The organism is Patescibacteria group bacterium, assembly GCA_041674405.1.
Taxonomy (GTDB): Bacteria; Patescibacteriota; UBA1384; order XYA2-FULL-43-10; family XYA2-FULL-43-10; genus JBAYVT01.
This window is the reverse complement of record JBAYVT010000002.1, coordinates 115,343-155,940: the sequence shown is the minus strand read 5'-3', so window position 1 is coordinate 155,940 and position 40,598 is coordinate 115,343. Positions and strand designations below refer to the sequence as shown.

General features: G+C 43.1%; 28 protein-coding genes and 4 tRNA genes (1 of these 32 cut by a window edge). 26 read left to right on the top strand and 6 right to left on the bottom strand.

Annotated features, from left to right (window positions below; all coding sequences use genetic code 11):
* Positions 1-91: 91 nt before the first annotated feature.
* From WC080_02175 to mnmA, 7 genes are all read left to right on the top strand, one after another.
* Positions 92-7,297 carry an NHL repeat-containing protein gene (locus WC080_02175; protein ID MFA7244069.1) on the top strand — a complete coding sequence of 2,402 codons (7,206 nt, stop codon included), beginning with the start codon at positions 92-94 and terminating at the stop codon, positions 7,295-7,297.
* 45 nt (positions 7,298-7,342) lie between these two features.
* Complete coding sequence (locus WC080_02170) at positions 7,343-19,489, top strand: hypothetical protein (GenBank protein MFA7244068.1); 12,147 nt, start codon at positions 7,343-7,345, stop codon at positions 19,487-19,489.
* A gap of 89 nt (positions 19,490-19,578) precedes the next feature.
* On the top strand, positions 19,579-19,803 hold the full coding sequence (locus WC080_02165; protein ID MFA7244067.1) for a type II toxin-antitoxin system prevent-host-death family antitoxin: 225 nt from the start codon (positions 19,579-19,581) through the stop codon (positions 19,801-19,803).
* Positions 19,800-21,062, top strand: coding sequence for a cysteine desulfurase family protein (locus WC080_02160; GenBank protein MFA7244066.1), 1,263 nt, complete (start codon positions 19,800-19,802; stop codon positions 21,060-21,062). The genes WC080_02165 and WC080_02160 overlap by 4 nt, the downstream gene beginning before the upstream one ends.
* A 124-nt stretch (positions 21,063-21,186) precedes the next feature.
* Positions 21,187-21,585, top strand: coding sequence for an iron-sulfur cluster assembly scaffold protein (locus WC080_02155; GenBank protein MFA7244065.1), 399 nt, complete (start codon positions 21,187-21,189; stop codon positions 21,583-21,585).
* 61 nt (positions 21,586-21,646) lie between these two features.
* Complete coding sequence (locus tag WC080_02150; GenBank protein ID MFA7244064.1) at positions 21,647-22,465, top strand: bifunctional 5,10-methylenetetrahydrofolate dehydrogenase/5,10-methenyltetrahydrofolate cyclohydrolase; 819 nt, start codon at positions 21,647-21,649, stop codon at positions 22,463-22,465.
* Complete coding sequence (mnmA, locus tag WC080_02145; GenBank protein MFA7244063.1) at positions 22,465-23,574, top strand: tRNA 2-thiouridine(34) synthase MnmA; 1,110 nt, start codon at positions 22,465-22,467, stop codon at positions 23,572-23,574. The genes WC080_02150 and mnmA overlap by 1 nt, the downstream gene beginning before the upstream one ends.
* 83 nt (positions 23,575-23,657) lie before the next feature.
* Here mnmA and WC080_02140 read toward each other — a convergent pair whose 3' ends face one another.
* Both WC080_02140 and WC080_02135 read right to left on the bottom strand, forming a co-directional pair.
* Positions 23,658-23,855 (bottom strand): hypothetical protein, encoded by a 198-nt coding sequence (locus tag WC080_02140; protein MFA7244062.1) that lies wholly within the window; start codon positions 23,853-23,855, stop codon positions 23,658-23,660.
* 154 nt (positions 23,856-24,009) lie between these two features.
* Positions 24,010-24,267, bottom strand: a complete 258-nt coding sequence (locus WC080_02135) for a hypothetical protein (GenBank protein ID MFA7244061.1) — start codon at positions 24,265-24,267, stop codon at positions 24,010-24,012.
* Between the two features lie 649 nt (positions 24,268-24,916).
* Here WC080_02135 and recG point away from each other — a divergent pair.
* The 7 genes from recG (at position 24,917) to WC080_02100 (ending at position 29,948) form a co-directional block, all read left to right on the top strand.
* Positions 24,917-27,013 carry an ATP-dependent DNA helicase RecG gene (gene recG, locus WC080_02130; protein ID MFA7244060.1) on the top strand — a complete coding sequence of 699 codons (2,097 nt, stop codon included), beginning with the start codon at positions 24,917-24,919 and terminating at the stop codon, positions 27,011-27,013.
* Positions 27,014-27,052: 39 nt separating this feature from the next.
* Positions 27,053-27,709: a helix-hairpin-helix domain-containing protein gene (locus WC080_02125; GenBank protein MFA7244059.1), complete on the top strand. Its 657-nt coding sequence runs from the start codon at positions 27,053-27,055 to the stop codon at positions 27,707-27,709.
* 33 nt (positions 27,710-27,742) lie between these two features.
* Positions 27,743-27,828, top strand: a tRNA-Leu gene (locus WC080_02120).
* 11 nt (positions 27,829-27,839) lie between these two features.
* Complete coding sequence (locus tag WC080_02115) at positions 27,840-28,751, top strand: class I SAM-dependent methyltransferase (protein MFA7244058.1); 912 nt, start codon at positions 27,840-27,842, stop codon at positions 28,749-28,751.
* Between the two features lie 5 nt (positions 28,752-28,756).
* Positions 28,757-29,350 carry an HD domain-containing protein gene (locus tag WC080_02110; protein ID MFA7244057.1) on the top strand — a complete coding sequence of 198 codons (594 nt, stop codon included), beginning with the start codon at positions 28,757-28,759 and terminating at the stop codon, positions 29,348-29,350.
* A 118-nt stretch (positions 29,351-29,468) separates the two neighbouring features.
* Entirely contained in the window at positions 29,469-29,696 is a 228-nt protein-coding gene (locus WC080_02105; GenBank protein MFA7244056.1) for a hypothetical protein, read from the top strand.
* A 69-nt stretch (positions 29,697-29,765) separates the two neighbouring features.
* Positions 29,766-29,948, top strand: coding sequence for a hypothetical protein (locus WC080_02100; GenBank protein ID MFA7244055.1), 183 nt, complete (start codon positions 29,766-29,768; stop codon positions 29,946-29,948).
* Here WC080_02100 and WC080_02095 read toward each other — a convergent pair whose 3' ends face one another.
* From WC080_02095 to WC080_02085, 3 genes are all read right to left on the bottom strand, one after another.
* Entirely contained in the window at positions 29,949-30,728 is a 780-nt protein-coding gene (locus tag WC080_02095) for a hypothetical protein (GenBank protein ID MFA7244054.1), read from the bottom strand.
* Positions 30,729-30,821: 93 nt separating this feature from the next.
* On the bottom strand, positions 30,822-31,583 hold the full coding sequence (locus WC080_02090; GenBank protein ID MFA7244053.1) for an ABC transporter permease: 762 nt from the start codon (positions 31,581-31,583) through the stop codon (positions 30,822-30,824).
* The gene (locus WC080_02085) at positions 31,558-32,280 is read right to left on the bottom strand and encodes an ABC transporter ATP-binding protein (protein MFA7244052.1); all 723 of its coding nucleotides are present in this window, start codon (positions 32,278-32,280) and stop codon (positions 31,558-31,560) included. The genes WC080_02090 and WC080_02085 overlap by 26 nt, the downstream gene beginning before the upstream one ends.
* A 325-nt stretch (positions 32,281-32,605) precedes the next feature.
* Here WC080_02085 and miaA point away from each other — a divergent pair, with 325 nt between their 5' ends.
* The 7 genes from miaA (at position 32,606) to WC080_02050 (ending at position 38,412) form a co-directional block, all read left to right on the top strand.
* Entirely contained in the window at positions 32,606-33,541 is a 936-nt protein-coding gene (miaA, locus tag WC080_02080; GenBank protein MFA7244051.1) for a tRNA (adenosine(37)-N6)-dimethylallyltransferase MiaA, read from the top strand.
* Between the two features lie 75 nt (positions 33,542-33,616).
* A complete protein-coding gene (locus tag WC080_02075) occupies positions 33,617-34,312 on the top strand; it encodes a hypothetical protein (GenBank protein ID MFA7244050.1) in 696 nt (231 codons plus the stop codon).
* Between the two features lie 280 nt (positions 34,313-34,592).
* The gene (locus WC080_02070) at positions 34,593-34,760 is read left to right on the top strand and encodes a hypothetical protein (protein MFA7244049.1); all 168 of its coding nucleotides are present in this window, start codon (positions 34,593-34,595) and stop codon (positions 34,758-34,760) included.
* Between the two features lie 65 nt (positions 34,761-34,825).
* Complete coding sequence (locus tag WC080_02065) at positions 34,826-36,454, top strand: YifB family Mg chelatase-like AAA ATPase (GenBank protein ID MFA7244048.1); 1,629 nt, start codon at positions 34,826-34,828, stop codon at positions 36,452-36,454.
* A 79-nt stretch (positions 36,455-36,533) separates the two neighbouring features.
* A complete protein-coding gene (locus WC080_02060) occupies positions 36,534-36,692 on the top strand; it encodes a hypothetical protein (GenBank protein ID MFA7244047.1) in 159 nt (52 codons plus the stop codon).
* Between the two features lie 6 nt (positions 36,693-36,698).
* Positions 36,699-38,234: an AarF/ABC1/UbiB kinase family protein gene (locus WC080_02055; protein MFA7244046.1), complete on the top strand. Its 1,536-nt coding sequence runs from the start codon at positions 36,699-36,701 to the stop codon at positions 38,232-38,234.
* 19 nt (positions 38,235-38,253) lie between these two features.
* Entirely contained in the window at positions 38,254-38,412 is a 159-nt protein-coding gene (locus WC080_02050; GenBank protein ID MFA7244045.1) for a hypothetical protein, read from the top strand.
* 58 nt (positions 38,413-38,470) lie between these two features.
* Here the strand turns inward: WC080_02050 and WC080_02045 are convergent, their stop codons facing one another.
* On the bottom strand, positions 38,471-38,818 hold the full coding sequence (locus WC080_02045; GenBank protein ID MFA7244044.1) for a hypothetical protein: 348 nt from the start codon (positions 38,816-38,818) through the stop codon (positions 38,471-38,473).
* A 145-nt stretch (positions 38,819-38,963) separates the two neighbouring features.
* Between WC080_02045 and WC080_02040 the strand changes: the two genes are divergently transcribed.
* The 5 genes from WC080_02040 to WC080_02020 all read left to right on the top strand — a co-directional run.
* Positions 38,964-39,038, top strand: a tRNA-Gly gene (locus WC080_02040).
* A gap of 25 nt (positions 39,039-39,063) precedes the next feature.
* A tRNA-Cys gene (locus WC080_02035) sits at positions 39,064-39,137 on the top strand.
* Between the two features lies 1 nt (position 39,138).
* Positions 39,139-39,213, top strand: a tRNA-Phe gene (locus tag WC080_02030).
* Between the two features lie 86 nt (positions 39,214-39,299).
* A complete protein-coding gene (secG, locus tag WC080_02025) occupies positions 39,300-39,518 on the top strand; it encodes a preprotein translocase subunit SecG (GenBank protein MFA7244043.1) in 219 nt (72 codons plus the stop codon).
* A 124-nt stretch (positions 39,519-39,642) separates the two neighbouring features.
* A protein-coding gene (locus WC080_02020) for an ABC transporter substrate-binding protein (GenBank protein ID MFA7244042.1) crosses the window boundary here: on the top strand, positions 39,643-40,598 show its 5' portion. Its footprint extends 442 nt past the window's final position; only the first 956 of its 1,398 coding nucleotides appear in the window; its start codon is at positions 39,643-39,645; its stop codon lies off the right edge, out of view.

Sequence of the window (40,598 nt, the reverse complement as noted above, 5' to 3'; positions counted from 1 at the left end):
TGATTTCCTAACCCAATACTCAATTGCCAATAAGACGTATACGAACCTAACTATCGAATACACCGGTACTTCAGGCCAAACCGTTTCAGCTGTGTCTTATTACAATTTGAAGATTTCGACAACTAGTTCAGCGGTAGCCACAATGGCTTCTGATACTACAATTTCTGGCGTCTTGACTATTAGTTCTGGAGCTGCACTTGATGCTTCGAATTATACGATTAATTTATCCGGCACTACCGGTACGCCATTTGTTAAAACAGGCACCTTCACCCCGAGTACATCAACATTCATCTATTCGGGAAATTACGCGTCAGGCAATATAACTATTGCTGCTACTACGTACAATAATCTTCAGATCAATAATGCTGCTGAAACTTACTCTATAAGCGGCTCAATCACTCTCAATGGTGATTTTACGGCAACTGCAGGTACATTAATCGGTGGAGGTACTTTCTATATCAATGGTGGTGACATATCAGGGGATGGCACCATTACTTTTACTGGTACTTTTCGCGTAGATGGCACTGGAAATTTTGGTGGCAGTACCGACTGGACCTTTGTGAATTTGGTTTTTGGTGATGGTTCCGGAACAACTACCACAACCAAAATTGGATCGAATAATATTAGTATAAGTGGCGTCATGACTGTCGCGGCAAGCCAAACGTTAGATGCTGGCAACACCATTTGGAGTTTTACTACTTCAACCTCACCGTTCGTGGTTAACGGTAGTGTTATTCCTTCGGCTTCCACCTTTAGATACACACAGGCCTCAACAACTAATGTCACAGGGACCAATTACTTTAATCTGCTATTGGATCATTCAGGCACATATTTTATCGCAGCGGGTGACATGACAGTTTCGGGGGTACTAACGGTTACAGCAGGAACAACCTTTCATGGTTCAACCAGGACCATCACCTTATCCGGATCGGGTACGCCGTTTGCTGTTGCTGGGTCGTTCACCGCCTCAACCTCGACCGTAAAATACACTGGCGCTGATAGTGTAAATATCTCCAGCCAATCTTACAAAAATTTAACTTTAGATCATGCTGCTACTAATTTTATTTTTACCGGTAATGCAGCGGCAAGCGGTATTTTTACGAATACTACTTCTCCCTCCACGATTACCTTTAGTTCTGGCTCTACATATACATTCAATACCATAAATATTGCTGGGACTAGTGGTGGTCTTATTACTCTTGCGCCGACCTCCGATGCTAACTGGATCATTACTCCGACGGTAATTACAGCTGTAACTTACGTTGATGTTTCCGGGTCAACCAATGCTGGAACAGCTTTCTGCGCTACATATTCAAATGATGGAGGGGGTAATGTCGGATGGAATATTGGTGCGGGTGACACATGTGTTGCCGGAATAGTAAATGTTTCCGGCGATGCTAAAGAGTATGATGAGGTGACGAATGTCCCTGATGGTGAAATTGTAAAAATGGCCGTGAACAATGCTCTGGTCGGCCAAACCGGAATCACATCGGGTGGATCCTGGTTAATCACTGGGGTCACCCAACCCAATCCTGGTGATGCCGTAACTATTTTTATTGATAGTGTAGCTGACGCCCATGAAGCGAATTTGGTCACCAAGTACGATGGCACAGGGGATATGACTGGGTGCGATCTTTTCGAAAAACATTTAACAATCGGTTCTGACGACCATCAGATTTTGTCGAATGCGGATATTGCGGCTTATGACAATTCTGTTTCTGGCAACGAAAACATCTTTTTCGACGTCGACGATTCGACCGTTAATCTTACCTTGCCAGCCCAAGGAACGCAATTTGACTCCGATCAAAAACTTATCGTTCTTCCATCAAATACCTGGAGGCCGAATTCAGTTTTTGCAAAAACTTCAACCATGCCGAACCTAGTGATTCTAGCCTCTGCGATTGTTAATCTAGATAATACAACACTAGTGTTAACCGGTTCTGGAGATCCACTCCTAAAAACTGGTACGTTCACATATGGCACCTCCACAGTTAAGTTTCAAGGAACCAGCGCTACCAATATTGCGGCTGCAACTTATTACAATCTTTATACCGATCATACTGGCACTACCTTTACTGCCGCGGGAAACATCAACGTAAATGGAGTTTTCACGATCAATGCTGGTACGTTTGATGCTTCTGACAAGACAATTATTTTAGCTGGCTCAACTGCACCTTTTATTGTCAATGGCACCTTTTCTCAGGGAACATCGACTTTTAAATATACGGGAACTAGCGCAACGAATATTGCGGCTACTACCTACCATAATCTTTATCTTGATCGTTTTGGCAATACCTTTACTGCGGCAGGTGATTTTACCTGTACTGGAATTTTTACAATAAACTCCGGTATCTTCGATGCCTCCAACAAGACCATTACGCTTGCAGGGAGCGGTACGCCATTTGTTAAAACTGGCACTTTTACTCCTTCAACTTCCACCATCAAATATAGTGGTAATTTGGCTACAAATGTCACAGCATCGACTTACAATAATCTTTATTTTGACCATACAGGAACGACCTTTACAGCGGCAGGCGACATTTCCGCATCAAATATATTTACTATAAATGCAGGCACATTTGATGCTTCAAACAGAACGATCACACTGTCGGGAAGTGGCACTCCGCTAATTGTTAGCGGGATTCTTACTCCATCTACTTCTACTTTCAAATATACCGGAACCAGTGCCACGAATATTACTGGGACAAATTTCTATAATCTTTATCTGGATCACACAGGAACGACCTTTGCTGCCGCCGGTGACATTTCCGCATCAAATGTTTTGACAATCAATTCTGGCACTTTTGACGCATCGAATAAGACCATCACATTGTCTGGCCCGAATACGCCGATGGTAATTACCGGTACTTTTACATCTTCTACCTCTACTTTCAAATACACCGGCGATTTATCCGTTAATGTTGTTGCGGCATCCTACTATAATCTATACATAGACCATGTGGGCAGCATTTTCTCGGCGGCAGGAGATATGGCTGTCTCAAATATCTTCACCATAAACACAGGAACGTTCAATGCTCTCTCGAGAACGATTACCCTTTCGGGGGGTGTTTCTGGCCCGCTTGTAGTCTCTGGAATATTAAATCCTTCTACCTCTACTTTCAAATACACGGGGAATTATCCCGACCACAACATTGATGTAGCTCCGACGACTTACTTTAACTTGTATTTGGATAATGCCTCAGAAACCTTTGTTGCCGCTGGAGATATCACAATATCCAATATTTTGACAATCAATTCCGGCACCTTTGACGCATCTAATAGAACAATCAATTTAACAGGTTCGGCAACGCCATTTGTTAAAACCGGAACTTTTACCCCTTCGACCTCAACGATTAAATATACTGGATCATCGGCAACCAATGTCACCCCGACGAACTATTTTAATCTTTATCTTGATCATACAGCCACAATTTTCTCGGCCTTGGGCGATATTAATGTTGGCAATGTGCTAACGATTAATACAGGCAATTTTTCAGCGCTGGATAAAACTATCACGCTTTCAGGATCCAACCTTCCATTTATTATAAACGATACTTTTGATCCCGGCACCTCAACTTTCAAATATTCCGGCAGTAATGCAACCAACATAGCAGCCACAACATACTTTAACCTTTATCTCGATCATTCAGGAACGACATACACTGCTGTGGGCGATATTACTGCAATTGGAACTCTAACCATAAATTCCGGCACCTTTGACGCATCAAATAAAACCATCACGCTGATGGGTTCGGGAACTCCATTTATTATCAATGGAACTTTTCTTGCCTCCACATCGACGTTTATTTATCACGTTTTCGATAAAACTAATATTACTGCAGCTGACTATTACAACTTGCAATTGGTCGATCCCGCTGTTACGCCATATGTCTGGGTTGTAAATAGCGATTCAAAAATTACCAAAATTGACACCACAAATGGATCAACCGTCGGTTCGTATCCGGTGTCAGAAAGCCCATGCTATGGTCTCGCAGTGGATGGTCATAATAATTTATGGGTGGCGAATTACTGGGCAAATAGCGTTTCAAAGATTAACGGAGCTACAGGCACTGCTATTGGTACATACCCGACTGGCAATGCTCCTTGGGGGGTGGCAGTCGATGGCAGTGGGAATATTTGGGTTACTAATACTGGTGGCAGCAGTGTTACCAAGCTAAGTGGCGCGACCGGTGCAACCATCGGCACATATGGTGTGGGTATTAATCCTGAAGGTATTGCAATTGATCGAGACGGGAACGTCTGGGTTGCAAATACTGGAAGTAATAATGTTATGAAGCTGAATGGCACGACCGGTGCAACCATCTTTACCCATGCGGTTGGCAGCAGGCCAATGGGCATTGCAGTCGATAGCAGCGGTAATGCTTGGGTAGGAAACTGGGACAATTACAGCGTTACTAAAATTAACGGTTCGACGAACGCCACTATAGGTACATATTCCGTTCATGGAAACCCCTATGGAATAGCCATTGACCAATCTGGGAATGTTTGGGTCACTAATCATTATGACAACAGCGTGAGCAAGCTAAATGGCTCAACCGGTGCTGTCCTGGGTACATATATTGTTGGCACCTTTGCTAACGGAGATGGTTGGCCAAATGGTATCTCAATCGACCAAAATGGCAATGCTTGGGTGGTCAATACAAATAATATTAAGGAGTTAAGTGGAACAACAGGGGCAATTCTCGGTACCTACCCGGTTAGCAACCCCTATATTTCAATGGGAGATTCCACAGGATTTGCTCGACAAGTTTTTGCCGATCCAAAAGTTTTAACTTTATCAAATGGTACGTTTAATATCGCTAACGATTTTCAGATTGGTGATGGCGCTAATCAAACCACTGTTGACGGATTGGCAAATAATCCAACAATTAACATAGGCGGAAATTTTACATTAAAGAGTAATGCGAACTTTAACGCTCCCTCAAACATTAATCTTTCGGGCGGCTGGAACAATAATGGTGGCACGTTCACTCCCGGCAACGGGACAGTAACTTTGAATGGCGATTCTCTGATTCAGGGAAATACCACTTTCAACAATCTCACGGCCGTTACGGGTGGAAAGACCATATCTTTTTCAGCCGGCTCAACCCAAACAATTACCGGCACATGGAGTATTTCTGGGTCTAGTGGCCACAATATTAATCTACGAGGGTCTGGCAGTTCAGGAAATTGGATAATAAATCCGGCGAAAGCCGTAGTTTCTCACGCTTCAATTTCTCAATCAACTAATTCAGGAATCCAATTCTGTGCAAACTATTCTATTGATGTGGGGGGTAATATTGGCTGGCAGATTGGTTCATCTACGATCTGCGAAGCGACCCCTGCTGCCCCCACAGGGGCTTCGGTTGTAGGGGTGGACACAACTTTCTTCACTCTGAATTGGATCGATAACTCTTCAAGCGAAACTGGCTTTAATATCTTTATTTCAACTGCCACAAGTGATAATTGCGAGTTTGCCTCATATCCGGATTACCCGGATTATGCTTTGGGTGCAAATACGACCTCGCAATTTATCTCAGGAAAAAGTGTTAATACTCAATATTGCGCCAGAATTACGGCAACCAATTCTGGTAATGACTCGCCTGGATCATATACTGCTCCTTTCTACACGCTGGCTAATCAACCAAATGCACCGATGGTCAATGCATTATCTAGTAATTCTTTAAAGATCATCATCAACTCAAATAACAATCCGCCTTCGACCCAATACGCTATCTATAATCAAACTTCCGGAAAGTATGTGCAAGCTGATGGATCCCTGGGCAATAGCGCCGTTTGGCAAACGCGAAACGTGTGGGGGGGAAGTTCGGGCATTATTAATTACAATCTTTTGGTCGGCACGCAATATGATTATCTGGTTAAGGCAAAAAATGGAGATAGCATAGAAACTTCTTTCTCATCGCCCGGAGAGAATTTAACACTTCCAGATAGTCCAAAAGGTGGAGATAGCCCTGTTTCAAATATTGCTTCAATCGCCATTGATCCGGTAACCGCCACAATCGGGCCAAATGAAACCCTTCAGTTCAAAGCCCGAGCATTCACTTTAGATAACAAAGAAATATCCAACGTCAATATTGTTTGGTCAGTGGTAAATGGAGGCGGAGCAATCGATAAAAATGGATTTTTCACTGCGGGACCAGATACTGGAACATATAATAATACAATTGAAGCCTCTGTGGGTGAGAGCCAATCTTTCGCCACCGTTATTATAAAAAACGATACAATCATTAATAATTTAGTCGATGGAATTGTTAAGAGTGCGACGTTAATTTCTGGTGTCATTAATACCACTGCAGGACAAATTGAAAAAATATACCAAGCGGTCGGGATATCTAAACAAGCAGCGACCCCAATAACCTCAGCTGCAGCGCTGGGTGCTGCTGGAATGGCAGCTGCAATGACTCCGATGGCCACAGCATCATCGCTGTTTTCTCTGAATGAAATATATCATGTTTTGTCTTACTCGATTCTTTCGGCTGGAACTTTAAAACGAAAGAAGAAAAAATGGGGAAGAGTAATTGAAAATGGAACAGGAATGCCCTTATATCTGGCTCAGGTAAGCCTGGTTAAGGTGGACGATGCTGATACTGAGAAAGTCATAGAATCGTCATTTACTGATAAAGACGGGGTATATGGTTTTGCTGCTGGACCTGGCAAATATCGTGTCATTGCGAGCAAAGAAAAACACACGGTTGCATCTATTGAAGACCAATTTTATAACTTTGACCCCAAAAAGATATTTAATGTTTTGAGCTACGAAGAAGGTTTGATTGTTCCCACAATTATTATGAACGTCAACGGAAAGAAGCTCGGTAATATCGCAAAATTAGTCGCATCGTTTAGGAAATTAGAAAGATATTTTGTATATTTTTCATTCGTATTACTTGCACTCGGGTCAATATTAGCGGCCAATAACGTCATACACGAGCACACTCTTTTAAATTACGTTATTGTTGTTGGATACTTTTTGCTTTGGATTATCAACGCATCTTTCATCATTAGAAATTCGCCATGGAGTATTGTGGCTGAATCGAATACCGGAGAGCCGGTCCCTCTAACCTTGATTCGGGTGATGAATTCAGACAGCCACAAACTAGTCAGAACTACTGTTTCGGACCAAAAGGGAAAATTCTCTGCTATGTTAAGGAAAGGCAAATATAACATTTTTGCAGCGAAGGAGGGATATGAGCTTGATCATCCGGTGGAATTTGCCAATCAAGATAATATGGCTGCACTTCGTAAAAAGTTGGAACTAAAGAAAAAATCAATTACCTAATAAATATAAAACGGAATGACAACTGTGGAGCTTGACAGGGAAATAATGAAAGTACAAAAAAGCACGAGAACCACATTCTCCCGATTTTCTCCATGGCACAATGCTCTTCGCATGAAATTCGGTTGGTATTACAAGTGGCATCTTTCGGGATCTTCGTCACCCTTTCATTGGATGTTCTTGACCTTATATATTGTGGCGATTTCGGTTCTTGGGTTTGTTATGGTCAACCCATCAATCAATTTTGAAAAGCCTCCTAAAGCTCTAGCTGCTAATACAACCACATGGACTGTTGCGGGAGCAGGAGATGCCAATTATAACGGCGAATACTCTTACGGCGGAACGGATGCCTATGGAAGTGACTATTGGAAAAACGCTAATAATATGTACTTGTACTGGGACGGGGGCGGAGCATATATGCTTAGCGACGTTCTTAATGATGCGATGATGGATGTACACTATTATCTTATGGAGGGCGCGCTTCCCGGAAGCAATAGCTGGACGGCCAATCTGGGAACCGCTCCGGCGCCAAGCGGCGTAACGCCGGGAGGAGATCCGGGCCATACATATACAGGCACAAATGCTGGTAATACGAATGCAAATGGTACGTTTGCATATAACGATCAATACTTTGGAGATATCGGTTCGTCGCCGTACCCTGTCTATAAAAATGAAAATAACTCTTATCTTTGGTTTAGTGGAAATATGGGAGGATCTTGGGCTGTTTCATCAACTTTGGGTAGTTTTTACCCTGGGTATACTTGGTTTAATGCTGATCCAGTTAGTGACCCGACTCCTTACGACTGGGATGCTTCAGGAGAAGTCGAGCCGGGGGTTATTATTTCTGAAGGCGGAGGTGGGCCTGCCACAATTTTAATCTCAGGGACTGCTAAGCAATATGACGAATCGACAAATGCCGCTGATTCAGAGACTGTAAAAGTTGCGGTAAATGGTACTATTCAAGCCCAAACCGGAACCACATCCGGAGGTTCGTGGAGCATAAGCGGTGTTACAGCACCTGCTTCTGGGGACACAATTACCGTATTTATCGATGGAGTGGCTGACGGTAACGAAGCGAATGCTGTTACCAAATACGATGGTTCGGGCAATATTACAGGAATTAGCCTTTACGAAAAGCATTTGTATCTAGGTTCTGACGATAATCAAACATTATCGAACAACGATATCTCTAAATACGATAATTCCGTCTCCTCCGATGAAGATATCTTTTTCGAAATTGACGGATCAAACAATCTAACCCTGCCGGCAGTCGGAACCCAAACTGATGCAGACCAAAAGATTATAATTAAGGCAAATAATACATGGCGGCCTGCATCCGGTGGTGGAACCACATCAACTGTGCCGAAATCATATGCCGAAGCATCGTCTACGATGACATTGGATAATAATTCTTTAGTAATTACTGGCTCAGGACAAAGTTCGTCGAGGCCTCTTAGAATGGAGACGGGCAGTACCTTCAATTACGACACTTCAACCGTCACATATCAGAGTGCGTCAGCAACTGACGTTGCGTTACTCGGGTTCCACAATCTAATCCTCGACCATTCGGGCACGACATTTACTCCGCTTTCTTCCGGCTCGTTCTCGGTCTACGGAGTTTTCACTATTCAGACCGGGACGATATATAACGGATCGGATAAGACAGTTTATCTATATGGTTCTGGTACACCTTTTGTTGTAAATGGTACTTTTCAAGAAGCTACTTCAACCATAAAGTATGCCGGATCGAGCGCTACCAATGTAACTAGTGCGACGTATTATAATCTATATTTGGTTCATACTGGTACCACCTTTACCGCAGCTGGAAATATTACCGTTGGCAGCGTTTTGACGCTAGATGTAGGAACCTTTAATGCCTCCGATAAAACAATTGTTTTGAATGGCTCAGGCACGCCTTTTGTGAATATAAACGCTACTTTTCAGGAGGGCACATCTACCGTTCAGTATAAGGGTTCATCTGCGACAAATGTGACGGCGACGACATTCTACAATCTTTATCTTGATCGAACTGGGTCGACTTTTACCGCGGCTGGGGATATGACTGTTTCAAATCTTTTAACAATTAATGCAGGTGAATTCGACGCTTCAAATAAAACAATTACACTATTAGGAACTAACACTCCTTTTGTGATCAACGGCACTTTCACTGCCAACAATTCAACATTATTTTATGATTGCCCGGACCCAGTCGGCGCCGCTGTAAATGTAACCGCGACTACATATTATAACCTTCAGATAGCGCGTGAAAATTTTTCAGGTACCCATAATGTTCAGGCAGGCACTTTAAATGTTTCAAATAATTTGCATGTTGGAGGAGGCGCATTAACTGCCGTATTGTCATTCGAAACAAACGATCCCATAGTTAACGTTGATGGAGATGTTATTATTGACGCTGGTAATACTCTCACGGCTTCAAGTACGGCTGCATTTTATCTTGCAGGCGATTATACGAATTCGGCCACTGGCATCTTTACTTCTGGTACCGGAACACTAACCTTGGATGGTAGTGATTTACAGACCATCACTGCTGGTGGAACAAATGGAAATCATGATTTTAACAGCATTACTATTACTAATGCGTCGGCAAATGGTGTTTATTTTGCAGATTCGGCAACTATCAATGGGGTCTTTACTGATACTACCCCTTCCTCTAAACTTACATTCCATGCTGGATCAACTTATTCAATCATGGGCCTTGATATCAATGGCGGAGCAGTAGGTACTAGAATATTTATGGTTTCATCTACACCTACCAACCATTGGAATTTTAATGTTGTCCAGGATAGCCCACCTGCTTCTTATGTTAATGTCACCGATTCCGATGCAACTGGAGGAAGCTTGGTAAATGCCACGACTGGCGGATATGACGGTGGAAATAACCATCATTGGGCATTTCCGCCGGCCAGCATCTCCATCTCCGGTACCTGCAAACAATATGACGAATCCTCGAATTGTGCTGACAGCGAAACGATCAAAGTAGCAATCAATGGGAGCCTCGATGCGGCTACCGGTACAACTTCAAGCGGGTCCTGGTCTATCACCGGAGTAACAGCCCCATCGGCTGGCGACACTATCACCATCTTTGTCGATGGTGTTGCTGATGCCAATGAAGCAAATGCAGTGACAAAGTATGTCTCCGGTAATGTATCCGGCATAGCACTTTATGAAAAACATTTATCCATCGGTTCAGCTGATAACCAAACTCTTTCAAATGCTGATATGGAGAAATACGATAACTCTGTCTCGTCTGATGAAGATATCTTCTTTGAAGTTAATGCCACAACCAAAGACTTAACACTGCCCGAGTCAGGCACCCAAACAGATACCGACCAGAAGCTTTATGTTTTGGCTTCCAACACTTGGCAACCGGCTGCTACTGATGCTCCAACATCCACCATTTCTAACCTTGTAATTCCGACATCAGCCATCGTCAACCTTACCGGCACAACACTAGCATTAACCGCCTCCGGCACACCACTTTCTATCACCGGCACCTTCACAATTGGCACTTCCACCATTAAATTCCAGGGATCAGGCGCTACGAATGTTAATGCTCTTTCTTATTACAATCTCTACGCGGCAGACAAGACTGGTACTACCTTTGCTGCAGCAGGGAACATTACCGTTTCTGGAGTCCTTACTATCAATGCAGGCACATTTGATGCTTCCAATAAAACCATTACTTTATCAGGGAGTGGAACCCCGTTTGTTGTGACCGGTACCTTTACTCCGTCAACTTCAACAATTTCCTACGAAGGATCATCAGATACAAATTTGGCTTCCGTGACGTATAATAATTTAGTCATCAACCATGCGAATACAGACTTTATTGCAGCTGGAGATATTACGATTGCGGATGGTTTTACTATGACGTCAGGTAGCTTTAGCCCTGGAAGCCACATAATTAATATTGCAGGTGATTGGGATTCTTCAAATGTTACTTTCAATGAAGGAAATTCTACAATAAATTTTAATGGGACAAGCGGAGACTTCTCAATCATATTGGGTTCTGGGCAGAAATTTTATAATCTTACAATCGCAGGTGAGAACGGCGGGGGAAGTACTAGTTCCACATTGGGATGTGGAACAGGAACCAATGATGCAAGCTATGGAGATGGTCCTTGGTCAACTCCCGAAGATATCACTGCTGATGATGGAAATTATGCGAGAATTGTTGGTATTCCCCAAGGAAAACGCTCTAATTATCTAAAAGCGACAAATTTTGGTTTTAATATTCCAACCAATGCAACGGTTACAGGTATTAAAATGGAAGCAAAAAGGATGGGTAGTTCGCCTCCTGTTTCCGATGATATTATTGAAATCATTAAGTCTGGTACCATTGGGGGCACCAATCAATCTGCGGATGCATTATGGTCGGGGACAGAGGATTATGTTCCGTTTGGTGGGGATGGAAATCTGTGGGGATTAACTTGGACGCCAAATGATGTTAACGATTCAAGCTTTGGCGTTGCGATGACAATTAAGAAAATAACTCCATCTGTTTCAAATGCAATTATAAATTATGTAAGAGGCACGATTTATTATTCGATCCCATCTTCAGCCTGGTCTCTTTCCAGCAATATTGATGTTACAAACAATCTCCTTGTTTCATCCGGTACCTTAACCGCTGGGGCACATGATATTAGTGCTGGTAATGTCACAATTTCGGGCGGGTCATTAAGTGCGCCCGCATCATCTAATAATTTTATTGTTAATGGAAATTGGAATCATTCAAGCGGAACATTTGACAACAATTCCGGAACCGTTACTTTTCAGACGGGTGGAGCTGATAAAACTCTTTCCGGAAATATGACGGGAGGATCGGCCTTTAATAATTTGACCTTCAATGATGGCTCGGGGATTTGGACAGCAAATAACGATATTGATGTATCTGGTGTCTTAAGCATTACCACTGGTGAATTTAATGCATCCAATAAAACAATCACATTATCTGGTTCGGGCACGCCATTTGTTAATAACGGAACGTTTCAATCTTCAACTTCAACGATCAAATATACCGGTGCTTCGGCGACAAACGTAACTGCAATGGGTTCGGGAATGGTTCCTGGTTATTATAATCTGTATCTGGACCATGCAGGTACTACATTTACTGCGGCTGGAAATATCAAGGTGGAAAATATTTTTACCATCAATGCTGGCACCTTTGATGCCTCTAATAAGACTATTACATTCATGTCAACGGGAACGCCATTTGTTGTTACTGGTACTTTTACGGCATCAACTTCAACCGTAGAATATTACGGCGCAGCGGCAACAAACATTGCCTCTACCACCTATTACAACCTCCACTTAGTAACCACAGCAGTATCTACAGCCATGGGCGATATAAATGTCACTAATGTTTTGACCAATGACTCGATTTTCGATGCGTCCAATAAAACTATTACCTTGTCTGGATCAGGTACTCCTTTTGTAAATAATGTCGTTTTTACACCTTCTACATCCACAGTTAAATATACTGGCTCGTTGGCAACGAATATTACAGCGACTACCTATTACAATCTTTATTTAGATCGTGCAGGGACCATCTTTAGCGCAGCAGGGGATATTACATCAACAAATGTTTTCACCGTTAATGCTGGTACATTTAATGATTCGCCGACAGGTACCATCACCCTTTCCGGTTCTGGTACGCCGTTTGTGATCAACGGTACATTTCAGTGTATGACTGGCACAGTCAAATACACAGGCGCTTCTGCGACTAATATTGCATCAACTACCTATAATAATCTTTATTTAGATCACGCAGGAACAACTTTTACAGCAGCCGGTGATATCTCAACTGGTTCAAACGGAACTGGTGTTTTTACCATCAATGCCGGAACCTTTGATGCATCAAATAAGACAATTACTTTATCTGGAACTAGCATGCCGTTTGTTAAAACCGGAACATTCACCGCTTCTACTTCAACTGTAAAATACACAGGTACAGGTCCGGTTAATGTAACTTCTGCGACCTATTACAATCTTTACATCGATAAAGCTGGCCAAACCTACACTGCGGCGGGCGACATCACCGCAAACAATGTTTTGACAATAAATGCCGGCACATTTAATGCATCAAATAAAACCATCACTTTGTCTGGATCAGGTACACCTTTCGTAGCCACAGGTACATTTACTTACTCGACTTCAACGATAAAATATACAGGTTCTTCCGCAACAAATATTACACCAGTAACTTATTACAACCTTACGGCTGAGCATGCTAATACAAATTTCACCTTCACTGGGGCAACGTCGGTCACGCGTACATTTACCAACACAACTGCGCCCTCAACCCTAACTTTCAACTCGGGTTCAAACTATAATTTCAATTATGCAATTAATATTGCTGGGACTTCCGGTAACTTAATTACTTTAGCTCCATCGGGCGGTGCCAACTGGAATTTATCTGCAAGTAATAATGTTGCAATATCCTACGCCAATGTTTCTAAGTCTAGTAATACAGGTAGTTTCTGTGCGACTTACTCAGTTGACGGCGGGGGAAATACCGGCTGGAATATTAGTTTAACCGGATCATGCTCCGCATGTTCGTCGTATACTTTTTCTGGAGCGGGCGATTCAAGCTATAATGGGTCGTATACTTATGCGAGTGTAGATGCTAGGAGTAATCCTTATTACACCAATACAAGTAATAGGGTTTTGGCAGTAGATCCATGGGACAGTAGTTGGTACCTGTTGTCGGACACCAGCAAACTTCTTGCGCCTGCTGATCAGTCGGCTTATGTGGACTGGGGTAGTGCCGGTGCTCCCACTGTCTTGCCAACGACTGGGACTTGGACCTCGTTCAATGGTACCCTTCCTGCTCCAACTGTAACAAGTGGCTGTTCATCCTTCTCTATCTCCGGCACTTGTAAGCAGTATGATGAATCAACCGCTTGTGCTGATGGTGAGACGGTCAAGGTAGCGATCAATGGCACCTTGGATGCAGCTACAGGCACCACTGCTTCTGGTTCCTGGACGATTTCTGGCGTTACCGAACCCTCTGCCGGTGATGTAATTACGGTATTCATCGATGGCGCGACTGAATCCCATCGAGCCAATGCTGTTACCAAGTACACATCGGGAGATATTACTGGAGTTACTCTCTTTGAGCAGCATTTGGTCGTCGGTAATGGTACTGCCCAAACACTATCCAATACCGATTTATCACAATACGATGGTTCAGTTTCGTCTGATGCTGATATCCTCTTTGATATTGGTAATGCAACCAATGACCTAGCTATGCCCTACAATCAAGCAACTCTAACCTCCCAGATACTCTATGTCATAGGCACTGATACCTGGAGACCTAATTCATCATCTGCTCCCACCTCCACTATCCCAAATCTTAAAATCCCGGCAACTGCTGTTGTCAATCTGGATAATACTACCTTAGTTTTGACAGAATCAGGTGATCCACTATCCATCAGCGGCACATTTACCGAAAGTACATCGACAGTCAAATTCCAAGGAACAAGCGCAACAAACATTAATGCTATTACCTATTGCAACCTCTACGCTGCAGACCATACCGGCACAACCTTTACTGCTGCCGGAAATATCACAATCAATGGAGTCCTTACCATCAATGCCGGCACATTTGCTGCATCCTCCAGAACGATTACTTTGGCCGCGCCAGGAACGCCATTGGTAGTAACCGGAACTTTCCAAGAGGGCACATCAACCCTCAAGTATACCGGAGCATTGGCAACTAATATTACGGCGACCACTTACTACAATCTTTACCTTGATCATGCGGGAACGACTTTCACTGCAGCCGGGGATATCACAACTACAAACATACTGACGATCAATGCTGGTACCTTCGATGCTTCAAATCGGACAATAACTTTGACCGGTTCGGGCACGCCGTTTGTTAAAACGGGTACATTTACTGCTTCGACTTCTACCTTTATATATCGTGCTTCTTCTAACACAAACATTACGGCGGCAAATTATTATAACCTAGAATTGCTGGATCCAGCGGTAACACCGTATGTTTGGGTGACTAATAGCGGTAGCAACAATATAACCAAACTTAACAGTTCAACTGGTGCCGTCATTGGAACTTACGCGGTGGGTACTGGTCCTTATGGTGTGGCAGTTGATGGCAGTGGCAATGTCTGGGTCGGCAATCCTTACAGCGGCAACGTTACTAAACTCAATGGTTCGACCGGCGCACTGATCGGCACTTATGCGGTCGGTGGTGGTAACCCGGGCGTTGATAATGCTGGCAATGTCTGGGTCCCCTACGATAGCAGCCATATTAATAAGGTTAATGGCTCGACTGGTGCAGTCATGGGCACATATTCAACGGGTACTAGTCCTTCGGGAGTGGCGGCTGATCGTAGTGGCAATGTTTGGATTTGCAATCACGGAAGTGGTAACGTTACTAAACTTGACAGCTCAACTGGTGCACTGATCGGCACTTATTCGGTTAACGGCGCTCCTTTTAGCATAGCAGTCGACGGTGATGGGAATGTCTGGACGGCTAGCGACGGCGATATTGGCATTACCAAGCTTAACGGTTCGACCGGCGCTGTCATTGATATCTACTCGGTTCCTGGTGCTAATCTGGCAGTTGATGGCAGCGGCAATGTCTGGGTTGTTAATAGCGGAACGGTCTACAAAGTTAACGGCTCGACTGGTGCAGTAATCGGAACTTATTCGATCGGCAATGGCGACCATCCGGGAATTGATGGCGACGGCAATGTATGGGTAACGAGCATTGGCGGCAACACCATAACAAAGCTTAACGGCTCGACTGGTGCCGTCATTGGTACCTATAATGTTGGTTCAGGTCCTTATCACTCTTTTGGCGATATGACCGGTTTTATCTGGCAGAGCTTTGTTGGAAACAAAACTTTGACTCTATCTTCCGGTAGCTTTGGTGTTACTAACAATCTTACAATTGGTGATGGAACCAACCAGACCGATGTTGATGGAATCACAAATAACCCTTCGATGAACATTGGTAATTTCATCTTAAACGGTAATGCTAGCTTCAGTGCTCCATCCACCATGAGTGTATCTGGCGGTTGGAACCATGCAGGCGGTATCTTCACTCCTGGGAGCGGTACAGTTACGCTAACTGGTGACTCCTTGATAGAGGGAGATACGACTTTTAATAACCTCACTGCCGCTACTGCAGGCAAAACCTTATCCTTTTCTGCGGGCTCGACCCAAACGATATCTGGCACATGGACGGTAACCGGAACTTCGGGAAGCCATGTAGTTCTTAAGAGGTCTGGTGGTTCTGGTGGCTGGAATATTAACCCGGCCACCGCAACTATTTCGTACGCCACCATCTCAAATTCTACCAATTCGGGTGCCTCTTTCTGTGCTACTTATTCTACGGATGGGGGAAGTAATACCGATTGGAATATTTCTCCCACCGGCTCTTGTGTTACAGCGCCGAGTGCGCCAACTAATGCAGCAATAGGCACCATCCAAAACGATTCTTTCCAAGTGACTTGGGACGACAACTCATCTGATGAAACCGGATTCAAGGTTTATATTTCTACCACTCCGAATTCTGATTGTTCACAGGCTTCTTATCCAGATTCTCCCGACTATACGACTGGTGCCGGGGAAACCTCGCAAGACGTTGATGGTAAGGATATAAATACACAATATTGTGCTAAAGTTGTTGCGTTTAATGACGCCGGCAACTCAACAAGCGCCTATTCATCTCCAAAGTACACGCTTGCCAATATGCCGACGGTTTCAACGGTGGCGGGGGCATATTTCGTAACAGGAACAATTAGCCCAAGTTTGAATCCATCAGGAACAAACTATTGGATCCAATATTCAATAAATGGCACGGATTTTACCGATCCCGCCGGCATGTCCTGGCAGACAAGTACATCATATACATTGGCTAATCTTGATCCAAATACCCAGTATTGGATCAAGGCCAAAGCAAGAAATGGGGACAATACCGACACAACTTATTCTCCATCTTCGGCAAAAGTCACTCCGCCAGCTGCTCCAGCGAGCCTAGAAGCAAATGCCGTTTGCAGAACTTCGGCGAACCTGACATGGATTGCGCCAGAGGGCGCGGATAAATATACTCTTTCGTACGGAACGGATTCCGGAGCTTCAAATAAAGGCACAATTTCGGATATCAGCACAACAGCCACTTCTTTATCGGGCCTTGCAAGAAAAACAAAGTATTACGCCAAGGTGTCCGCAACGTCAAACCAGAATGGCGCGGGGAATTATTCTGCAATCATAAATTTCACAACGGCGAATTGCCTTGGGCCTACACCCTCTACAGATTTCAGGGGAACAGACATTGTTACCAGCCAGATTAATTGGGTTTGGTCAAATACCGACGATGATCACACCAGTTGGGCAGTGTTAGATGCCGCTGGCAATCCGCTCTCGGGAACACTTGCAGCTTCTGCCTCGTCCTGGCTAGAACAATCTCTTGCTCCGAATACGGCATATACTCGCCAAGTTACCGTGACCAATAGGAAAGGAACGGAAAAGTCAAATTTTGCTACATCTTATACTCTTGCGAACACACCAGATGCCCCAATTCTTTCAGTAGTTTCCGAGTCATCAGTAAAAATTGCGATTAACCAAAACGGCAACCCAGCTAACACACGATATGCGATTTACAATGACACCGCAGGTAAGTATGTCAGGCATTCCGATGGGGCATTTTCCGATAGTCCCGATTGGCAATTGTATGCCGACTGGGGTGGAAGCGACGGATTTATAAACACAGGCCTTGCAGCTTCTACGAATTATGCTTATAGGCTTAAGGCAAGAAATAATAGCAACGTTGAAACTGATTTTTCTACTGCGTCTGAGGTGACAACTCTGGGAAATCCGGAAAAAACTGCATCATACATTATCATTTCACCGACAAGTGCGAAAATAAAAGTTGAAGACTCCGTGCAGTTTAGTGCAAAAGCTTTTGCCTCAGATGATTCAGAAATTCCAACAGCAATTATCGTGTGGTCGGTTATGAATGGTGGCGGGGAGATTGACCAAACCGGATTATTCACCGCAGGTAAGGAAGTTGGCTCATTTGAAAACACCGTTCAAGCTTCATTCGGTGATGTGAAGGCTGCTGCGTCAGTAAATGTACGAAAAGAAACAATCGGTGAAGTTATTATTGGTGGCATTGTCGGCGGCGTCGAAGATGTGGCGGTTTCAATCGATATTGTTGCAGGGGGAATAGAAAAAGTTTATGCAGCTGTTGGTATCTCAAAAGAGGCTGCTCCGCCAGTGACTGCCGCAGCAGCTCTGGGCATGGCAGTAGTTGTCGCCGGATTGGCACCCGCAACAAACTTAATAACTTTATTCTCACTCAAGGAAGTCATTCATATAATTGTTTATTCCATTCTATCTTTCGGTACGGTTAAAAAGAAACGCAAAAAATGGGGCCAAGTGCTCGAGGATGGAACCGGTTTGCCGCTTTCTGGAGCGATGGTTAGCTTGATTAAAGTAGGCGAAGATGGCACAGAAAGGGTTATTGAGACAACAACCACCGATAAATCAGGCGTGTACGGATTCGCCGAACCTCCGGGCAAATACAAAATCATCGCGAAGAAAGACAAGTACCAGCTCGCACCAAAACCGGATCAATATTATGATTTTGACACAGGGAAAATATATGAGATTGATAGCTATACCAAAGGATTTTTGGTGCCGACGATCATAATGAGTATAAATGGCAAAAGCCTTTCTGGTATTCATGCAATCTTGGGTTGGCTTAGAAAAATGGAAAGATTCTTCAATTATGCTTCGATTGTTGTACTTACGGCCGGTACCATATTGGTCTTGAACAATTTAATTCATGACCCAAATTTGTTAAATTATCTGATCCTTGCCGGCTATATTCTGCTTTGGGTTATCAATTTCTCACTGGTCATAAGAAAGTCGCCATGGAGCATGGTGGTAGACCGACATAAGGGCGAGCCTATCGGCCTAACGTTGGTTAGGATAATGACCGGAGATAACACAAGGCTTGTAAAGACTGCGGTAACTGATGACAAAGGTAAGTTTTCGGCGATTTTGAAACGGGGTAGGTACACAATTTTAGCTACCAAGGAAGGTTACACTCTGCCAAAACCGGTAAGGTTTGATACGGATGAAGAAATTTCTGCCGTAAATAAAAAGATTGAGATGGAAAAGAGAAATTCTAAATCTTAAGATTCTAAATATTATTTATATTTGTATCTATTGACTAAATCTACCTAAGATGTTACCTTAGATGAGTATAATTTTAGTGCCGAAAGCCAATGAAAAATATCAACGTAAACGAATTGCAAAATAACATTTCTAAGGTTCTTAAAGAAGTTGAGGACGGAGATGTGTTTGAGGTTGTCAGGTATTCCAAGCCGGTGGCTTATTTAATATCTAAATCTGATTTTGATAATTTGTCCAAACAGGAAAATTGCAAGAAGTGCGTTTCTGATTTAAGAAAAGTAGTATCGATCGTTGAGAAATCAAAGGAAGATAAGTGAAGAGAATATATCTAGATAATGCTGCGACCACGCCAGTTGCGCCGGAAGTTATTGAAGCAATGACGCCATATTTTGGCGTGAGTTTCGGCAATCCTTCGTCGGTTCACGGGTTTGGGCAGGAGGCGAGAGCGGCAGTCGACAAAGCCAGAGAATTTTTGGCATTTTTTCTTGATTGCGCTCCAAGCGAAATTCTATTTACATCTGGCGGGTCGGAATCGGATAATCTGGCTATCCGCGGCGTGATCGAATCGATGTTGCCAGACTATAAAGGCATGAATAAAAAACCTCATGTTGTAACTTCAACATTTGAACATCATGCAGTTTTGGATACCGTAAAAGATCTAGAGAAACAGGGGAAAATCGAAGCTACCTACATAAGCCCGGAGCAAGATGGCGTAATCAATAGCCAGCAAGTAGTAAAAGCAATCCGTAAAAACACTGCCCTGGTTTCTGTAATGTATGTAAATAATGAAATTGGCACAGCACAGCCGATCCGCGAAATTGGCAAGATGATTGAGAAGGAAAACCTGGGTCGGCTTGAAAAAAACCCCAATGCCCAAAAAATTTATTTCCATACCGATGCAGTGCAAGCAGCAGAGTATTTCGAAATGGGAACTAAATATTTGCATGTCGATCTTCTTACAATGACGGCTCATAAAATTTATGGGCCGAAGGGAGTCGGCCTTTTATTCGCCAAAAAAGGCACCCCGCTTAAGCCGGAAATCACCGGTGGTGGACAAGAATACAAGAAGCGAGCGGGCACGGAGAATGTCGCGGGCATAGTCGGTTTTGCCAAGGCGGCCGAACTAGTAATCCGCGATGCCGCTGACACCGATGGGGCGATTGTGTCAGAGGATTTTCCATCTCTTAAAATGACTAATGCAACGGAAAAATCATTGAAATTGAGAGAAAAATTAATCAGGGGTATTGTCGATAATATTGCAAATGCCAAATTGAATGGCACGGATATTTGCAGAAGCCCGAATAATGTAAATATTTCATTTGCCGGCATCGAAGGCGAGTCGATTCTGCTCAATTTGGATATGCTAGGGATCGCGGCCTCTACAGGTTCGGCTTGTACATCGGGTTCCCTTGAACCCTCACATGTGATAATGGCGCTTGGATACCCCGAAGAAAGAGCACATAGCTCAATTCGATTCACAATTGGGAGATACACCACCGAAGAAGAAATAGATCGCCTTATGGAAGTATTGCCGGGAATAATTGAGAAATTAAGAAAGATAAGCCCAATTGGATAGCTAAAAACTAATATCGAAAAACGAAAAACCATAGGACAATTAACTAAAAACTAATAACTTAAATCTAAGAACCAATGGAGTAATTCAATTAGTTATTACATTTAAGTTTTTACATAAGGAGCATATGCAATATAGTGATGAAGTAATGAAACATTTTTCAAGCCCTCACAATGTGGGGGAAATTGAAAATGCCGATGGAATTGGCGAGGTCGGCAATCCGAAATGCGGCGATATGATGAAAATTACTATCAAAGTTGGAAAAAAGGACGGCAAAGAATATATCGAGGATGTTAAATTTTTAACACTTGGTTGTGCCGCAGCAATCGCCGCAAGCTCGATGATGACGGATCTTTCTAAGGGCAAAACTTTGGATGAAGCGCTTGAAATTACTCGCGATGATATCAATGACTCCTTGGGCAAATTACCGGCTCAGAAGTATCATTGTTCGATCCTATCAGCAGAAGGAATTCATAAGGCGATAGAGGATTACAAAAACAAATCAAAAATACAACTCAAAAATTGAAAAGCTTTAGATGTTTTGATTCAAATGGTTTTAAGTTATTAGTTATTAGATATTAGTTAATATGATGAACATGTTTGATGGCAGAAAAATCAGAAACGAAATACTCGATGATTTGAAAATTCGAGTTGCAAGCTTTCAACAAAAGCCTGTTCTTGCGGTGATTTGGATCGGTGAAGATTTTGCGACGGCGCGTTATATTGAGTCAAAAGAACGAGCAGCGGAGAAAATCGGTGTGCATTTTGACTTGTTCAAATATCCGACAGAGGTAACTCAAGAAGAAGTTGAGAAAAAAATTCTAGAACTCAATCAAAATCAATCGGTTGATGGAATTATGATCCAGATTCCGATTCCAGAATATTTGAATCTAAATGACCTAATCAAACAAATTGATCCGGCAAAAGATGTCGATGGCTTAAACTTTTGCAGGGGTGGAATCTGTAATTTCCGGCCGCCAGTCACGATCTCGATAATGGAAGCGATCAAGCGATCCGGTATTAATTATAAGGAATCAAAAATTGCGATAATTGGCAAAGGCTTTTTAGTAGGTTCACCTCTTGCTCGTATGCTGGAATCGGAGAATGCCGATATTCGAATTGCTGATGAAGAGACGCCATACCTAGCAACGATAACTTCCGATGCCGATATTGTCATTTCGGCAACCGGAACGGCAAATCTGATCAAGCCGGATATGGTCAAAAACGGGGTGGTTTTGATCGATGCGGGGACCACCGAGGTTGGCGGGGAATTGCGCGGTGATATAGATATAAATTGCTATCGCAAGGCGTCCTTTTATACTCCTGTGCCGGGTGGAATCGGGCCAATGACAGTAGCGATGCTATTTGCGAACTTAGTTAAATCAGCGGAAACGAGACAAGCATAATGAAAATTGCGGTCGCAATGTCCGGTGGAGTTGATTCTTCCGTCGTGGCAAAAATGTTAAAAGATGAGGGCCACGAATTAGTCGGGCTTTTTTTGAAATTATGGTCTGACCCTATGTGTAATGTGGTAAAGGAAAATCGATGTTGCAACTATGAGGCGCTCGAAGACGCGCGAAAGGTGGCGCACGGCCTTGGTATCCCGTTCTATGTTATAAACGCTGTGGATGAATTCAAAAAAGATGTTGTTGACTATTTCATCGATGAATACAAAAAATTAAAAACCCCAAACCCGTGCATTGTCTGTAATGAAAAAATCAAATTTGATCTTCTACTTAAAAAAGCGCTTTCTATCGGCTGTGATTATCTTGCGACAGGACATTATGCGCGAATCCAGAAGCTGCCAGTAGCCAGTTATCAGCTTTTAGCTGGTATCGACGGCACCAAGGATCAAAGCTACATGCTCTATCGATTGAATCAGAATCAGCTATCAAAAACTCTGTTTCCGCTCGGAGAAATGAAGAAGAAAGATGTGCGGGAACTGGCAAAAAAGTGGGATCTGCCGGTCAAGGAAAAGCCGGAAAGCCAGGAAATTTGCTTTTTTGGTGATCGTGATTATCGCTTTTTTTTGAAAAGATATTTGGATCAGAAATATTTTAAACCCGGCGAAATTGCCGATAAAGAGGGGAATGTACTCGGGACTCACGAAGGATTGGTCAATTATACAATCGGACAACGCAAAGGAATAGATCAACTGCAATCTGCAAGCTGTCAGCTAAAAACTCAAAAAAAACCACTTTATGTGGTTGGATTTAATGTTTCGAAAAACCAACTGATCGTGGGTGACGATGAGGATATATATAGCAAAGAGATGACGGTGACAGATTTGAATTGGTTGATCGAACCTCAAAACTTAAGGGCTGAAGAACTTATGAGCCTTAAGGTCAAAATAAGATATCGGCATGCAGCGGTGCCATGCGAGATCAAAGGTCAAATATCAAAGATCAAAAACATTGTAGTTGAATTTGATGAGCCGCAAAGAGCGATTACTCCCGGTCAATCCGCAGTGTTCTACTTGGGTGATGAAGTTTTGGGAGGGGGATACATTAAATAACTCAAAACTCAAATGTTAAAACTAAAAACTATTGGGCAACTATCTCATACGACGAGAAACGACGGCTAGGGACAGCCGTCGTTTTAATCTCGCCATCCGCCCAGGGCGGATGATCCGATTCTTGCTGTTGATCCAGCCACCGCGGTCCTCTTGCTAGGACCTAGGCCACGACCACCAGCGCCACCAGCACCAGCAATGCCAAGGCAGAGAACAGAACCCTCATAGCACAACCCTCCTTCGTTATCCGACGTGGAAAATCTGTTGGCGTTCTGCAAGAGCATTATATCATAATATTGATAAGCTTAAATAAAAAGAGCGAGAGCGACCCATACCAGGGGCCGCTCTGTCAGTAAGTCGCTTGTAAGGCGATAGGAGTGTCCTGAAGACACTCGTGAAAAAACTTGGGCTTGCAAGGCCGGGGCAACGGTGGGTCCTTCAGACCCCCACACATTCATCTGATACTTTCCCTGGCCCGATGGCTCGGCGCCAGAGACCGGTCTCTCCAGGACCGGAGCGGGATCGCAGGGGGGCGAGCTCCGCCGACCGAAAAAGCTGATCAGCCCCAACAGGAGGGCTGGCCGTGGCAAGATCGCCATCAACGTCAACATCAGAAACAGCATGGTGAGCAAGTGGTTGTCCCTCCCGTGGGCAGTTGATGAGTGCGACGGAAATAATATATACGAAGCTCTGCATTAAGTCAAATATACGATCACAGAATTGTTTCACTGAAGATCACAGAAGTTAGAATACCCTCATTAGACGCAAAAGCGCCGGCCTCGAGGAGGTCGGCGCATTACACTCAGACAGAGCACCGGTTTGGGAACCGACGATGTGCCCTGTCTTGGGGGGCGGTGGTGGAGAGGGAGCGTCCGCCAGGGAACTCCTTCTCCACCAATCTCGGAAGTGGGGAGGATAATGATAGCACCTCCGAGAAGAAAGGATGGATGAGGCTTGCCGGCGGGAGCCGGCGGCGCGTTGGTCCTTGCGACCTACGACGCAACCGCCGGCTCCCACCTTCCGCTGTCCGGATCTTACGGCCAGTTCAACAGCCACCTATCCGGACGTCCGCAGGGTGGAACCGCTAGCCAGGCATCTCGTGCACCCGCTGGACCCAGCGGGTCACTCGCGACATCGCGGCGATGGTCTTCCCGAGAACCGGGTACGATATCGGCGACTTCGCGAGACGGTGACCGAGACGATCGAGCATTGGCACTACCTCCCTGACGAAGATCCGCGAGCCTAAGCTTCGCGGTACGACAAGATCACTTATATCACGCTGGTCAATAAATGTCAATACCTGTGATAGTGCAAAGTGAAAAGTATAAAGTATAATGTTGGTGAAATGGAAATAAATTTAAATACCGAAATTAAATATTTGAAGGGTGTCGGGCCAAAGGTTGCACCGAAGCTCAATAAGCTGGGAATTTATACAGCCCAAGATTTGATTTATCATTATCCACGAAGATATAAAGACTATACCCAAGTCACTAAAATTAGTAACTTAACTAATAACTTAGAACTAAAAACTAATAACTTCACGATCCGAGCTCGAGTAGTGGGCATTGCCAATAAAAGAACGAGACGCAGGGGGTTTACCGTGACAGAAGCAGTAGTTGAAGACAACTCCGGATCGCTCAAAGTTGTTTGGTTTAATCAACCATACTTGGCAAAAATGCTGAAAGCTGGATCCGAAGTTATATTAAACGGCAAAGTTTCCTACGATTCTTTTTCTCATTCGCTTGTGATGGAGTCGCCAAACCGAGCGAACCGGCCAAAAATTGTTCCAGTTTATCCTGAGACGGCGGGTGTGTCGAGCTACTTCATAGCTCGATTGATCTCAAATATTAATCCGCCGGCTGGCGGACAAATCTCAAAACTTGAGGAATATTTACCACAACCCATTTTAGATAAATATGATCTCTTAGGAATCCGGTCGGCTCTGAAAAATATCCACGAGCCGGAGGATTCGCAAGCCTTATCGAAAGCGAGGCGGAGAATAGCATTCGACGAATTATTTCTGATTGCCATCCGTTCGCAATTAATCAAGGAAGAGATCGCAACAGAATCAGCCCCAAAAATTGAGACCGCAGATCCCGAACTTAAGAAATTTGCAGATGCTCTGCCATTCGAGCTTACCACCGATCAGAAAAAGGCTGTTTGGCAAATCGCTAAAGATCTAGCATTAAAAAAACCAATGAATAGGCTACTTAACGGGGATGTCGGGAGCGGAAAAACTGCGGTTGCTGCATTCGCTGCCTACATTGCTGCGAAAGCCGGCTTCCGAACGGCACTTATGGCGCCGACAGAGATCCTTGCCAAACAGCATTTTGAAACACTTAATAAGCTTTTAGAAAAATCAGATGTTTCAGTCGGGCTTTTGACTTCCTCTACGAGAAAGGCAAATGTTGCGGGCGAGCTCGAGAGGCAGGTGATAGTGGGGACGCATTCTTTGGTTCAGGGCAAAGTTGAAATCAAGAACTTGGGGCTCGTGATCGTGGACGAACAACATAGATTCGGTGTAAATCAACGGGCGGAACTCACGAAGAGCAGAGAAGGGTTAAGGCCGCACTTTCTATCGATGACAGCGACGCCAATTCCAAGATCATTGCATCTCGCGCTCTTCGGCGATCTTGACTTGTCGATTATCAAATCCATGCCGAAAGGCCGAAAACCGATCAAAACCAGATTTGTTGAGGAGACAAATAGGCTAAAAGCATATGACTTCATTCGCCGGCAGATTCAATCTGGCCGCCAAGCCTTTGTGATTTGCCCGCTGATTGAAGAATCGGAAGCGCAAACGAGAGAAACACTATTCGACGAAGATAGAAAATCGGTAATGGCGGAATACAATCGATTGAGCAAACAGATCTTTCCTGATCTAAAGATTGGAATGCTCCACGGTCGAATGCCCGCCTCGCCCCGACGGGGCAGGCGAGGTCTCGCCAAAGGCGGAAAATCAAAAGACGAAATAATGGCTGAATTTAAAGCTTGTAAACTTGATATATTGGTATCTACATCGGTGGTCGAGGTAGGGGTGGATATTCCGAATGCAACGATCATGATGATCGAAGATGCTGAGCGGTTTGGGCTGGCACAATTGCATCAATTCCGTGGCAGAGTTGGCCGTGGCGAGCATCAGTCCTTCTGCTTTGTATTTTCAAGTACCCAGAACCCGCGGGCGATAGAGCGACTGAAATCTTTTGAAAACATTCTTGATGGGTTCAAGCTGGCAGAGCAAGATCTTAAGAACCGCGGGGCTGGTGATATGTTTGGAACCATACAGTCGGGGTATAATGAGCTCAGGATGGCATCGTATTCCGACATCGAGCTCATCGATGAAGCGGCGGAAGGGGCAAAGATCGTTACGAATAATATTGAAAAATATCCGGCAGTTATGGAGAAAATTGATGAATTTTTAACGCATAAACACTTAGAATAACTCAAAATTTCAATTTAAAACTTAAAACTAGTAACCAAAATGTGGAAGCAAAAGCCAAAGATCAAATTTAAAGAGTGGCGGCGGCGAAAGTTGGACTCTGTTAAGGAGGGGTGGGGAAGATTTTTGATTTCAATTCATATTAGGAAAAAACCCGAAGACCCGAAAATAAAAAATGTTTTACCCGATTTGCCGGAGGAAAGCATATTTTCCGCGGAATTTGTCGAGCGACATCGGGTTGCTATTGGGGGAATCTTGCTTGTTCTAATACTCCTTTCGGGCGGTTTTTTGCTCTATCGCGAAAATTATTTCAAGCCGGTGCTTGAGAAGAGAATCACTGATCAGGATGCAAGAATAGAAAAATTGGAAGCAGAGATAGGCGATTTGTCGAAACAAAATGCGCCTGTGTCAAGCTCTGCGGCTGTTACGGCAACTGCGCCTGCTGAAACTGGACAGATAGCCGGCGCTTCGACTTCGGTGTCGGCGTCATCGGCAAACAAACCTGTTGGAAAGATTAATCTTAATACCGCTACGGCGGCACAGCTAGACACGTTACCAGGCATCGGCACGGCATATGCGACTCGAATCATTGACTATCGAACTCAACATGGCGGATTTAAATCGATAGAAGAGCTCAAAAATGTAAAAGGAATTGGCGACAAGACCTTCGAAAAGCTTGCCGACCTCGTGACAATATAATCTTTTTTTGCTATAATTCGTATGTTCAATAATGCTCGGGTGGCGAAATGGTAGACGCACTAGCCTTAGGAGCTAGCGGAGTAACATCCATGGAGGTTCAAGTCCTCTCCCGAGCACCAATAAGGTAAACATGAATATCATTGACCAAAAAATCAATCAAGATTTAAACATTGTGCGGAAACGGATAGACATTGATGCTGTGCTCAAAAATGAATATCAGGGCAAGGGGGTTAAAAAGTACTACAGGATCAATAGACTGCCGTATATCATTTTTTACGATCGTAGTGGCATGATGCACTCCGGTTTGTCGTATGACGGAAAATTCAAAAAGTTAGACTATCTGGGGCCAATCAAAATTATTGAGAAATATATTGAGAGCCTAAAAGCAAAAAAAATTTTAGAGCTAGGAGCTGGAAATGGCGCTAATAGCGGGTTACTTGCCTCAAAATATCCATCAATCAGTTTTTTTGCGCTAGACTATTCTCTTAAACCACTTGCGAGATATCGAAAAAATAAGAATTTTTCTCAGGTTGTTGGCGATTATCACGATCTAAGTTTGTATGAGGAAGATTCTTTTGAGATTGTTTTTGCAATTGAGACGATTTGTCATACTAGCAATAAAACCAAAGTTCTCGAAGAGATTAAGAGAGTTCTAAAACCGGGAGGGGTCTTCATCTGTTTCGACATGTATTCTGTGAGAGATGAATCTGGTCTCTCGGAAAATGAGCTATTGATAAAATCGTTGGTGGCGAAAGGAATGGCGGTAGATGAATTCGAATCAATTGAAAAATTCAAAAAAGATGTTGAAAAAGCAAAAATGATTATTGAAAAAAATGATGTTATCTCTAACCTGGTAATTCCGACTGCAGATATGCTGCGAGAAAGATCATTGCATATATTGGGGAGAACTACGTGGAAGGGTAAATTATTTGGTCCAATTTTTTCACAAGATATTTTAATGAGTTTTGCTGCTGGAATGTTTCTTTCGGCTGCGATAAAAAACAAAATTTTTTCCTATTATTTTCAAGTTTTGGGAAAGTAAAAGAAATGACCTATGATAGGCAAAAATATTTGGAGGCGATAAGGGCGGAGCTTGAAACCAATATTTTTTATCATTCTCTGGCGCTTGAAGCCTGCATGGGCGGGATTTTTGATTATTTAAAAGAGCAAAACAAACTAGGAGCGGATGATGATCGCGATGAGTGGGCTCTTGCTGGGCTAATCCACGACATTGATTACTCTGAAGAAAATAAAGCTGATCATCCGCATAAAACGCGCGAGGTCCTTGCAAAATATAAGCTTGAGATTTCGGATAAAGTCGACCGGATTGTGAAAGCGCACGGTCCGGAGTTAACTAAAATCTATCCGGAGAGTAAAGCAGAGTGGGCGATTTTCTGTGCCGACAGCCTAACGGGCTTGATTACCGCGGTCGCTCTCGTTTATCCATCAAAAAAGTTGGATGAAGTGAAGCTAAAATCTGTCACAAAAAGGTTTCACAAAGAACCAAGATTTGCAGCTGGTACGAGACGAGATGAAGTCTCAATGTGCGAGAAAGCGGATGGTCTCAACATTCCCGTAGATAAATTCATCGAGATTTGCCTCGATTCAATGAAACAAATCGCAAGCAACATAGAGCTCTAATTATTGATTCAAAAAACAAGTCAGGCATTGCCTGATTTTTTTTGTGTAGAAATTCATAGAATTTTCATAATTCTTGTGCTACGAATTGAGTACTGACTTCTAGGAAGGGGGCAAGGCCATGCCGTCGACGACTGATGACGTAATGCGGTACGTGAGCAATTTCAATCTAAATGCGGAAGACGCAGGGGTACACGAGGGTCAAAAAAGGCAGTTTTCCCTCAAGGCCTCTGAACTTCTCGACAAGATTGATCTTGCGGATCTTACTGCTATGCTCTCGAGCGAAGCTGAGGAGTTGTTTATTGAGCTTCGAGATTTGGGTGCGAAAGTGCTAGCCGGAAACCAGTGAGCCGCGCCTGCCCGATGGCGAGCAGGCGGCCACATTAAAATTTTACGAAACATTCGATATAATTGAACCATGAGCGGAAATCTTACAAATTACACCGATGAGGATCTCGAAAATTTAGAGGATGAGCTCTTCGAAGAAGCGGAGAAAGAGCGCGAGGAAGATATGCCAGTTTCGGGAAAATCGGTTTTCGAAATCCAAAGAGTGCAGAGAAAGCGGGAAGAGGAGCACAAGGACGACAAGAAAGAAGAGTAATTATTGATTTATTCTAGCTCTGCCGTCGTTGTCTATAAGGTATGTAAACCCAAAAGGATCTTTTGGCACTGCTGTAAGAATTTTTGCAGTCACTAAGTCTTCGATATTTGCCGGATAATTTCCGGTCTTATTTTTGTACTCTTCCGCAGCAACTTCGAGAATGTTTAGAATTTCATAATGTATGATGTAAGCTTTCGCGCGTTCTTGAATAACTTCATCGTTCGAATTTTCAAAAATCGAAGTCCAAATAGCGATTGATTGTGCTCTAAGATCCGGCCGGGAATTGAAACTTGCAGATATTGCTTTTACGTTATCCGGTGCGCCGGCTGTCCTTGCGGCAACATCGAAATAATATGCTGCGTTTGCATAGTCTTGCTTGTTCAAGAAATAAGTAACGGCAAGATAATAGGGGATGCGGTAGTCCGGGTCGGAGTTAGCTATCCCGTCTTTGGCGATCGCGATAGCATCGTTAGTTTTGCCCAGTCCGGGTAAAATTATGGCGCCAAAAGCATAGGGGTAGGAGAATTTCGGATCTAGTTCGTTTGTCGCTTTTATATAAGCGGTGAGTTTCGCATAATCATCATCTTGCCAATCGCCAAAATATTGTATGGAAGCTAGCCAATTTAAATCTGCGGCGGCATTTTTTAATCCTAAATCAACAAATTCGATAACTTTTGCCGGCATGACAAGAGGGGAGGGCTTTTTCGTTTCCGCCTTTGCTCCATCGGAAAAAATCTGGGTCGCAATAACCAAGACGGATAAAAGGATGAAAATAATCATCTTTAAAAAGGATTTATTTTTTATTGTATTAAGTATCATGTATCAAGTATCAAGCAGTGAGCTTAATTCTTAATACCTGATTCTTGATTCTGGTTAAACCTCCTGTTTGGACAGGGAATAATTTGCGATTGCGAGAATTATTATCGTATAAACTACACCATAAGCTACAGCAGAAAAGACAGCCAAACCGTTCGGCAAAATTCCGTGCACGGCAATGTTTCTAAGATTGAACTTCTCGAGGTTGGGCAGAATGTAGTAAATCGCATATGCGAAATATTTGAAAAGCACGCTCGATTTTAAAGCATATTTTAATATCATCGGTAGTGAATGGCCAATGAAAAGAAGCAAAATCGCGTAGAGAGTTGAGGCTAGTGGAGTCGAAAAGGTTGAAAATAGGATCGAAAGCGCAATAAAAACTGCAAGTTCTAAAATCTGCATGCCAATCGCGGCGAGACCGAAATAATCAAATCCTCCGCCTTTTGCCGCGACAATTGCAAGATAAAGCACCGACATGATCAAAATAGTTAGAACCACGGATGTGAAAAGTCCGAGAAATTTGCCCAAGATATATTGGGCTGCTCCAACCGGCTTCGAAAAAACGATATAAAGCGTTCTTCCTTCAATCTCCTTATAGATGAGTGATGTTCCGAGAAAAATCGTGATAATCAAACCGAAGATATAAATTCCGGCAAGTCCCAGATCGCGAATTATTTTTAGATCTTCGCCGAGTGAAATTGAACCTAAAAAAATAGTTGAGATGATGAAAAGCATGCCGAATATCAAAATCGAATAAAGAATCCGATCACGGATGGTCTCGCGGAATGTATTTTTAGCGATTGCCAGTACGTTTTTCATTTTTTATAACCTCGACAAATTTTTCTTCAAATGCGCTACCACGGCAGAATTTTTTCACCGAGCCGGAATATAATAATTTTCCTTTATTAATTATGCCGATTTCATCGCATAACTCTTCGATATCCGAGAGGATGTGTGAGGAAAAAAAGACTGTTTTTTTTCGTTTTTTCAAACCTTTGATGATATTTTTGATATCGGCGCGGCCGATTGGGTCAAGCCCGTCGAGCGGTTCATCGAGAAAAATATAATCTGGATCATTTACGAGGGCTTGCGCGAGGCCGAGACGCTGCTTCATGCCCTTGGAATAATTTCTCACCATCATGCTTCTTGCATCGTACAGCCCGACTTGGTCTAGAATATTCAGATAATATCCGTTATTTTTCTCTCTCGAATAATTGAAAAGTTCACCACAGAATTTCAGGAATTCCAAACCGGTCAGATGGTCATAGAAGTAGGGGTCTTCTGGCATAAAACCAATTTTTTCTTTTGTTTTTGCGTCCATGGTCATCTCGCCGCCGATCGTAATAATGCCGTCATAGTCCTTGATGAGACTGAGTATAATTTTGAGCGTAGTCGTCTTCCCTGCTCCGTTCGGGCCCAAAAAACCGAAAATCGTCCCCTCTTTTATCGAGAGAGAAAGATCGTCGACGATAATCTCTTTGCCGTACTTTTTTGTGACATGCGATATCTTAATCATGCTTATGTATTGTAATTTGAAATTAAGGCATTGTGCAACACATTGGAAGGCGAGGCTAATTTGTGGTATATAAGATAGGCGAAGGAGGTGCCATAAATGGCTGTTGATCTGGAAGTTGGTACCGCGGAAGTGCAGGAGTTCAAGTGCCCTCACTGCGGGGACACTCGACCTCCGGATCCGGATGGTAATTGCCTTCAGTGTGGAAGGTCAAGGTACAGGGGGACTGATGTTGAAGGCAGCGAGAGCTAGTGGGAGGGTGAGAACTGGGCGAGACAGCCGGCGCGTGCGTCATGTGACGTGCGCGCCCAAATTATTGCTAAGGACCATGCAAATGGAAAATGTGCAGAAAATTGTGGCAATTGTCGGGCCGACAGCTACTGGAAAAACAGGCCTAGGAGTTGCAATTGCCAAAAAATATGACGGCGAAATAGTCTCGGCAGATTCGAGACAAGTTTTTCGCGGACTCGATATTGGGACCGGTAAAGATCTCTCCGAATATGGCAATATCAAATATCACCTCATCGATATTTGCGATCCTGGTGAAGAATTTTCAATGTTTGATTGGCTATCACGTGCCCGCGAAGTTATCGAAGGCATTTTTGCCCGCGGCAAACTGCCGGTAATTGTCGGAGGAACGGGGCTTTACGTTCAAGCTTTAATTGAGGGATTTGAAATCAAGGATCACCCGTCTCGGCCGAGGCTCGAGCCGAGGTCGGAAGAATCAAGAATCAAGAATCAAGCGAAAATTTCCCGGGAACAATTAAATTCGATGTCGCTCGAAGAATTGCAGAAAATTTACTACGGGCTACGGACTAATGACCATGGGCTTGACGTTCAGAATCCTCGAAGGTTAATTAGGGCGATCGAGAAGGCGCAAGAAGGCACAGCACCGACAAAAATCAAACCGGATTTTGTTGTCCTACAAATTGCTATCGATTACCCGCGGGAGGAATTGTATTCGAGAATAGATAAGCGGGTCGACGAATGGTTTGCGGAGGGCTTTTATGAGGAAGTCTCAAATCTAATGGAAAAGGGAGTTTCTCTCTCATGGTTCGAAAAGATCGGGTTGGAATACAAGATATTAGCCAATTATATTGATAAAGATCAAAAAGATTTTGAAGTCATAAAACAGAATATGAAATGGAAAATTCATCAATACGCCAGAAGGCAGCTCACTTGGTTCCGAAGGTTTTCGGAAATTATTTGGGCAAAAAATAAAAATGATGTGTTTGGAGTTATCGACGATTTTCTTAAAGAATAATTTGTTCTATAATATTTAAGTCAGGATTTATCTAAGGACTACGGACTACTTTCTACTTACTAAAAAAGGAGGAGCATGCGACGATCTAATGGTTTGGCAGCAATTTGGATCATACTTATTACCGTTCTCATCATGGCAGGCCTTGGCGCTGGTGGGTATTATTATTTGAATTCCAAATGGACGAAAGATAAAAATAATCTCAAAAGCCAGATCTCTGATTTGCAGAAAAAGGTTGATGCAGATAGTGAAAGTTCTACTAGCTCGTCCAGTACTTCAGTATCTAGTTCAAGTTCCTCATCTTCCTCGAATAATCTTACGACCTATACAAACAAGACTTATGGATACAGCTTCAAATACCAAAGTGCTTTTCAGCTTATCGATTATCTGTATGATTCCCAATCTGGGCAGCAAGTCAAAAAAGATATTTATGTGATTGTAAATAAGGACAGGGTGGCAGATAACACATATAGGGCGAATTCTGAGATGCCTATCCCTTATTTTATGATATCTGTGGTTGATGAGGAATTTGGCTTAAGCCAAATAACATCTGCTGGCCAGGAACAGACGGTATCCGACATAACTCTAGCTGGGGCAACAGGCTGGAAGGTTACAGAGAACGAACCTTCTCTTCTGGACGGGACATATTCTACATCTATATATTTGAATCATGGTGGCCGGGGATATCAAATAGTTTGGAAAAATGATGATTCCCATGGTGTTCATGATACTGCCATCGATAATATGGTAAGTTCATTCCAGTTCACGAACTAAATAGTAAGTCTAATAAATTGAAAAAGGCCTTAAGAGGGCCTTTTTCAATTGTCTAAATGCTTAAATTTTGGTATTATCCCCGATGTGAAAGGGCTGGTGATTGCTATATGTGCCCGGTTTGCGATGGTCGGGGAGGATTCATGAGTGATCATGGGTTTTCTGACCGATGCTGGCTCTGCAAACGCAGTCGCAGGGCCCTCGATTCCAACAAGGCGACCAAACAACCCAGGTCGCCGTTTTCTCAAGTAATGCTGGCCTTTGAGCCGGTAGTCGCACACGGATGAATCCTGCAGCCATTACACAGGAGGTCAAGATGAGCGAACTTGCGGAGAAAGAGAGAGAAGCAGCCGAAGAGGGACAGGTCTGCGGCGAGTGCGGCGAGCGTCATCCGGGGTACACCTGCCAGGAGTACCGCGACGCTTGCGACACGGCAGAGAGCCGCATCTAGCGGTCGGAAGAAGATCTGGAGACCCGCCCCGAAGCTCGGGGCGGGTCAAGTGGTTTTAAAAGACGATATTTTACTCTACAATTAAGTTAGTTAAAACTAATAACTCAAAGGGGCCTTTTGGGACTAAGAGGCTAAGAACTGAAATGCAGGGAGGGGATTTGAATAAAGTTGCGCGTGTTCTATCGGCAACGACGATGGGTTTGGAATGCTATCCGATCGAGGTGGAAGTCGACATCGGAGCAGGACTGCCCTCTTTTACTATTGTGGGACTTCCGGATAAGGCCATCGATGAAAGCAAGGAGCGGATTCGCTCGGCGATCAAAAATTGCCACTTACCCTTCCCCCAACATCGTCTGACGGTAAATCTGGCGCCTGCCGACATGAAAAAAGAGGGTCCGAGCTTTGACCTGCCAATGGCGGTAGGGATTCTTTTGGCATCAGAGCAGCTGCAACACGTTCCCGAATACAACCAAGCGCTGTTTGTCGGAGAGTTAGCACTAGACGGTAGGCTTCGGCATGTAAATGGGATTCTCCCGATAGCAATGTATGCCAAAGAGTCTGGATTTGATCGAATTTATGTCCCCGAAGTAAATGCGGAGGAAGCGGCCCTTGTTCAAGGAATTGAGATTATTCCTGTAGAAAGCTTAGCGAAATTGATTAAACATCTTCGGAGTGAAGAAATAATCAATAGATATCAAAGATCAGCGCCTACTGAAGAAAAAACTATCAAATATGAATTGGATTTTGCTTATATCGCCGGACAAGAACAAGCGAAAAGGGCGATGGAGATTGCCGCTTCGGGCAATCACAATATTCTCTTATCCGGTCCTCCCGGATCGGGTAAAACATTACTTGCAAGATCGCTCCCGAGTATTTTGCCAGATATGGCAAACGAGGAGATGCTAGAAGTAACAAAAATCTATTCAGTTTCCGGCATGACTAGTGGAGCAAAAACATTGATAACAAAACGTCCGTTTCGAGCGCCACACCATACAACATCAGGAGTTGCTATGGTTGGTGGAGGTCAGTGGCCAAAACCAGGTGAGATATCTCTTTCCCATCGCGGAGTTTTGTTTTTGGATGAATTCCCCGAATTTCCCAGAAACGTTCTTGAAGCCCTGCGCCAGCCGCTCGAAGATGGAATTGTCACAGTATCTCGTGCGTCCGGATCATTGACTTTCCCAGCAGAGTTTTTACTTGTTGCCGCCCAGAATCCGTGTCCGTGCGGATATCTTTCCGACCCAGATAAACGCTGTGTTTGCACGCCGACCCAGATAATCCGCTACCAGAAAAAGGTTTCTGGTCCTTTGCTTGACCGCATCGATATCCATATTGAAGTCCCGCGGGTGAAATACGAAAAACTTGCCACGGATAAAGTTGCGGAGGAATCATCTGTGGTTCGCAAGAGGGTGAACAAGGCACGAGAGAAACAAAATGGACGATTTCGCGACAATGGTAAATTAAAATCGAATGCCGAAATGACCTCGAAAGATATCAAAGAATATTGTATATTGGAAAAAGAAGCTGAAAAATTAATTGCTAGTGCAGTTGAAGGAATGAAGCTATCTGCGCGCTCGTATCATAGAATTTTAAAAATTGCCCGTACGATTGCTGATCTTAATGAATCCGACATTATAAGTTCTGCTCACATTGCTGAAGCACTTCAATACAGACCCAAAGAAAAGGCCTATTAAACAGCAAAAATATTGACAAAATATCTATTTAGTAGTATTATAAAACGTTTTAATAAATAAATTACAAGAGGTGGGAATTATGCGTTATCCGTTAATTACAATCATCATCGCAGTGTTGTGGATTATCATGGTAATAATCGCTAATTATGCATTTGAAATTGCGCAATCGCTCTTTTATATGGCGATGGTTTCTACCGTTATAATTTTTTATATCGGGTTTCAGATGCGAACAAAGTAAGGTCTTATGCCTAGATCTCTTCAATTAACTGGTCTCACAATTAAATACGGATTTTTCTCCTTTTTCCGATCTCTTGGTTTGTACCCGCATTCATATCCCAAGATTGCACGAATGTATCTGGAAGAAGCAGGCGGAGCGCTCATCAAAATGGGCCAGATTTTAGCTTTGAGATATGAGATTTTGCCACCAGAGTATTGCTGGGAACTCTCTGAGCTTTTCGATAATGTGCCGCCGATGGGGTATGCCGAAGTTCAGGAGATTATTTCGAAAGAATTTGGAAAATCACCGCATGAAATGTTTACGATTTTTGAAGATGCACCAATAGCTTCAGCCTCTTTTGCCCAAGTTCATCGGGCGATACTTCCAAATGGTAAGGAAGTTGCAGTCAAGGTCCAGAGACCGAATCTTGAATATAAAGTAAAGAAAGATTTTAGGTTTTTAAGAACGATTTCTCCTTTCTTGAATTTGATGTTCAGGATGAAAACATTGAGCGTTCGAGATATTCTGTTTGAGCTTGAAGAGTCGACGCTGCGAGAATTGGATTTCCGTCTCGAGAAAGACAATGCGGAAATCATCCGGAAGAATTTGCCAAAAACGAATCGTTTTGTTGTGCCGGAGTGTTATTCAGAATTTACAACAGCCAAAATCTTGACCCAGGATTTCATTCATGGCACGAAACTGACGGATATCATGCGTGCCAAAAATAGCAATGTAACAAATGAACAATTTAGAGATATCGATTTTGATCTTGATAGAATTGCTGATGATATAATTTCTGAGCTTGGTAGGCAATATTTTATGGTTGGAACCTATCATAGTGATCCTCATCCAGGGAATATTATCATTACCAATGATGGCAAAATTGCGCTAGTAGATTTTGGCATAGTTGGTCATGTTACAAAATTTAGCCGTTCACTTTTTTGGAACTTTATTCGCCACATTGTTTTAGATGTTGACGCAGAGAAGGCCGCCGCAGCTTTCATTCGTCTTGGCAGCCGCCCGATTGAAGAAAGGGTGAGATTTTTATCGCAAGATAAAATTCAAGTACCAGATCAGTTTTTACAGATTATCTCCGAATTATCAACTTCATTTGAACATCCGCTCAAGTCAGTTATGGATAACTGGGACGATGCAACAGGCGACCCATCAACTCCGATTTACGATAGGAGCACGGCGGTTGCTTTTATAAAGGGGATGAAATTAGCCGAGCAATATTGCGTCCATTTTCAAAGAGATTTAATTATGTTTATTCGGACTCTAGTTATCGGGGATATGATGGCTATGCAGATTGCTCCCACCTTTAAAATGAAACATGCGCTAGTAAAATTTGCTAGGGAATATCCGGAAGTGGTGAATGAAATGCAAGAGCGACTCTCTCATTATGAGATTGAAAATGAAAAACTCTCAGATCCTTGGAATGAGGATGCAAGATATAATGCTAAAGCATATATCTCCGAATGGTTTGAAGATCTGATAGATAATCGTCCGTCTTTATACAAAAAAATTAAGCCTTCTGTGCTAAGATTTAGGCAGATGCTATAAATATTTAAGAAGGAGATATATGAAAAGTATTTGGGTAACTCTGATTATCGTAATCACTTGGATTGCAGCAGCATTTTTCATCTTGACGACTAAGATTTCAATTTTTCCTGCAATTGTTGTGACACTATTGGTTACGTTTTACCTGATCTTATTTGGTTTACAAAAACAGACCGATTAAATAAAGACAGGCAAATTAAAAATCCGCTATAGCGGATTTTTAATTTGCAACGATCTATCTATTGGGTTTGAATATTGAGAAGCTTATAAACCCAATCACCAAATGAACTCAAGATTGTGGTTTTTTGGTTTACATAGTATGCGACAATGAGGATTACAACCATCAAAAGGATTGTGAGCAAAATTTTCACTACGATTTTTTTCTCATCTTTGTAAGCAGGGTCATCGTAGCCGTCATTTTTCTTCTCTTCTTTTACTTCCTCTTTTTCAACTTTTTCTTCTATTTCGGGGGTTACGTCAATTTCTGTTGTAGGAGCAAGAGGGGTAGTAGAAGGATGCGTGATGATTTGTGGCGCAGTATTTCCATGTTGTTTTTTCTTCAGTTTTTTATTCTTTTTTTTACCCATAATTTTATCAATCTTTCGAACGAATTAAATACTGAAAGATATAAACTATAATAGTTATACCGCATAATATAGCTTTACACAAGATTGATTCTTTGCTATTATTTTGCTTGTAGTATTTTGGCAAACATTATTTTTTGGTGGTTTTGCGGGTATCGTATAGCGGCTATTATGTATCCTTGCCATGGATAAGATGCGGGTTCGACTCCCGCTACCCGCTCCAAGCCATAATACGCGCGTTTTGTCTCGGCCTGGTGGCGGAGTGGTTACGCAGCGGTCTGCAAAACCGCGTACACCGGTTCAATTCCGGTCCAGGCCTCCATGCCGAGGTAGCTCAGTGGTAGAGCAGAGGACTGAAAATCCTTGTGTCGCGAGTTCAATTCTCGCCCTCGGCACCACACTTCATTCTGGTTCGATTCGAAACCTACGGGTTCGCAATCGAAACATCATTACGCGTGGCAGACCATTATTTACTGAGGAAATTATGATTTTTACCCTTAAAATTTTACAGATCATCTTCGCAGTTTTGCTCACGATCGCCATTCTTTTGCAGCAACGGGGCTCTGGTCTTGGTATGGTCTTTGGCGGTGAGGGCAATGTATATCGATCCAGAAGGGGAATCGAAAAAACTTTATTTTATGCCACAATAGTGCTTGCAGTCTTATTTTGCGTCTCGGCGCTTCTCACGGTATTTCTCGGATGATTGAGAGATAAGGAAACTCATGAATTTCTCACAATCAAAGGGGATATCGAGAGGGCGGGTTTTGAAATCTTTATTCGCTTTAATTGCTGCCTTTTCTAAAAGGATTGCAAAAAGTGCAAGTTTGATGTCTCCAAGCGAAAGAATTATTTCGATCGTGTTTTCAGTTTTGGCTATCATACTCATTGTAATCAAGGGCAATCAGTTATTTATCTCAAATACTGAACCAATTCCTGCATTTGGCGGATCGTATAACGAAGAAGTATTGGGTGACGTTAAATATTTGAATCCTGTGCTTGCTAAATCTGATGCAGAAAAATCAATTTCCGGACTAATTTATGATGGTTTAGTGAAGATAGGCGAAGATGGAAATGTAATACCTGATTTGGCAAAAAGTTGGGAGATTTCAAACGATGGACTTGTTTATACTTTTCAATTGCAAAACGGGATTGCTTTTCATAACGGACAAAATTTTAGTGCGGCAGATGTAATTTCAACCATTAATTTAATTCAAGATCCTAATATAAAAAGTGCTTACCTCGATGAGTGGAAAGATGTGGATGTGACATCACCCGACCCGAGTGTTGTTACATTTACTTTGCCTCGACCATATGGCCCATTTATCTACCAATGTATTCAGGGGATAATTTCACAGGACGATGTAAATTCATCCCTGGTTGATAATTTCAACGGGACTGGCCCATATAAATTTATAAAGACGCTGAGTATCCAAAATGGAGGCGGAAAAAAAGTAACCCTTTCTGCCAATCGAAATTATTTTAATGGTTCGCCGTATATAAAAGATATTTCTTTTGATGCCTTTCCGGACGCCCAGATTTCACTTGCGACCTCATTAATCAATAATTATCAAGCCACTGCGGGACTTCCAAATCCAAATGACGATTTTCAAAATAAAGATTTTGAAACAGAGAGGCAGCTTGCTTTAATTGCAAACTTGCGCCAACCAAATATGGCGAATGTCGATATTCGATCACGCATAATGCAATTTTTGCCCGGAGATAAGATCAAGGTGAGACTCTTGGCGCTGGATGCTAAAGCCCAAAGAGACAAAGCTGATGAGTT

Coding starts and splice junctions, on each gene's coding strand:
- WC080_02170 (MFA7244068.1), top strand. CDS start 7,343: ATGAAAGTACAAAAAAGCACGAGAACCACATTCTCCCGATTTTCTCCA.
- WC080_02165 (MFA7244067.1), top strand. CDS start 19,579: ATGAAAAATATCAACGTAAACGAATTGCAAAATAACATTTCTAAGGTT.
- WC080_02155 (MFA7244065.1), top strand. CDS start 21,187: ATGCAATATAGTGATGAAGTAATGAAACATTTTTCAAGCCCTCACAAT.
- WC080_02150 (MFA7244064.1), top strand. CDS start 21,647: ATGATGAACATGTTTGATGGCAGAAAAATCAGAAACGAAATACTCGAT.
- mnmA (MFA7244063.1), top strand. CDS start 22,465: ATGAAAATTGCGGTCGCAATGTCCGGTGGAGTTGATTCTTCCGTCGTG.
- WC080_02140 (MFA7244062.1), bottom strand. CDS start 23,855: ATGCTCTTGCAGAACGCCAACAGATTTTCCACGTCGGATAACGAAGGA.
- WC080_02135 (MFA7244061.1), bottom strand. CDS start 24,267: ATGCAGAGCTTCGTATATATTATTTCCGTCGCACTCATCAACTGCCCA.
- recG (MFA7244060.1), top strand. CDS start 24,917: ATGGAAATAAATTTAAATACCGAAATTAAATATTTGAAGGGTGTCGGG.
- WC080_02125 (MFA7244059.1), top strand. CDS start 27,053: ATGTGGAAGCAAAAGCCAAAGATCAAATTTAAAGAGTGGCGGCGGCGA.
- WC080_02115 (MFA7244058.1), top strand. CDS start 27,840: ATGAATATCATTGACCAAAAAATCAATCAAGATTTAAACATTGTGCGG.
- WC080_02110 (MFA7244057.1), top strand. CDS start 28,757: ATGACCTATGATAGGCAAAAATATTTGGAGGCGATAAGGGCGGAGCTT.
- WC080_02105 (MFA7244056.1), top strand. CDS start 29,469: ATGCCGTCGACGACTGATGACGTAATGCGGTACGTGAGCAATTTCAAT.
- WC080_02100 (MFA7244055.1), top strand. CDS start 29,766: ATGAGCGGAAATCTTACAAATTACACCGATGAGGATCTCGAAAATTTA.
- WC080_02095 (MFA7244054.1), bottom strand. CDS start 30,728: ATGATTATTTTCATCCTTTTATCCGTCTTGGTTATTGCGACCCAGATT.
- WC080_02090 (MFA7244053.1), bottom strand. CDS start 31,583: ATGAAAAACGTACTGGCAATCGCTAAAAATACATTCCGCGAGACCATC.
- WC080_02085 (MFA7244052.1), bottom strand. CDS start 32,280: ATGATTAAGATATCGCATGTCACAAAAAAGTACGGCAAAGAGATTATC.
- miaA (MFA7244051.1), top strand. CDS start 32,606: ATGCAAATGGAAAATGTGCAGAAAATTGTGGCAATTGTCGGGCCGACA.
- WC080_02075 (MFA7244050.1), top strand. CDS start 33,617: ATGCGACGATCTAATGGTTTGGCAGCAATTTGGATCATACTTATTACC.
- WC080_02070 (MFA7244049.1), top strand. CDS start 34,593: ATGAATCCTGCAGCCATTACACAGGAGGTCAAGATGAGCGAACTTGCG.
- WC080_02060 (MFA7244047.1), top strand. CDS start 36,534: ATGCGTTATCCGTTAATTACAATCATCATCGCAGTGTTGTGGATTATC.
- WC080_02055 (MFA7244046.1), top strand. CDS start 36,699: ATGCCTAGATCTCTTCAATTAACTGGTCTCACAATTAAATACGGATTT.
- WC080_02050 (MFA7244045.1), top strand. CDS start 38,254: ATGAAAAGTATTTGGGTAACTCTGATTATCGTAATCACTTGGATTGCA.
- WC080_02045 (MFA7244044.1), bottom strand. CDS start 38,818: ATGGGTAAAAAAAAGAATAAAAAACTGAAGAAAAAACAACATGGAAAT.
- secG (MFA7244043.1), top strand. CDS start 39,300: ATGATTTTTACCCTTAAAATTTTACAGATCATCTTCGCAGTTTTGCTC.